Below are 56,995 nucleotides of genomic sequence, written 5' to 3'. Positions count from 1 at the left end.
GAGCCCGTGGCGCGGCTCAGCGTTCGCGCAGACGCCCAAGTTTATCTCTGACCCGTTTACCTTAGGCGTAGCATCGGGTGACCCGACCCAGGATGGCTTTGTTCTATGGACCCGTCTTGCTCCAGAGCCACTCGACCCTGACTTTGTGATCGAGGGCTTGGTTGATGTCATGTGTGAGATTTCAGAGGATGAGGCCCTTACCAAGATTGTGCGCCGCGAATTTGCCGTTGCAAGGCCGGACAATGCGCATGCGATTCACGTCGAAGTCAGCGGGCTAAAGCCCAATCGGCCCTATTTTTACCGCTTTAGAGTTGGCTTAGCCACCTCCCCCATCGGGCGCACGCGGACCACGCCTGAATTCGGCGCGCCGCTCAACAAATTGCGCTTTGCTTGGCATTCTTGTTCGCATTATGAGCAGGGCTTGTTTACCGCCTATGGCGACCTTGCCAAGCAAAACCCAGATGTGATTCTTTCACTTGGTGATTATATTTACGAAGTTTCTTGGGGTGCTGGTGTGCGTCGCATGCCCGTTGAGGAGGCTTATAGCCTGAAGGATTATCGTCTGATCCATTCAGTCCATAAATTAGATATGGATTTGCAAGCCGCACATGCTGTGGCACCATGGCTTTACATCTGGGACGATCACGAAGTCGCCAATGACTACCAAGGAAATTTCGGCAAAATCCTCCCCGGACAAAGCGTCGAGACGGATTTTCCAATCCGAAAATACAATGCTTATAAAGCCTTTTTTGAGCATCAGCCATTGCGGGCAAGGTCACGCTTTGATGCGATCAACCGTATGCGGATTTATGGGCAAAGTGGTTGGGGTGATCTTTTGGACTTTACTTTGTTGGATACACGCCAATATCGCTCTAAGGGCGCGTGTCTTCCGCCAGATCGCCAAGAGGCTGTCAATGCCAGTCGCGTATCATGTGCAGAACTTCAAGACTCATCGCGCACGATTTTAGGCACCCGCCAAGAACGCTTCGTCAACGATAACTTCATGCGTGCGCCGTTCAAATGGTCGGTTTTGGTGCAGCCCACATTGTTTTCAACCCTGTTTCAAAAGTCCGACAAGGGTGACCCAACCGCCTATACAGATGGCTGGAGTGGTTATGAGCCAGCGCGGCAGAAGATAATTGATCTCATGGTTCGCCGCCGGCGTGAAGTGTCCTCGGTGGTGATCGGCGGAGATATGCACGGGTTTTGGGCCAGCGATGTCAAGCAAGATTATTCGAGGCCTGAAAGTGATACTGTGGCTGTCGAGTTTGTTGGTGGCTCCATTACCAGCCAATCCTTCAATTATGAGCGCTGGAACCGTCTCTTTCCTGATAACCCACATTTAAAATGGCAAGATGACCGGGTGCGCGGCTATGGGCTTATTGATGTTGATCCCCAGCGGATGGATGTGCGCTTGATGAGTACGCCGACGACTTGGCGACGTGATCAGCCATTTAGCCCATTAAAGCGCTTTGTGGTTGAACGAGGCAAAGCCTATATCAATGACGCCTAAAGTGTTGGACCGCTGCTTTTCAATCTTATGGCCCATTTCTGACCGGGATCTTTTTCATGACATTGCATATTCCAGCTGAATGGAGTCCCCATAAAGCGATATGGACTTGCTGGCCATCGGCTGCTGATTTATGGCAAGAAAACCTCGTCCCTGCGCGCGCAGAAGTTGCAGCCATGGTCGCAGCTTTGATCGCGCCTGGCCCAAGAGGTCAGGCAGGCGATATTGTTCACGTTCTTGCCTGCGGACAAGAATCTTATGCCAACGCGCGCGCTTGGCTTGCGCCCCAAGTTTTCGTCCATGAACTTGATTTCGGTGATATTTGGCTGCGCGATACCGGTCCGATCTTTGCCAAGCAGGATGGTAGGCCAATTGCTTTGCGGTTCAAATTTAATGGTTGGGGCGAAAAATATCTCTTGGACCATGATGAGCATGTTGGTGATGGCGTTGCGCGCTTAGCCGCAACATCCATACAAGCATCACAGTTTGTGTTGGAAGGCGGGGCTGTTGACCATGACGGGGAAGGGACCATTTTAACCACACGCCAATGTGTCCTTAACACAAACCGCAATCGCACTTGGACACAAAGCCTAGCTGAAGCGGCCTTTAAGGAGTGCCTTGGAGCCCAAAAAGTCTTGTGGCTCGGTGATGGTCTCCTCAATGATCACACTGATGGGCATGTCGATAACATTGCTCGCTTTATAGGCCCTGGCCGGGTTATGTGTATGGCACCATTTGGACATGATGATCCAAATCAAGTACAATTGCAACAAATTGCCTTTGACCTAAGTCAGATGACAGATAGCGCAGGCCGGCAGCTTGAAATCATTGCTATTCCTTCCCCGGGCCGGATTGTAAATGAACAAGGCGAAGTGGTACCGGCTTCGCATCTCAATTTCATTATCGGGAATGCCACCATTGTGGTCCCACTTTATGGCACAGCATCTGGGGATGCGGCATTGCGCGGTATTAGCTCAGCCTTTCCTCAGCATCGCATCGTCGGTATAAAGAGTAGCGCCATTTTGACCGGCGGTGGCAGTTTTCATTGCATCACCCAACAGGAGCCAGTTTAATGTCCAATATTGTTAAGCTGGCAGCCTTACAAACCAGCTACGGCACCGATATGGCCGCCAATATCGACAAAACAATCGACTTGATCCGAGAAGCAGCCCGCCAAGGTGCTCAGATCATTTTGCCTTCAGAATTGTTTCAGGGAATCTATTTTTGCACCACCCAAGATGAGCGCTGGTTTGCCACCGCCTTCCCTGCGCTTGAGCATCCGTGCGTGACGCGCTTGCAACCGATTGCAAAAGAGCTTGGTGTCGTCATTCCAGTATCGATCTTTGAACGCGACGGCCCGCGCTATTATAATAGTGTTGTGGTGCTTGATTGGGATGGAACAGCCCTTGGCACCTACCGCAAGAGCCATATTCCAGATGGTCCAGGCTATCAGGAAAAATATTATTTTAGGCCCGGCGATACAGGCTTTATGGTTTGGAAAACCCGCTATGCCACCATAGGCGTGGGGATTTGTTGGGATCAATGGTACCCAGAAGCTGCGCGCGCCATGGCTTTGATGGGGGCAGAAGTGCTGTTATACCCCACGGCTATCGGGTCAGAACCCCATGATGGCACTTTGGATACACGCGATCCTTGGCAACGTGCCATGCAAGGCCATGCGGTCACCAATGTCATTCCAGTGGTCGCAGCCAACCGGATTGGCGTTGAGAAAGGACTGGGGGTAGACCAGCATTTTTACGGTTCCTCCTTTGTTTCCGATCATCGTGGTGATTTGATCAGTGAGCTTTCTCGTCACGAAGAAGGGATTGCTTTGGGTGCGGTTGACCTTGCATTTTTAGACCGCCACCGCGCTGCTTGGGGGTTTTTCAGGGACCGTCGGCCTGACCTTTATGGTCATCAATAAGTTTTATTAACCTAAAATGTAAAAAAATTGCCATAAATCGACTATAAATAATGCACAATAGTGGTTTTAACAGACATTTCTTTCCGTTGAGTGGCAATTTAGCGCATCACCCCCTTTCACAATTGATCAAGGGCGGCTAGGACACGCACGGACCCGGTCGTTACAAAGAGATGAACGGCGGGATTGATTTGGAGGATACAGGAAACCATGTTTGCTCTACTGCAAGCCGCCGGTGCTGCTGACACCGCTGCCACCCCCGCCGCCGACGCCTCGGTAACTGCCACGGTTGAAGTCACCAATGCTGTTGTTGAAGCCACCAATGCTGTGGCCGCTGCGGCACCTGCTGCACCAAGCGCCGCGGAAGCCGCTGCTGCTGCTGCTGAAGCTGCCAAATCTGCAGGTCAACAAAACATCACGCTGATGGAAATGGTTGGCAATTCGCCCATGGTTTCCAAAGTGGTTTTGGTGATACTTCTATTATGTGCGGTTTATGCCATTGCCTTAATGTTTGAAAAGATTATCGTTATGCGCGGCAATAAAAAACGCACTATCGAATTCGTAGCTGCTTATAAAAAAGCGAAATCCCCCGAAGAAGCCGCTCAATTATTAGCCAAGCAGCCTGATGGCTTTGCCAAGAAAATGTTTGTGGCTGGATATGGCGAATTGCAAAAAGCCAAGGAAGCAGGCCTCTATGCCAGGCGCGATGCCCGGAGTGATCTGTTGGAGCGTGTCCGCGCCGCCATGACGGCAGAGCAAAATAGAGGTGTCGAAGAACTGGGCTCGAATATGACTTTCTTGGCCTCCATTGGTTCAAATGCGCCTTTCATCGGTCTATTTGGTACTGTGTGGGGGATTATGAACTCCTTTATCGCCATTGCAAATACCCAAACCACCTCGCTCGCCGTTGTGGCCCCTGGTATTGCTGAAGCCTTGTTCGCAACCGCTGCAGGCCTTGTGGCCGCTATTCCAGCGGTATTGATCTATAACTTCTCGGCCAAACAAACCGGTACGATTGGTAACTACCTTGAAGATTTTGAAGCAGACTTCATTTCCCTCGTTACCCGCGACATGGATAAGCAGGGCTGATCGGGCTCTAGAAAAGGAGACTGATCATGGGTGCAAAACTAGCCGGAGGTGGCGGAAGCAGCAAACGGGGTCGGCTTGATGTCAATGCAGAACCAAATATCGTTCCATTTGTGGACGTGATGCTGGTTCTCTTAATTATCTTCATGGTTGCATCCCCTGTTGCATCCGTCGATATCAAAGTTGATTTGCCAAACTCCAAAGTCCTGCCATCAAAACGTCCGCCAAAACCAACCTATATTTCAATTCAAGACAAGGGCGGTGTTGTTGGGTATTTCGTTGGCAATGATGAAGTCACCGATACGACCATTCTTGGGAAAAAAGCATTTGAAGCTGTGGTCAAAGATAACCCTAAATTCAAAGGGGACATCGGAAAAATCATTGACCAGCGCATCTATGTCCGTGCGGATGGTAAAACGCCGTATCGCAATGTGGTGTTTGTAATGAACCGCCTTCAAGATGAAGGGTTTTACAAAGTTGCGCTCGTTGGCGCGGATAAACGCCGATAAGATAGGGAGGTAAATCATGATCTATATCCATACCCCCTGCGTATGTACCACAATTCCTGTCTTCCTGAAGGGAGTAACCCACTATGGGCGCTAAACTCTCGGGCGGCCGCCGAAAGGGCTTGCAGCCAAGTTCAGAACCAAACATTGTTCCCTTCATCGATATTTTGTTGGTGTTGTTAATCATTTTCATGGTAGCAGCCCCAATCCCGACCACAGACGTGAAAGTGGACCTTCCACCTCCAGTTCCGCCAAAGGAACAACCAGTTAAGCCAAAGACCCCAACTGTGGTTGACATCCGCGATGATGGGACGGGTGTGCCGCAAATCTTTGTTGACGGTCAATTGACCGAACCTGATCAGCTGGCGGCTAAGGTGTTGGAACGTATTACATTTCACATACCAGACTCGCCCAACCGCTTGTTAGAAACCGTTCGGGTTCGGGCAGATCAGACCTTGCCATATGCCTCTGTGATGGAAACCATGGGTATCCTGCAAGAAGCTGATTTCCAAAAAGTATCATTGGTTGCCGAAGACGCAATCAGCACTGATCAATTGCGCTAGGAGGGCAGATAGATATGGCAAAATATCGCATGTTGTTCCTCCTGATTTCCATTTTAATATGGACGGGAATTTTGTACGGCGTATCGAAAATTCGCCCCGAACTCGTTTCGGATTTCATGGATAATCTCAATGTAGTGAAGGCTGAAAAGGAAAAACCAAAGCCACCACCACCACCACCTCCTCCTCCACCGGAGAAGCTGCCGCCTCCACCTCCTTTGGTAGAGCGTCAAACACGGGTGGTTGTCGATATTCCCCCGCCGCCTCAAGAAGAGATACGTGAGACGGTCGTGCGGGCCCCTCCAACACAATTGACCGATTACCAACCACCTGCCCCACCTCCTCCGCCCCCCCCGCCGCCCCCGCCATCGTGTACAGAAGGGGCAAGGAATGCACGCAAGATTCGTGATTTTAACGTGGACCGTGCTTATCCGCAGCGCGCTGTGGACCGTGGGACTGAAGGCAATGTGAGGGCAACTTTGCAAATTGATGCTTCAGGGTCTGTTGTTGGCGTCATCATCACCAGCGCTAATCCACCTGGGGTATTTGATTCAGCTGTCGAGCGTGAAGCCCGCCGGATGAAGTTTGAACCAGCGCGTCGCAATTGCGAAAATGTGGCTGATGATTATCCTCTGGATGTGCAGTTCAAATTGGATGAATAGTGCTTTAACCAAACTTGGTGCCAGTATCGTTCTTGGTGCCTGTATCGTCTGCTCATCAAAGGCCGTTCCGATCACCGGGACGGTCTTTGTCTTTCGAGGTCAAGGAGCTTAGCATGTTTGGTAACGCAGGAGGGTAGGCAACTTAGGAGGGCCAATCGAAACAGAACGGATTTTTGAACCCAATCAAAGTACCTAATCGCTCCGGCGAAATTTGTGCAATTGGGTTTTCATAAGGCTTAAGGCTAATGTATCGGGGATTAGTTTACTTAAGCCTGCGATGGCTTTATTTGCAGTCCCTGAAACCACGATAGCGTGGTTGGACTCAAGGCCTTCATAGCCCAGTTGAGCCACAGTCTTTGCATCTTGCCACAACCAGTTAGGTAGAGTTGACACCTGATCGCGCATCCCATTGACATCGTGGAACTCAGTAAAGGTAAATCCTGGACAAAGCGCGCTGACATGTACGCCCGTTGTTGCATTTTCTAGATTTAAAGCCTGACTGGTCTTGATAAGAAAGGCTTTCGCAGCGCCATAAAGGGTTGCCCCCTGTACGCCTGGAAGCAGTCCCGCCAAAGAGGCGACATTCATGATGCGGCCAAAGCCACGCGCTTGCATGGCGGGCAATAGCAGATGGATCAGCTCAAGGGGTGCTGTAACCATAACTTGCATAAAGGCGGCGTGCTCTCGCCAGCTAGAAGCCAAATAGCCCCCTTGCAGCCCATAACCTGCATTATTGACCAAAGCATCGACATGATGGCCGTCGGTATAAAGCCATTGCACAATCCTCTGGGGGGCATTGGGATCAGTTAAATCAGCAACGATGGTATGGCATTGCGCTCCCCACGTATCGTTCAGTTCTTGGGCAAGGGCTTTGAGTCGATCTTCACGACGCGCACTCAGGGCCAAATCATAACCGCGCTCAGCAAAAACACGTGCAATGGCTTGACCAATCCCCGCTGAAGCACCTGTTACCAAGCAAATACGACGCGCCATGAGTTTATCCTTTCCGATCGAACTTTGGTAACCCATGCTCGTTTTTGCGTCTAGGGTGGGCGGGGCGTCGTTGCGGTCGAGTCACAATTTGGGGTCGCAAGGGATTATCCCCACATTGACAGCCAATCGCTATTGAAGGGCGGCGTCAAAAGGCGTAAATGCGCCGCCCAGCACCAGCGTTTCTGGCCAGCAAGGGGCTAGGCCAGCATGCGCTTCGGGGAGCCAGATGGCATCCAATGATATAGATCAGCTTGACCTTAAAATGTCACACACTCAAAGTGACAGCAAAGGGAACCGCGTCAAATCCAGCTTTCTTCTTCTGACATTGGGTTCGGTTGGGGTTGTATATGGCGATATTGGCACAAGCCCGCTTTACGCTTTTAGAGAGGCTCTCAAAGGGGCTGCACCCGATGGCATCACAGCGCCAGAAATTTTGGGCGTTGTTTCCTTGGCACTTTGGGCATTGATATTGGTTGTTACCATCAAATATGTGTTTATTTTAATGTTTGCCGACAATAAGGGCGAAGGCGGGGTTTTGGCGCTTCAAGCGCTTGCGCAAAAAGCACTCGGCCGCAGCAGCCCGACCATCTTTGTTTTGGGGGTGATTGGGGCAGCACTCTTTTACGGCGATGCTGTTATCACGCCTGCCATTTCGGTCTTGTCCGCCGTTGAAGGGCTCAAAACAATTCCATCCCTAGAACAGAGCGTTAATTTGTCGACCATTTTATTGATTAGTGCCGCGATCATGGTTTCGCTGTTTGCGGTTCAGTTCAAAGGGACAGCCAGTGTTGCGGCTTGGTTTGGGCCGATTTGTGCCCTTTGGTTTGTGTCGATGGCGGTTCTTGGCATCATGCATTTATCGGATGATCCACGTGCAATGCTGGCATTGAACCCATATTGGGGGCTCAAGTTTTTAAGTAATCATGGTCTAATTGGCTTTATGGTACTTGGTGCCGTTTTTTTGACGGTAACAGGTGCGGAGGCACTCTATGCAGATATGGGCCATTTTGGCCGCAAGCCGATACAGACGGCTTGGATTTTTTTGGTTTTACCTTGTTTGGCACTCAATTATCTTGGACAAGGTGCCTTTGCCTTAAGCGCCATGGTCGAAGCCAATGCTCAAGGCAAAATCCTTGAGGATATGAATTTCTTCTTTTTGATGTGCCCTGAATCTCTGCGTCCCGCGCTGGTTATTCTGGCAACGATTGCAACGGTGATTGCCAGTCAAGCGGTGATCACGGGCGCATTTTCATTAACGCAACAAGCCATTCAGCTTGGCCTGTTACCGCGGATGCAGATTTTGCGCACCAGCGAAACCCAATCAGGGCAAATTTTTCTTCCTAGCATTAATATGTTGCTTTTACTGGGTGTGCTCACCCTCATTATCTTGTTTCAAACCTCCTCAAACTTGGCCCATGCCTATGGCATCGCCGTGACTGGGACAATGATTGTAACCTCGTGTCTGTTATACATTGTCATGCGGCGTGTGTGGAAGTGGCGGCAAATTCCGTGCTTGGCGATCATGACACCTCTGTTTTTGGTCGAACTATCCTTTTTGTCGGCTAATCTTCTCAAAATCCCCAATGGGGGTTGGTTCCCCTTGGTCATGGGGGGTGGTTTATTCATTGTTATGTGGACTTGGACAGTCGGAACCCGAATTCTGACTGAAAAGACCCGTAGGGATTCAATTCCACTGCGCGACCTCCTCAAAACACTCATGGCCCATCCCCCACACCGGGTCGCTGGAACCGCCATTTTCTTGACCAGTGACCCTGCTTTAGCTCCGGTTGCCCTGATGCATAATCTCAAGCACAATAAGGTCTTGCATGAAAAAATTGCGATCTTGACGGTGCGTACCGCCGAGACGCCGCGTGTGCCCGATAGTGAGCGGGTTGAGATCGAAGATATTGGTGATGATGTGCGCGTAGTTACGATCACATACGGTTTTATGGAGAGCCCCAATATCCCCAAAGCTTTGACCATGTGTCGCAAGCAAGGCTTAAAGTTCGACATTATGGCGACAAGTTTTTTCTTAGGCCATCGCACCATTGTCGCCTCCAGCACGTCGGGCATGCCATTGTGGCAGGATCATTTATACATTTTCCTGTCGAAAAATGCGACCAATGCAACAGATTTCTTCCATATTCCCTCGGGTCGGGTGGTCGAATTGGGCACACAAGTCGTCGTCTAAGGGCTATCCATTGGACTTTGTTGATGCTTTATTCTTGGTGTGAGGGTGCTCGATTTTTCATACTTCTTTTTGTGGGTCGGGGACTTGTGTTTTATCGCAGGTCTCCTCCTCATGGCGCTTATTTCAGCCAGTGCGGGCCTTAAGATTGAGCGTGGTGCGCGTGTACCCATGCAGTTTGGAATCAACGGCAAACCCACTTGGACAGCGCCCCGGCGTTTAGCTTTATTGTTCGCGCCGTCCCTTGCGGCGGGCTTTGGCCTATTGCTCGCCATTCTGGCGCATCAACAAGCGGGTGTGGAACTAAGCAGCCAAGTAATGATGATGGGGTCAGCGCGCGTTCTGATGGCTTTTGCTTTCGTGGTCGCCCACCTCCTGCATCTAATCTTCGCGCTTAAATGGCTCAATCGCGCCAAGTAAGGCGCAGACAGCCGACTTGATCTCATCGCAGGTATTGCCTAGCACCATAGCTCCTGCCAGCAGCCTTGGAATATCATTGCCATGACCAGCCAACCGAAAGTCTCAAAAGTTGTGCTTGCCTATTCGGGCGGGCTTGATACTTCAATTATCCTTAAATGGCTGCAAGAGACCTATGGCTGCGAGGTTGTCACTTTTACCGCCGATTTAGGCCAGGGTGAGGAATTAGGCCCCGCGCGCGCAAAAGCTTTGGCCGCAGGGGTGAAGCCTGAAAACATCTTTATCGATGATTTGCGGGATGAATTTGTACGCGACTATGTGTTTCCGATGTTTCGCGCCAATGCCCTCTATGAAGGCGTCTATCTCTTGGGCACCTCGATTGCCCGGCCTTTAATTGCGAAGCGCCAGATTGAGATTGCTAATCTGGTTGGTGCCGATGCGGTCTGCCATGGCGCTACGGGTAAAGGCAATGATCAGGTGCGGTTTGAGCTCTCATATTATGCATTAAAGCCTGATGTCACGGTGATAGCGCCCTGGCGGGAATGGAGTTTACAGGGTCGCCCTGATTTGATTGCTTATGCCAAAAAACAAGGGATTGAGATCGCTATGGGCAAGGAAAATGATGCCCCCTTCTCGATTGACGCCAATCTGCTCCACACCTCGTCTGAAGGACTGGTTCTCGAAGATCCCAATGAGCCCGTGCCTGATTTGGTCGCCAAGCGTGCCGATCGTCGCACCATCACACCTGAAGAAGCACCCGATCAAGCGACTTTGATTACGATCGGTTTTGAGCGCGGTGATCCTATTTCGATCAATGGCAAAGCCTATGGCCCGGCGGCCCTCTTAGAGGCGCTCAATCAGATTGGCGCGAAAAACGGGGTCGGTGGCCTTGATCTGGTTGAGAACCGCTTCGTCGGCATGAAGTCGCGCGGCTATTATGAAACCCCAGGCGGCACCATTCTGTTGCAGGCCCACCGCGCCATTGAGAGTATCACCTTGGACCGTGGTGCGATGCATTTAAAAGATGAGTTGATGCCCCGCTATGCCACCCTCATCTATAATGGCATGTGGTTCACGCCTGAGCGGCGTATGCTGCAAGCCGCCATTGATCTAAGCCAAGAAGATGTATCGGGCGAAGTGACCTTAAAAATCTATAAAGGTGGGGTCTATGTGCAGGGCCGATCAAGCGCAAAATCGCTCTATAATAAGGAATTAATCAGCTTTGATGCAGCAGGTGGCTATCATCAAAAAGATGCAGAAGGTTTTATCAAGCTCAATGCTTTACGGCTTCGCATTGGGGCTTGGCGCGACCAACGCACAGGGAAGAACGCCTAGTTTAGCGCTCGCACATCCGCGCCGCCCGCGTAGCGATGCGGATCAAGAGTGTTTCAACAAGGGCGACATCGGGTGATCCGGCCCGCTTGACTTGGCTATCAGCTAATAATGTCGCGCTGAGAGCGTCTTCTAATGCGGTTCGACCCCAGAGCCCTGCTTGGCGAACCATCTCGCCTTGCCGCTTCCAAAAAATACCCATTCGGGGGTGCTTAACGATCTCGTCGGCCTTGTCACCAGCTTCGACACCAGCGCGGATTTGCAACAATAAGCGAATTCGCCGCCCGACCCCATTCAAAATCGCCACTGGATTAGCGCCACTGCCCAAAGCTTGCTCCAGCCGTTTGGCGCATAAGGCGCGGTGCCCGGAAAAAGCGGCATCAATCGCCTCATCTAAGCCCGCCTCGCGTCCACCAGAGCCGACAGCTTTCACTGCTGCCAAGTCAATCACACCACCCGCCCCAGCATAAAGGGCGAGCTTTTGAACCTCTGAAGCCATTGAATCGCTATCTTGTGCCACAACTTCTACCACAGCTGAAAGCGCATCGGCATCGATGGAAACCCCTGCGGCTTTGGCCTCCTCGCGCGCGATTCCTAATAGCTCATCGCGTGAGGTTTCATAGAGTTGTAACGACCACGCGTGGGGCGATACTTCAAAAAGCTTGCGTGATTTTGAACTGCGGCCAATATCGCCAACATCCAAGATCAAAACGCCTTGTGGTAACGGCCCGCCTTTGTCAGCGACCTCCAGCAAGGCAGCTAAGGTGCTGGCATCCTTTTCGCCACTAACCCGGACATAAGCGATCGCCGCGCCCCCAAATAGGGAAGCTGACCCAATGGCTTCTTCAATACAGCTTGGATTGGCGCGCACATCTTCTTCGCTAAAGCGCTGAAATTCCAGCTGTGGATCATGCTTTTGATGGCGGGCCGCAATCGCTTGGGCCAGGCGGCGTAAAAGACCGCCATCTGGACCTGACAAGATCACAAAGTGCGGCGATAGGTCTCTTATGGCCGCCTTAGTGGCAGCAAGTCCAGTTAGCTTCATCGCGCAGTTCTAAGCTGGTACTGCAGATCATGCCAAATCCGAGCTGCCAATTGGCCCGCGATCCGCTCTTCAGCATCACTTTGCAGTGCCACATCGCCATAGGCTTGATCCAAGCTCTCATAAGCCACGCTGGTCGTTAGCGTACCTATTACTTCGGGTAAATTTGGGGTGGCTGAGAGCTTGTAATCGGCTGTCACTGTCAGTTCCGTACGCAAGGAAATGCCATCCACACCTTGGGCTGCTGGGCTAAAGACGCGTGTCAAAGTCACGGTCAGTTGGCGCGGGTTTTCCCCCTTGCCCTCAAGATCGGCGCGGCGTTCCAGCTCTTGGCGCAGAAAATAGCCTGTTCGTCCGTCAATCGTTGCAATGGTAACCGCACCAATGCCAGAGCCTTGTGTCGAATAGACCGGGCGAAAACCACACCCAACCAAGCCGAAAATGAGGGCGAGTGGCAAAACAAATGCCCTGCTGATCACCCCTAAGTCTTGCAAAGCTTGGCCCACCTGTTTCAAGCCTCTGATCCACGTGTCACAATATTGACGATACGATCGGGCACCACAATCACTTTGTCCAGAGGCCGCCCAGCGATGAAATGGATGGCTTCTGGTAGGTTCAAGGCCATGCGTTCCAGCTCCGCCTTGTCCAATCCTTTGGTGACATGCAATTCGCCACGTTTTTTTCCATCGACTTGGATAGGGATCATAATGGTGGCATCCGATAACAGGCTCTCATCGGCGATTGGCCATGGTGCCACAGCTACAAAGCCTTCCCCGCCGATACGTGTCCAAGCTTCTTCGGCTAAATGGGGCGTGAAGGGCTGTAAGAGGCGCGCTAGGATACCCAAGGCTTCAATCCGCGCTTCGAGCATCATGGCGCTGGTATCGGCTTCGGCCCGACGCACATGGCCGACTAATTCGTGGAGGTTCGCGATGGCACTGTTAAAGCGATAGGTATCGATGGCCAAACTCATGGCGGCAATGGCTTTGTGGGCCGCTCGGCGCAAATCTAAGGCAGGCCCAGATGCTTGGCTGGCGGTGGTCATGGGCCCTAGTTCAGTTGCAGGCAAGGCATCAAATGACGCCCAGATTTTTTGGATAAACCGCCAAGATCCCTCAACGCCTGATACAGACCATTCAACATCGCGCTCTGGGGGGGAGTCAGAGAGCACAAACAAGCGCGCGACATCGGCACCATAGGTGGCAACAATATCATCTGGGTCTACCGTATTGCGCTTGGACTTCGACATTTTTTCAATCGGGCCAACAATGGCAGGTGCGCCAGTGGCAATCTCGGTTGCGTTAGTGCCAGTCAAGGTGACCTCATCGGGGGAAAGCCAACGCCCGTCTTGGCTCCTAAAAGTGGCATGGGTAACCATGCCTTGGGTGAACAATTTTGTAAAAGGCTCATGCGTTGGTTGCAGGCCAACCAACTTCATGGCGCGCGCAAAAAAGCGCGAATAAAGCAGGTGCAATACGGCATGCTCAACCCCACCAATATAATGATCAACCGGTAGCCAATGTTCAACAGCTTTAAGGTCGGTTGGCTGATCCAGGGGTTGTCCACAAAAGCGCGCCCAATACCAAGATGAATCAACGAAGGTGTCCAAAGTATCGGTTTCGCGAACCGCTGGTCTGCTACATGTCGGGCAGGACACGTGCTTCCACCTCGGATGGTGGTCAAGCGGATTTCCTGGACGATCAAACGTCACATCCTCAGGAAGTTCGACGGGCAATTGATCTTCAGGTACCCCAACAGGGCCGCAAGTTGGGCAATGAATAATCGGAATTGGGCAGCCCCAATAACGCTGCCGCGAAACGCCCCAATCGCGTAGTCGGAAGTTAACCGTTCCCTTGCCGCGCCCCATGGATTCCATTTTGGCGATGGCAGCGGACTTGGCTTCACCAATGGATAGACCGTCCAAAAAGCTGGAATTAAAGATTGTACCATCGCCCAATAAGGCCGTATCGCCAATGGAGATGTCGCTGGGGTCAGCGCCATGGGGCAAAACCACGGGCAGGACGGGCAGACCATACTTACGTGCGAAGTCTAAATCGCGTTGGTCATGCGCTGGGCAAGCAAAAATAGCGCCAGTACCATAATCCATCAGCACAAAATTGGCCACCCACAAGGGCAAGGTCTTGCTGGCGTCAAAAGGGTGAACAACCCGCAGGCCAGTGTCAAACCCGCGCTTTTCTTGGGTTTCAATCGCTTCTTCCGATGTACCGGCCCGCCTGCAAGATTCGGCGAAGGCCTCAAGTTCTGGGTTGGTTTGCGCCAATGCCAAAGTAATAGGGTGATCCACTGAAATCGCGGCGAAAGAAGCCCCAAACAAAGTGTCAGGCCTTGTGGTATAAACCTCAAGTGGACCGGGGAGCGGGCATGGCGTCGCGGCATCAAACGCGAAGCTAAATCGTAGGCCTTCGGATCGACCGATCCAGTTTTGCTGCATGATGCGCACTTTTTCCGGCCAGCCCGACAAGCCGTCGAGGGCTGTGACCAGTTCTTCCCCAAAGCGGGTGATTTGAAACATCCATTGCTCTAAAAAGCGCTGTTCAACCAAAGCGCCAGAGCGCCAGCCCCGGCCATCTACCACCTGCTCATTGGCCAGAACGGTGTTTTCAACCGGATCCCAATTCACTTTGCTTTTCTTGCGGTAAACAAGGCCCACCTTTAATAAATCAAGGAACATTTTTTGCTGGTGTCGGTAATAAGACGGCTCGCAGGTCGCAAATTCACGCGACCAATCAATTGCGAACCCCAATTGCTGCAACTGACTGCGCATCAGTTTAATGTTTTGGCGTGTCCAGACGTCTGGATGTTCACCGCGTTCGCGTGCTGCATTTTCCGCAGGCAAGCCAAAAGCGTCCCAACCCATGGGGTGTAAGACCTGATCCCCTGCTGCACGACGTCGCCTTGCGATGACATCTCCCATCGCATAATTGCGTACATGGCCAATATGAATACGCCCTGAAGGATAGGGGAACATTTCTAATACATAACATTTGGCGCGCTTTGGGTCAGGTTCACCAGCCGCAAATAATTTAGCCGCGTCCCAACGGGCGCGCTGGCGCGGCTCTACGTCTTTGTGATTATAGCGTGACGCCATGAAAGACCCTTGTAAATGGATAGGCTATCACCCGCACAATAGTATTTGCCCTATACAATCAACCTCGGAAAAGCGGTGATTATTTAGATTCCAACTGAGCAATGCGCAGCTGGCGCGCGCGCGTCAAAATCGCATTTTCAATTTGGATCGATGTATCGGGGTCAACACTCGCATCGACCCATCCCCCACTTGCGTCCTTTGTTTGGCGAAACACTTGAACCGATAAACCATCCGCACGCAGGCGTGTGTCGAGAATATAGACTTGCACCTTAAAACGCTCATCGGGTTTTTCGGCCACAGAATGCCAATCGGTGACATAGGTGCCACCAAAGGGATCAGAATCGAGTAAGGGTAAGAAGTCTAGGGTGTCTAGCGTTGCACGCCACAAGAAGGCATTGACCCCAATTTGTGCAGTAGGATTTGCTCTGCGGGCACGGGCAGGGGAGATGTTAGAGTTAGATTTCTTTTTACTTTTTACACTTGCCGAAGCCACGGCTGGGTCTTTAGCTGGATCTTTAGAAACCTTTTTAGCGCGGGAGGCGCAGCCTCCCAATCCCATTATTATAATCAGTATGGCAGTAAGTGTCGGCGCTACAACGCGCATTAGCATGCTCCAAGCTAGCCCCCCGTCCGCCCTGGACGGTTACAAATTGGTCTATAGCATGAAGGACGTGATGCGCTAGACCGTAAGATGCGTTCAATTGGGCTTTGGCCTGCAATCCATTATAAGAAAGCACAATGACGTTGCATATTCATCACTATCGTTGGAAATGTCACTGATCCAAAAGGATTTTGCGGAATCTCACGTTAAACAGTTTGCTTTTGGACGCATGATTGACTAATGAAGACTATGGCCTTTAATCAAAACATTGAGGGCTTATTGAAGCTTAGTAAGAAATTAGTCGGATGTATCATCGTTGGATCTTGGCAGGAGGTTTCGCCGCACTCATAATGATGGGTGGTGGAAAAGCGATTGCGGGTGACCTAAAGTCTACCCAATCCAGCACTTCCATGGGTCAATCCACACAAGCCCCGTGGTATGAGCGTTTTACCTTTGGCTCTGAATTGCGCGATGGCGCGAATGCTTGGGTGCCACGCGGCGAACTTAAAGCCGCCGTGAAAGTAGATCCTCGCAGTCGCTGGGGCGTGACTTTTGGGATGCAGCAAGATTTGGGGTCGTCCTTTCTGTCACGCAGCGGTCAAAATGCAGGGCGCACAAGTGCTGGTGCTTTCTACCAGATTTCGCCTAAATTTAGGGTTGGTGGTGAGGTAGTTGTACCAAACGAACAATTAGGTGTTTCTCAAAATCGCCCCCAATCTCAACGCCGTGAGCCCGGCGTTAAAGTCGAATCAGCGTTTAAATTTTAGCTCACCTGTTTTGGGTTTGGCTGGGCAAGACTAACCACAGCTACACCATAAATTTCTGTATTGATCAATCGTTTGATCGTTTTCGAATGCACCCCACCAAGTGCAAAAATCAGACACGCCGGGAAAGCACGTTGCAACAAGGCCATTCGCAGCGGCCCCTTTGGTGCCTTGGCACTGGGGCTATCGCTTCTAAATACGGTTGAGACCAAAAAAACGGTGATACCACGCTGAAAGCCCAAGCCAAGTGTGAGCCCACGATGTGCGGATGCGGTTTCGATTAAGGATCCGCTTTGACTGCGCTTGCGTAACCGCAAACGCTTCTCTGGCCAGTGCAAGCCAGTAAGTTTGGCTTGGCGCGCCTGAAGGGGCGTGACGGTGGCCAGTCTCTGGGCCTTACCATGATTAGGCGTAGCACTATGGCCAAAGGTGCGCTCTATCAGCCATGCGCCTTTGGGTAAGATGGCACTTTGCCGGGAGAGATCATAGCCGCGTCCCGCGTCCGTCAACACGATCAAGCGCGGTACGCCGCGCTTTACAGGCTTTCGGAACTGATTAAGGGAAGCTAGAAGCCTTTCCATGGACATAGATCAACGCATTGCTGAAATCACAACTCGGATCAAGAGTGCAGCCATTAAGGCCAGAAGGAGAGAGCAGGATGTAAACTTGGTTGCCGTTTCAAAACTGCAACCCGATGAGCGTATTGAAGCGGCACTGCAATCAGGATTGCGCCTGTTCGGGGAAAACCGTGTGCAGGAGGCCCAAAGCCGCTGGGCGCATCGCAAAAACATCTACCCCAATGTGACATTGCATCTAATTGGCCCCTTGCAAACCAATAAGGTCGCCGAAGCGATTGCTTTGTTTGATGTAATTGAAACCGTGGATCGGCCTAAATTGGTGGAGGCTTTGGCCAAGCTCGCTAAAATGGGCTACAACCTGCCCAAGCTCTTGGTCCAAGTGAATACAGGGGAGGAGGCTCAAAAGGCAGGGGTGGCACCACGGCATCTGCCAGCTTTACTGGAGCTATGCGCCGACCATAGGCTCAAAATTGAAGGCCTGATGTGTATTCCCCCTGCCAATGAAGAGCCCGCCTTGCATTTTGCGCTTTTAGCCAAGCTCGCCATGCGCCAAAGTTTGCCGATCCTGTCGATGGGGATGAGCGGCGATTTTGAAACCGCCATTCAATTTGGGGCAACCCATGTGCGCGTCGGATCTGCATTATTTGGGGAAAGATAAGTTAATGCCCAAATCGTGGCCTGTTTTAGAAAAACTTGTTATAGCAACTCATAATGCTGGGAAATTAGCAGAGATAACCGCCTTACTTGCCCCATATCATATTGAGGTTGTCAGTGCTGGGGATTTAGGGGTGCCTGAACCTGAGGAGACTGAAACGACTTTTATCGGCAACGCCCTTTTAAAAGCCCGCGCATCCACGCTCGCCACAGGTTTACCGGCATTAGCCGACGATTCAGGACTCGAAGTGATGGCGTTGGACCGCGCACCTGGCATATATTCAGCCCGCTGGGCGGGCCCGGATCGGGATTTTTATGCTGCGATGGCAGAAATTGAACGCCAATTGCAAGACAAGGGTGCGACGGACCGGACGGCCCGCTTTGTGTGTGCTTTGGCTTTGGTCTATCCCGATGGTACCGAAAAAGCCTTTGAGGGTGAAGTGGTGGGTGAGGTGGTCGGCAAACCACGTGGTACCCAAGGCTTTGGTTATGACCCTATCTTTGTTGCCAAGGGCTATCATGAGACTTTCGGCGAGCTTGATCCTGTGACCAAACATGCCATCAGCCACCGGGCACACGCTTTTGCGCAATTTGTTGACGCAATTCTGACATGAGCAAGCGTCAATTAGGGCTATATCTGCATTGGCCCTATTGTGCCGCTATCTGCCCCTATTGTGATTTCAATGTTTATAAGGCCGCTGGTCAAGATAGCGCACCTTTAGTCTCAGCTATCCTCGCCGATATGGCTTATTGGCGAAGAGAGACGGGGCCGCGCGCGCTTTCAAGCTTGTTCTTAGGTGGTGGTACCCCTAGTTTGATGGATCCCCGCGATGTGGCCACCATCATTGAGGCTTGTGACCAATTATGGGGCTTCGCGGAGCACTGTGAGATCAGCTTAGAGGCCAATCCAACCGATGGCGAAGCCGCCCGCTTTAGGGATCTACGTGTGGCTGGGGTAGAGCGTTTGTCCTTGGGCCTACAAGCCCTTGATGATGCAAGCTTATGGGCGCTAGGTCGCTTCCATTCTGCCAAAGAAGGCCTCGCCGCCGCCGATCTTGCGCGCGGACTTTTCCCCCGCTTATCGATTGATCTGATCTACAGTAGGCAAGACCAAAGCCTTCAGGCGTGGACGGAGGAACTCAACATCGCGCTAGCCATTGGTCCTGATCACATCTCGCCTTATCAATTGACGATTGAAGCGGGTACTGCTTTTGCGCAGGCTGTGGCGCGAGGCCGATTGGTCCTACCATGCCAAGATTTAGCGGCTGATTTTTATCACTTGACCCAAGATCATTTAGAAACTGGGGGCTTTGAAGCCTATGAAGTATCTAACCACGCCAGAGGGGTGCCCAATCGATCGCGCCATAACATACTATATTGGACATCCCAGGACTGGATTGGGGTGGGCCCAGGTGCCCACGGGCGGTTAGGCTGGAAAGATGCTCGCCGCGCAACAAAGGCCCATGAGAGACCAAAAGACTATTGTCAAAGCTTGAGGGACGCAGGCCATGGCCTTGTAGAGGACGAGATTTTGTCGCCAGAAGCGGCACGCGATGAATTTTGGCTGATGGGCTTGCGCCTCAAAGACGGCGTAGCTTGGTCGATGGCAGATACGGATGCTGCCTGGTTGACCCTCGATCCCGCCCGCATTCGCACCCGGGTGGATCAAGGCTATATGTGGCAAACCACCACCCATCTTGGATTGACCACAAAGGGGCGCTTGGTGGCTGATACGATCATCACAGGATTGCTGACCGACTAGACATTAACGCAAGCGCCCGATTAAGCCTCGGCGTTTGCGCCAATCCTGCACCGATTGCCCCCACGCATTAACCGTGTGGACATCCAAGGGTTCCGGCATGCGGGTTGGCCCCAGATTGATTGAGCCAAGGCTGGCGGCGAGTGCTTCGGAAGGCTTATTGTTGGGATCGATGATGTGAATAATCTGCGTCCAACCTAAGTGATCAAACGCCCAATCCATGGCGGCGGATGCAGCTTCAAGCCCATACCCTTTGCCCGTTGCGTAGGGCGCTAAACCCCAGCCAACTTCCGTTCCAGGCCAACCCTCGGGCATCCATGGTCCAACGCGACCTAGCCACTCCCCGTCTGGCGGTCCAAGACTGAGAACATAGAAAAGCCCCTCAATGACCAAGACCCCGTTATGGCCGCAAGTTGGCGCCAAGCCATCGACGCAGAGAGCGCCCCACCAATAAATTTCACATGATCGCCGTCGGCCATCATCAGGGCAAAAGCAGGAAAGTCCTCTTGGGTTGGCGGTCGCAAAATCAACCGCTGTGTCACAAGAGTGGGTCCGATTGCCATGATCAGGCTAAGGAGGGATCAATCTCTTTACATGCCGCCAACAAGCCATTGACCGCTGCAATGGACTTGGCCCACATTTCTTTTTCGTGGGCGTCCATCGGGAATTCAATCACGCTCTCAATCCCGCCAGCACCGATCACGGCTGGCACACCCACATACATGTCCTTAATGCCATATTGGCCGGTCAGGTGGCAGGCGCAGGCCAAAACGCGTTTTTTGTCCTTTAGATAAGAAGTAGCCATCGCAATGGCGCTTTCGGCAGGCGCATAGAAAGCCGAACCGGTTTTTAGGAGGGCAACAATTTCGCCACCCCCGCCACGGGTCCGCTTAACAATGGCATCGAGTTGTTCTTGGCTGATTTTGCCTTGCTCAACCAACAGTGGCAAAGGCAGACCGCCAACGGTGGAATAGCGCACCATCGGCACCATATCATCGCCATGCCCTCCCAAGGTCCAAGCATGGATGTCCTCAACTGCGACTTTAAAGTGCTCCGCCAAGAACCAGCGAAACCGTGCACTATCGAGCACCCCAGCCATGCCACACACCATGTGATGCGGCAGGCCCGAAAACTCCCGCAACGCCCATACCATGGCATCAAGTGGGTTGGTGATGCAGATGACAAATGCATGAGGGGCGTATGTCTTAATCCCTTCTCCGACCGCTTTCATGACTTTCAAATTGATACCAATCAGATCATCGCGGCTCATACCTGGTTTGCGCGGCACGCCAGCGGTGACAATGCATACATCTGCCCCGGCAATATCGGCATAATCATTCGCGCCCTTGATATCGATATCTGAACCAAAAATCGGGCTGGCTTCATCGATATCAAGCGCTTTGCCCTGTGGCACGCCTTCTGCAATATCAAACAGAATAATGTCACCCAATTCTTCGCGCGCAGCAATATGGGCCAAGGTGCCGCCAATCATGCCCGCACCGATCAGAGCGATTTTTTTCCGAGCCATCTGTGCTTCCCCTCATATAGAGCTAATATGTTCCCCATGGGCTCTAGCGTGTGTTTGAATGCACTGCAATGTGAGTGGTCCAGCAATGGTGTGACCGTTGATATGCGGCTAATGCGCTATGCGGCAATTTTTGCCCGTTAAGGTAGGCTACTGGGCAGTGTTTACCAGAATGGCTGAGCTTTATCCACAAGAGTTATTCGATAAATTCAAATAAAACAATTGCATAGATAAAGTATTCCAGTGGCACGCCCTTTGCTGAACATAAGCTTGAATGCGGCCTGAGTAAAAGCCCATGCGCAATCGCCGCCAAAAATGGCAGGAGGAATGATAGCAGATGTCTAATAGCGTTCATACTAACGTGGGTGCAATGGTTGCGCTCCAAAACCTGAACACAACTTCCCGCGATCTAAATGTAGCGCAAAATCGGATCAGCACTGGCTTTAAGGTTGCGACAGCCAAGGATAATGGTGCGACCTATAATATCGCACAAAATCAACGCAGCGAAAATTTAGCTTATGATGCTGTTTCTGAAGGTCTCTATCGCGCGAAATCCATTGCAGACGTTGCGCTTGCAGCGGGTACAGCTTTATCTGACCTCTTTACTTCGATGCGCCAGCATGCTTTGGCGGCATCTGACACTTCCATTTCAGCTGTCAGCCGTAAAGCCTATGATGATGATTTCAAAGCTTTGCGCGACCAAGTGCCGTCCATCATCGCCAATGCTGTCTTTGATGGGGCCAATATCTTAGGCGGTGGCTCGGACTTAGAGTTTTTGGCCAATTCGACCGCTAGCGAGAAAATAACACTGCCAACTTTAGACCTTCGCTTGGCCACAGGAGCTGGAACCACCCCTGCCGTCCCTGCAGCGGATGTTTATGTTGGTGCCACTTCAGACCTATCCACCGCGGCATTAGCCGCCACATCACGTGATCAGGTGGTCGCATCATTGAATTATATCAATAGTGAGCTAGCTCGCTTAGGTGCTACGGCCAAACGAATTGATAATCACGCAATCTTTGTCTCCAAACTGCAAGACGCCATCACCAGTGGCATCGGCAATATGGTGGATGCTGATCTGGCCAAGGAAAGTGCACGATTACAATCGCTGCAAGTCAAACAGCAATTGGGTACACAAGCGCTCTCGATCGCCAATCAAGCCCCGCAGGGCATTTTATCTCTGTTCCGGAATTAATGGAGCATGAATTCAATCATGACGCAGCAAAAGCTTCTTAAATCAAATCGATCTCGACCCTCGTTCCCATCGTGGAGTTTAAGAAGGGGTGATTGGGTTGAATCCAATTTTTTACCAATATTCTTAGTTAGTTACTCAAACAATACAAAGTCTCACCTGTATCATTCAGGGGTCACTCTTAGACCAGCCATGTCACCTGAGAGACTGATTATCACAAGAGAGAGAACAAGCCATGTCGAGTAGTGTTCACACAAATATGGGGGCAATGGTTGCTCTCCAAAATTTGAACAAGACCAATCGCGAATTGGAAGGGATTCAAACTCGTATCAATACGGGTTTCAAAATCTCTGAAGCCAGAGACAATGGCGCTGTTTACAATATCGCTCAGCAACAACGCTCTGAAGATTCCACTTATGATGCGGTCCGTACGAGTTTGAACCGTGCCAAATCCATCGCGGATGTGGCACTGGCAGCGGGTGCGCAGATCTCCGATATTTTTGCACAGATGCGCCAAAAAGCAGTTGCTGCTTCAGACACTTCGATCACGGCAGTTTCGCGCGCCGCTTATAACAATGAATTCATCCAGTTGCGCGATCAAATTGCATCTGTTATCGCAAATGCATCTTTTGATGAGGCGAATGCACTCAATGGCGGTGATGCGACACCAGCTACCAAATATGATTTCTTAGCCAATTCAACAGGCACTCTAACTGTTGCCTTGCCGATCATTGATCTCCGCTTGACAACGGGAGCAGGTGGAACCCCTGCTTCACCAGCGACAGATGTTTATTTGGGAACAACCGATGTGCTCGACACTGCCGCTAATTCTGCCTTGGTGCGTGATCGGCTCGTTGCTTCGCTGGAATATGTGAATACTGAAATCGCTCGCTTAGCAGCATCAGCAAAACGCATAGAAAATCATGAGTTATTTGTAAGTAAGCTGCAGGACAGTATCAAAGGAGGGATTGGCTATCTGGTGGATGCTGATCTTGCAGTGGAATCTGCCCGCTTACAGGCAACTCAAGTCAAGCAACAATTAGGTACCCAAGCTCTTTCCATTGCCAACCAAGCACCTCAAGCCATCTTGAGCCTGTTTAGAAACTAACACCAACCAAAGACTAAGCTAGGCGAACGAAGCTATCGATGACCTTCTTCTCGCCTGATTTTTCGAAGGCGATGGTGAGTTTGGAGCCCTCGACATGGGCGACCAAGCCGTAGCCAAATTTATCGTGGAAGATGCGTTGGCCAAGTTTGTATTTGGCGTCGCCAGCACCGGTTTTAGCAACCAGCTTGGCCTCGCCATCCACAATCGGTCCCCCAAAACCCTTTGCTGCGGTTAAGCCACCCTTCTTAAGCGCGTGAGCTGCCTGTGCCCGCTTCCAGCCGGGGCTTTCATACCCAGCGTTAAAGCCATCCCCAGGCGGGGTCGAGAGTGGACCATAGGCATTAAATCGCGCTTCAGCCGCCCCAATAGCCTGAGTGAAATAGCCGGTATCTGAGACCGCATCGACATGTCCATCTGGCAATTCATCGATAAAGCGACTGGGTAAAACACTCGCCCAACGGCCATAGATTTGTCGGTTGGCAGCAAAGCTGATGCGCGCACTTTCACGCGCCCGTGTTAGCCCGACATAGGCCAAGCGGCGCTCCTCTTCTAAAGCTTTATCGCCCTTTTCATCCAAAGCGCGCTTGGAGGGAAACACTTCTTCTTCCCAACCCGGCAAAAACACCAAAGGCCATTCAAGCCCTTTGGCGGCGTGAAGGGTTAGAATCTGAACGCCGTCTCCTGCCTCAGCACGGTCCAAATCCATAACCAATTCAATATGTTCTAAATAGGCTGCCAGCGTATCAAACAGGCCCATCGAACGCACCAATTCCTTAAGATTATCGAGGCGCGATACCGACTGGGGGTTTTTGTCGGCTTTAAGCATGTCGGTATAGCCGCTTTCATCTAGGATCATTTCAGCAAGCTCAGTATGGGGCAGCTCAAGGGCCTTTTTGCGCCAATGTTCTAGCTGGTTGATAAAGCGGGTTAGGCCCGTGCGCGCCTGACCTTTGAGTTCATCACTGCCCAAAAGGTCCTTGGCCATGGTAACAAGGGGCACCCCTGCCAGCCGCGCGGCAGCACTAAGTCGCTGCACACTTGTATCACCTATGCCGCGCTTGGGCACATTGACGATGCGCTCAAACGCCAAATCATCGTCCAAAGAACGCACCAACCGGAAATAAGCATGCGCATCGCGGATTTCGGCGCGTTCAAAAAAGCGTGGGCCGCCTATCACTCGATACGGGATTTGCAGCATCAAGAAGCGCTCCTCAAAGGCGCGCATCTGCCACGATGCCCGCACCAGAACCGCGCCTTCGCCATAGCGACGACCGCTACGTCGCCATTGTTCAATATCGTCAGCAATTAGGCGCGCTTCGGCTTCCCCATCCCAGAGGCCGCGTACCAATACCCGTTCACCATCGGGCATTTTTGTCCATAATGTCTTGCCAAGCCGGTTTTTATTAGAGCTGATTAAATGGCTGGCAGCGGCCAATATATGGGGGGTTGAGCGGTAATTTCGTTCCAAACGGACAATCGTGGCACCAGGAAAATCGTGCTCGAAGCGCAGAATATTATCCACCTCTGCCCCGCGCCATCCATAAATCGACTGATCGTCATCACCAACGACACAGAGATTTTTATGTTGCTGCGCCAAGAGACGGAGCCAAAGATATTGGGCGACATTGGTGTCTTGATACTCATCAACCAAAATAAATTTAAATCGGGTCTGATATTGGTTCAGCACATCAGCTTGGTTTAAAAAAAGACTGATTGTCTCCAACAATAAGTCACCAAAATCCACGCAATTGAGGATTTTAAGCCGTGCTTGATAGAGGGCATAGAGTTTGGCACCCTTGCCATTGGCAAACAAGAATGCCTGATCTGTGGGTACTTTATCGGGTGTTAGTGCGCGGTTTTTCCAACCTTCAATCAAGCTCGCCAAGAAACGCGGTGTCCAGCGCTTTTGGTCTAGCCCTTCAGATTCGATGACTTGTTTGAGCAAGCGGATTTGATCATCTGTGTCTAGAATGGTGAAACTGGGTTTAAGCCCCACCAGCTCTGCGTGTTGACGCAAAATCATCGCACTGGTTGAATGGAATGTTCCAAGCCAGCGTAGCCCTTCGCCTACTGGACCGATCAGTCTTTGGGTACGCTCGCGCATTTCACGCGCGGCCTTATTGGTGAAGGTTACCGCCAATATCTCCCATGGCTTAGCCCGCCCAGTCACCAGGAGCTGCGCGAGCCTTGAAGTGAGTACCTTGGTTTTCCCAGTGCCCGCCCCCGACAGAACAAGCACAGGACCATCTAGTGTTTCGACCGCTTGGCGCTGACGTTCATTGAGGTCCAGCATCCATGGAAACTCGCCCGCTACAGCGCTTAGACCAAGCGGTTGAGCCATCGCGCGTTGTGAAATCGTAAGGGGGGATTCACTGGACATGGTATGATTCGCTAAGTTAGAACGATAAGCGAACATAGAGCGTCAGCTTGGTTTTGTCGCCTGGTTCGCGCAATCGGTACAATTAGACAATGTTATTGGTCTGGGATTTGCCATAATCAGGGTTAAGATTGTGATGATGAAGTCTAAAATTTCCATACTTTATCGTGTTGGTCTCGCCCTTGGGTTGGGGTTTTTTTATGGCCCAAGCTACGCCCAGCGCACTGCCATAATTGAATCCAATGCGTTACAAGAAATTGGGCCCTGGGGGGCATCGGCTTTACCGTTTGGGCTTGCACCAATGAGCAGCGATCAATGGCAAGGCGCGGATCCAAGCACTTTGGCTTATGCTTTAGATAAGATCGGTCCAGATTTGCGTTTTGTCTCACTCCAGCGTCTGGTGAGACAGGCCGTGTTTTCAGGGGCTTCGGCTCCAGTGGACGATGCAGGTCTTGCACAAGGCCGCTTTCTGGCAGCTATGCGTTTGGGGCCAGCTGACGCCGCAGGTCAACTTTTAAAGAACGTACCACGCTTAACCTCCAAACTTGATCTTGCAGCGCTGGCGATTGATGCAGCTTTTCGTCAAGGCCATAGCGAAGAGGCGTGTGGTCTTTTCAATGCCGTCGCATCCGATCACAATAGTGCGGCCCTTGAGAACGCACTTTGGCTTGAAATACGGGCTACCTGCTACGCGCTCAATGGCGAGGTCGCGGCAGCCAATTTATCGGCGGATCTGGCAAAAACGCGTGGTCAAGGCGATGTGTGGTTAGGACGGGTGATTGCTGCAACTTCTGGCGCCGTGACCAATCCACCCCCGTTTCGCGCCGATAGTGGCCGGACACTGGCCTTGAGCATGAAAGCGGGCTTGAAACTGCCAAAAGGGCTGGCCCAAACAAGTGATCCCGCTACCCTCGCTGCCATACTCGCGTGGCCTGACTTCGCACAACAATTGCCAGTCGAAGAAAAAAATGCACTTCTGCGACGAGTCGCTGAAACGGGCCTTGCTACCGCTGCCCAAGAAGACAGCCTGCGTCCAAGTATGCCACCTGCGCCACCTGCGCAACCCGAAACTGAGTTGTCCCAGTCACCCCAAGTTGACGCAACCGCTTTAGCCCTCGCCACCCAATGGGGCCAAAGACTGACGCGGGCGACGACCGCTCAATCGCGCGCTCTGGAAGCGCGGCTTAGCTTGGACGATGTGCGTAATCTTGCCCAATCAATGCCACAAGCTCTCACCCCTCAATTGGTAACCATTTTGGTGGAAGGGGCTCTATGGGCTGGGGATGCTAAATTGGCCCGCCTCATGGCCGATCAAAGTGGCACAACCTTGTCGCCGCGCATCCAGCTCGTCATGGCGTTGGAGGATCCGATAACGGGGGATCAGCCGGTGCAACGCCACATCGAGGTTGCAAAAACTATCAACATGCAACGTCAAGCGGTACGTGATGCCTTGATGGTTTGGTCCGCAGGCTTGGCCACCCCCAGGGGCAGCGTCGCTCTTTTGCGCCCAGGCCTGCCAGAGACGCGGGGCGGGCAAACGGGCATGCGCATTGCCCTTAATTGGGCGGCCGCACGGGGCTCAAAAGGGGAAGTAGCACTTCTGGTTGGCCTTGCCTTACAAGGTCTTGAGCCCGCAAGTGTGGATGCAGAAACGATGGCAGCCGCTCTTTCAGCCCTTCGTGATGTCGGCCTTGGCGCCAGCGCACAAGCACTGGCGCGTGAATATTTACTGGCCCTTGAGGGCGTGCTACCGACCAAGGCGCCAGCCAAAGCGACGACCACTTCAGAGCCGGCCAGGCCGGTACAAACCCCCAATCTAAAGCCTGCATCGGCCCCAAAGCCCACTTCAACATCAAAACCCCAATGGGCCCCGCCAAAGTGAATCATTTTATTGAGGCCTTTTTGGAAATGATCGGGGTAGAGCGTGGCGCGGCCCGCAATACTTTGGAAGCTTATCGGCGCGACCTGTTGGATTATACCGACTTTATCGCCAGACGGCATGTACTGATTGACCAAGCAGGGTTTGACGATATTGAAGCCTATGCCCGCGATCTCAACCTGCGTGGCCTAACCGGGCCGACCATCGCACGCCGGCGCGCGGCCCTGCGCCAGTTTTATCGGTTTGCCCAGCTTGAAGGCTGGCGCAGCGATGATCCAACCCAGCGCTGGGACGGGCCTAAGCGTGTCCGCTCATTGCCTAAAACCGCAGAGATCAGCGAAGTAGAAGCGCTGCTAGGTGCTGCTGCGGCGCTTAAGGGGTGGAAAGCCGCTAGGGCAATTTGTCTGCTTGAATTGGTTTATGGCTGTGGTCTTCGCGTAAGTGAGCTTGTAGGCCTACCGATGCGCGGCTTGCCCAAGTCCGGTGTTGGGGCGATGATTGTGAAGGGCAAGGGCGGCAAAGAACGGCTAGTCCCGCTTGGCCGCTCCGCACAAGCTGCCTTGGATGTCTGGTTAAAGCACCGTCATCAAAGCTTGCCGAAAGCCACATTAAGCATAGCAGATCCATTCGTGTTCCCAGCCAAAGGTAAAGCAGGCCATCTGGGCCGGCGGGAATTTGCTCGGCTGCTCGATGATTTATGCGTGGCTGGCGGCCTTGATCCCAAAAAAATGAGCCCGCACGTTTTGCGCCATGCTTTTGCGACACATCTGGTTGAGGGCGGAGCGGACTTGCGCACGGTGCAAGTGATGTTGGGCCACGCTGATATTGCCACCACGCAAATCTATACCCATGTTGCGAACTCCCGCTTAACCAGTCTGATCGAACAAAACCACCCACTGGCAAAGCGCAAACGCTAACATAGCCTCCCGCATGATTTAGGTTCCCTCTTGCCAGCCGGGTTATTTGGGCCAGAGGGGGGATTAAAAGCGCAATGCCCTTAAGCCGCCGTCTCTTACATGAAGGCACATACCACGTAAGCCTTCGAATTCGGAGGAGGACATTGTCGCGTTTGACCATTCATAGGTGGGAGCATGTCGAGGGGGGCGGCGCGCAGACCTAGGCCCGACGGGCAGTCTTCAAGATTTTATAGGCCTTAACCACTGCATTAAGCCTTGTTTCGGCGCTACGGTCCCCGCCATTTGAGTCTGGATGGTATTGGCGTACCAAGGCTGCATAGGTAGAGCGAACCTTCGCATTGTCGGCATGAGCATCAAGGCCCAGCGTATCAAGCGCTTTAAGAACAGGAGCTGTCGGGCGGGCGGGCTGCGCCGAAGATTGAGGGTGGGAAGAGGCCCCACGTCGTTTAGACATGGTATTAAACAGGTTAATCGGCTCTTCGCCAGCAGCCACTCTTTTGAAGACATGAGCGTCGGGGGAATTGGCACTGGCCCTGAATGTCCAAGTTGGCCGCCCGCCATGGGCAGCGGCTTGACGGTGGGCTTGGGCATCATCCTCACTCATACCTTCAAAGAAGTTCCAATTCTTGTTGTAAAGGGCGGCATGCTTTTCACAAAAATGCCAGATTTCACCTGGATTATCCCGGCTTTTAGGCGCACGGCAGGTCGCTTCGGCCCCACAGCCATCATGCTCGCACATTTGAATGTCGGGATTGATTTTGACTACGGGCGGCTTGCGCACTCGTATGTCGACAAATTTGGGGCGATAGGAGAATTGATCTGTCATAAGGATTCCAATATGCGATCGACCGCAGCGTGAGACAAGGAGGAATGACCGATGGGTCCTATTCAATTGCAGATGCGTAAAAAGTTAATAGACGCCTTTGCCCCTTTATTCTTGGAAATCACCGACGAGAGTGCCAGACATGCAAGCCATATAGGTGCCAAGTTACATGCTGCCAAGCAGGGTGGGGCGTCTGTGGTAAGTGGTGAGACGCACTTCAGCATTCATATGATTAGTGCAGCATTTGAGGGCCAAAGCCTCGTTGCGCGGCAACGCGCTATCTATCAGGTGCTGGCAGAGGAATTGTCTGGCCCTGTCCATGCCCTTTCCTTAAAAGCCGAACCTCCGCTAGATAACTGGCCTGTTCAAGCTTCATAATCGGGCTCAGGCTTGATGAAGGGCGCTGTTTCATCTTCCTCATCTGTGACCATAATTTTGTCAGCAGCTGGAAGCGCTTGGGCTAAAATGAAGAGACCCAAAAAGGCGGAGATTACAGATCCCGCATAGACACCTAGGCGCGTAGGCGTTGCCAGACTTGGGTCTTTGAAAGCAAGCGCGCCAATGAAGAGGCTCATGGTAAAGCCAATTCCAGCCAAACAGGCGATACCCAATAACTGAAACATGCTTCCTGGCAATTTTGCTTTCATCAATGTCGCAGCCAGCAAGCTTGTAGCCAAAATACCCAAAGGCTTGCCCATCATCAGCCCAAAGCCAGCTCCAAGGGTAATTGGGTGGGTGAAATAAGCGTGTAACCCTGATAATTCTACCCCAGCAAAGGCAAAGGCAAATAACGGCATAATGCCAAAAAGAACCCATGGCCGCAGCGAATGTTCGGCTCTAAGTAAAGGGGATTGGCCATAGGCATCATGCAAGGGTATACACGACCCAACCAGCACACCCGCCAAGGTGCCACTAACCCCGCTTTGGTGCAGAAAAACCCATAATACAACACCAAGTAAGATATAAGCCGTAATTGATTTTACCTTGAAATGATTGATCAACAACAAAAATCCCATGACCACGCCAGCTTGCATAAGATGCAGGCTGATCAAATGTTCGGTGTAAAAAACTGCCACTATAACAATAGCGCCCAGATCATCGACGACAGCAACTGCAAGAAGAAACGCTTTGAGGGCAGGAGGTACACGCTTACCCAATAGAGACAGGACACCAAGCGCAAAAGCAATATCGGTTGCAGCGGGTATCGCCCATCCATGTCCATAGCCGTCTGCCTTCGCAAAAAACAGGAAGATCATGGCCGGCACAGCCATGCCTCCAATCGCTGCCATTATGGGCAAAGCCGCAGCTGCTGGATTTGATAATTGCCCTTCCAAGATTTCGCGCTTGAGTTCCAAGCCGACGAATAAGAAAAAAACGGCCATCAGGCCATTTTTGATCCAATAGGCCAACTTCATCTCAATCCCGCCACCTGTTGGCCCAACTGTGATGTTGGTTTCTAAGATGGCATGATACAAGTCGGCCAAAGGTGAATTGACGATCAGCATTGCGCTGGCCGCCGCTGCCATTAATAAAACGCCGGGGATCGCCTCAACGGGCAAAAAATTATGTTTTTCAGGCTGTTGTGGCAATGAAGTCATCATAGTCTTTCACAGGTTTCATGGTTTATGTCCTATCCTGTTTTTTCGACAGACGGAAGTAGTCAAGTATTGGCTCAATGACTGAAGCAAAAGTCCATCCAATTTCGATCGCGCTGGATTTGCGGCATTTGGTTGCGCCGAAGGCGGTGGAAGGGTAAATAGAACCATGTTTGAAACCTCGCCATCACTTCTTGGGCCGCTGAAACGGACCGTGGCGCTAGTCGGGTTGATGGGAGCTGGAAAATCATCGGTTGGGCGTCGTTTGGCCAATCAATTGAATGTAGCGTTTAAAGACGCCGATGATGAGATCGTGATTGCGGCAGGGCGTCCGATTGCTGACATTTTTGCCGAACGGGGCGAACATGAGTTTCGCGCTGGAGAGCGACGGGTCATCGCTCGTATCCTTGAAGAACCACCCATGGTCTTGGCTACCGGAGGTGGAGCATTTATGAACCCAATTACGCGGGTGATGTTGCGACAGCGTGCAATCACGATTTGGCTGCGGGCTGATTTGGAGACCTTGGTGCGCCGCGTTTCCCGCCGTGTTGATCGACCCTTGTTGCGCAACGGTGACCCACGCCAGATTATGAAAATGCTGATGGCAGAGCGCTATCCGATCTATGCAGAAGCCGATTTAATCGTCGATTCTCGTGAAGGCCCACAATTCTTGACAGTTGAGGCGGTGATTGCGGCATTGCATGCTCATGGTGAGTTGGAGCCAACTACGTGACAGAAAGCATAGCTGTTGGGCTGGGCCAGCGTATGTATGATGTGCACCTTGGGGCAGGTATGTTGGCGCAAGCTGGGACCTTACTCCGCCCGCTGTTAAAGCGCCCCCGTCTTGCCATTGTTGCGGATGCGACCGTGTGGAACCTCCATGGCGAAATGTTTGCCCATAGTTTGCACAAGGCTGGTATCGCTTATAATGTGATTGAAATTCCCCCCGGTGAGGCCAGTAAAAGCTTTGTGGGTTTAGAGCATGTGATCGAAGCACTGTTGCAGCTCAAGCTAGAACGCGCAGATATGATTATTGCTTTTGGGGGTGGGGTAACCGGTGATTTGACAGGATTTGCTGCTGGTGTGATCAAGCGAGGCATTGATTTTGTACAGATACCCACGACATTGTTGGCGCAAGTGGATTCTTCGGTCGGCGGTAAAACCGCGATCAACACCGCTGCGGGTAAAAATCTGGTCGGTTTGTTTTGGCAACCACGAATGGTGCTTGCGGATTTAGATGTCTTGGCGACCCTGCCAGACCGTGATCGGCGCGCGGGATGGTCTGAAATTCTTAAAATTGGCTTACTCGGTGATCGCGCGTTCTTTGACTGGTGTCGCGCGCATACTACCGCTGCCCTTGCCGGGGATCAGCCACGGTTGGCTTATGCGATTGGCCAGTCGATACGTGCGAAAGCCAGAATTGTTGAACAAGATGAGAAAGAAGTCGGGGTGCGCGCATTACTTAACCTTGGGCATAGTTTTGCGCATGCTTTTGAAACTTGTGTTGGCTTTGATGAAGCAATTGTGCGCCATGGTGAAGCGGTTGGTTGTGGTTTGGCCATGGCGTTTCGCTTTTCCGCCCAACTAGGCCTCATTGCACAACAAGATGTCCACTTGGTGGAGCAGGCAATTGAAGCTTCGGGACTTGCAGCCTTTCCTGCCAATTTGGCAAGTGGGGCTTGGGACCCCCTTGCCCTCTTTGAAGCAATGACCCATGACAAAAAGAATGAAAATGGAGCTTTAACCCTTGTTTTGGTGCGCGCCATCGGGGAAGCCTTTGTTCAAAAAGGTGTCGATTCGAATACCGTTCAGGCATTTATACAAGAGGATGTGAAGCGTTGACTATGGATCCAAGCATCGTTGTAACGGCGATTTTTGTGACACTCTTAATTGGCCTTTCCGCCTTTTATTCAGCGGCAGAGACTTCAATAACCTCTTCATCGCGTGCCCGTATGTTCCAATTGGAAAAAGAAGGTGACAAGGGGGCTGCGCGCGTCAATAGATTAATCGAAAACCCAGACCGGTTGATCGGCTCGCTGTTATTGGGCAACAATTTTCTCAACACTTTGGCAGGTGCTCTGACCACTGCCCTTTTGGTGCAATTATTTGGTCAAGCCCCAACCACCATAGCTATTGCTACGGCACTGGTTACGGCGGTCGTTCTGATTTTTGCAGAAGTCATGCCCAAAACTTTTGCCTTTTCTTATCCTGAAGTTACAGCACGTTGGGTATCTTTGCCTGTGCAATGGTCGGTCACACTGCTTAGTCCAATCGTCGCTGCAGTGCGCTGGATCGTGCGGGCTACATTACAGATTTTTGGCGTCAAGCTGGATCGGGTAACCGATGAAGATGCAACCATGAAGGAAATTCGCGGGGCGATTGAACTGGGTAAGCACGAAGGTAATGTTGAAAAATCTGACCGGGACCGGGTTGCGGGCGTGCTTGATCTTGAAGAGCTCGACGTATCTGATGTGATGATCCACCGCAAGAATATGAAAACCATTGATTTAGCCTTGCCTCCGCGTGAAATTGTGATGCAGGTGCTACAAACCCAGCACTCGCGCCTGCCGCTGTATGAAGGGGATCAGGAAAACATTGTCGGCATTCTCCACGCTAAAGACCTGCTGCTTGCCATTGCCAATGCCCAAGGTGATCTTGACGATATTGACCTCAAAGCCATCATTCGGCCCCCTTGGTTTGTGCCAGATACCACGACTTTGAAAGAGCAATTGGAAGAGTTTCTCAAGCGCCGCAGCCACGTGGCTTGTGTGGTTGATGAATATGGGGCGCTGCAAGGTCTAGTAACGTTGGAGGATATACTTGAAGAGATCGTCGGCGAGATTGTCGATGAGCATGATATTGCCATTCAAGGGGTGCGGCCTCAACCCGATGGCTCAGTCAATGTAGATGGTGCGGTGCCGATCCGTGATTTGAACCGGGCTATGGATTGGAATTTGCCTGATGAAGAGGCTGTAACCATTGCGGGCTTGGTTATCCATGAAGCCCAAGCCATTCCAGACCCTGGTCAACGTTTTGCGTTTTACGGCTATCGCTTCCAAATCTTGCGCAAGCACCGCAATCAAATCCTTGCCATTCGCATTACTCCGGAGCTGAACCAAGCTCAAGAACAATAAGCCCACCAAAGAAAAGGGGCTACAGGCACCCTGCAACCCCTTCATTTCCTATTGAATTAGGATTTTTCCTCTAATCCAAAACAAAGCAATTTTGATTTAGAAACTTTTCTTCAGTTGCAAAACTACTCTGCTTTCATAGGTTTCAACCCCAAATAACTTGAGATCGTTTAAGTCCGTGTCTGTATAGAATAAATCAACCGCCCAACCTTTTTCGGTTGCCGCCGTCAAACCTATCTTCCAATTATTATAGGATGACCCAGGTAAAATATCGAGAATTTCTTGGGGTACGAATTCGATCAGTTCATCAGGTATCAGTTGGAGGACTTTGGTATCCGATCTATAATTCCCGTAAGAGGCGTTTACGGATAATGAAAACGGACCAAGTTTAACTTGTGGAATTGGCGCTGAAGCGGCGGCTTCTAGATACCAAGTAGATGGACCATCTTTGCCATTATTGGGCGAATAAAAAGCAGAACCCGTTAAAGCAATACCAGATTTGGTCGTATAAGTCGTTGCAAACTTACCTTCATAGACCAGCAAATCAGGTTCTTGGGGATAGGTATAGGCCAAAAGACCGAAGTCCAAAGTGAAATTGCCAATGGTTGGCCTAAACCCACCATAAATATCAACTTCCAGATTGGCTTTTGAACCCCCACCTATCAAAGAGTTGACATCGATTATTTCATTCAATGCATCCAAATCAACCCCAGATTCATTTATCAAATCAAGCAATTTGGAGGTGGAGTCGAAATTAACGTTTGAAAACCATGTGCCGACATAGAAAGAGTTGGTCGAAACATCTACTCCACCAAAAACTTGGCCACTATTATCTACGTTCTGGTTCACGCCACGGAATTGATAAGATGAAGCTGCACCTAAATTGACTGAAGTCGTGGCTTCTTGGGCCATGGCGACAGCTGGTGTGCCAGATAACAATGCCGTTACCAAAAGAAGTTCTTTTAATTTCATATGTGTCCCCTGTTTAGGCTGACTTAAAATCAGCTTAGTGAATGTGCCACTATTTATTGACCCAGATTGGAAGGCAAAGCTATGACATCATGGCAACACTTGATAGCAATTGTAAGCCATGGACTATCATAATGGGTGGTTGGTCGATGCATCATTAGTGGGCAAATTTCGCCAAAGCGTCTATTATTCAATCATTATCGCGATCATTATTGATTGGGACTGGCTTTGATTGAACGAAACCCAGTCTAGCACGAGTACCGCCCTTTTGCCATGCAACGACCTCTTTACTCCACTTTCATCGAAATGCTTCCTGGGCCTTTACTGATCTTGGGCAGGGGATTGGGCAGGAAGCCTTTGCCATGTTGAGCCCGGTCCAACTTATCTATTTCTTTGAGCATATTGGCGCTGTTTACTGTTTCGAGTAATTGGTCCGCCATATCGGCGATCTGACCTAATGGCATTTTTGTGGTCAGGGTTAGTTTAATGGGCACGCCTGCTAAAATGTGGTCATTGGCACCTTGTAACACCATGGCGATCGTTAAATCACCAGTTATGCGGCCATCAACCATGATCTGAAGAATTTCGAACTCAATATCCTTTTGCGGTAAAGTGGGATGGGGCTCTTTTGGATTGGTCGGCTTTTCTTTTGGCTGAATGCGAACAAGTTTACGATACCAAGGGATTTTTTTGGACGTTGCATCTGACTTCTCGATTAAACCCAACCCACTATAGCGTATCTTTCCTCCACCTTGCGGGGCTGTGAGAAGTCCACCGATGATTTCAACACTGCCATTGCGCACTTCAATCGGTAGAACGCCTGAAACCTTCGCGTCAACTTTGAGGTTTGGGATATTGGTTAGGCGCAAAAGTTCGGCAAGATCGACACCAACAACATCCACCAAGAACGATTGATCACCAACTTTAAAGGTCCAACTTGCCGGACGTATCGACATGGTGCCCACGCCAAAGGACCAACTTGCGTCCAGTAAGTCCAAGCTATTTGTTCCAGGAAGACTGAATTCAATATTCATATCGCTGATTGGCAAGCCAGGATCAAATTGGTTTACGCTTATTTTTTGCATGCCAGCTGAGCGTACTTGCCATAAATCGGCTAATTCAAGACGGCCTGAAAGTCCCCGAACTTGACCTAATAAAGTCGCGAAATCCAATGTTTGGGTGGACACTTCGGCTTGGGAAGTCGTGGCTTGACCTGGGCCCCAAGCCATAGAAGCATTACCCGTAACTTCCCCGACAGCATCCAATACCACCCCCTTGAGGGCCGGGATCAAGTCGTTCACATCTAAGGGACGTTGTTTTACCCCGGCCTGTGTGAGTGGGCTAAGGGTTCGGCTGATCGGGGCTTGACCAAGGCGGACAACTTCTGAAATGGCATCCAAGCGCCCGAGGCCAGTTTGTGTATTGTGGTTGAGAATGGCGCGCGCTAAGAAGGCGTTTGAAGTGGCAAGGCTAATGTCGCTTTGAATATCAATTTGACTGCCTTGGATCGTGCCTTGACCGGTTAAGGATAGCATCCCAAAGCGGGCAGGCGTTTCTATCACTTCCGCGTTGGGTTGAGCGATTGCCCCAGAGAGGTTGGAAGGCACAGGATTTGGCACATAGTTGGGCCTGTCGCGAACTAATAAGTTCTCAAATGCGATCGTGCCAACTAAGCCGGATGCACGTAATTGCAGCTCGGTTGTTGCTTCCCCTGCGATCTGAACTGGCAAGCCTCTGGCGCGTAATCCGCTCAAACGCCCGCGCATCACGATGCCGTTGGGATCAGGGTCTATGGATAACAGCGAGTCTTGCGCTAGGATGTTGGCCAGACTACCATCGGGCATTTTAAAGTTAAATCCAACATCTTTGGAACTCAGTTCCAAAGCCCAACCGCCTTTTTGAAATGGCTTAAAATCCGCCTGGACTGCCCCAAGTTTCAGATAAGTGCTGGTGCCATCCCCCCCCAATCGTAGATCAAGGGGTTCAAATTGGATGTCTGCAAAAAGAGTGGATCTTGTGCGTTCCAAACTTGCCAATCGCCCTTGTTCATCTGGACAAACTAGGCTCGAAATTTGGCCAATATGTGCTTGGCCGGGGAAGGTTCCACTTTGCGATTGCAGTCTTAAGCATTCTTGGGAACCCACCAAAAGGGGTTTGTCCCAAACAGATGAAAGCTTGATCGGTCCACTTAGGTCTAGGTCGGTAAGCTGGCTTTGACCGACGGATATGTGTTTAGCTTGGGCATCCATCTTGAGGTCGGCACGCCAGTCTCCAGAGCGTGATAGATCGGCTTTAAACTGCATCGGAGCTGTCATATGCAAGCCGCGCCCGAACAATTCCCTCACACGTAATTCATCCGCCTCCATTGCAAGGTCCCATGATCCAAAGAGGCTATTATGCTTGCCAGCCAGGCGAAGTGGGCCGGTTAGTTTGGCTTGATCGAGATCATAATCATTGGAACGCCATTGAGCGATCGCCAAGTCAATGTTAGCCTGCCCAGACCAGCCTCTTTTGCCCAAACCGCTTGTGTCTGAACCGATACGACCGCTCAGCTTCCCCAATAGATCAGAAAATGAAATCTTGGGTGACTGAAATGCCTGTGCGCCCAAGGAGGTTACGAAATCGATTGACCAGTCTGGGCCATTGGACTTTGCATGGGCGGTAAGTTTGATTTGACCATCGCGGACACCTCTACCTTGCTTCGCAAAGCCTGCTATAGGACCCGATGCAGACATAGTTAAGCGATTGGCTTCGCCCTGCAATTGACCCGTCAGACTGACCCGACCAGCGCCAAGCCCTAGACCCCCCGCCCCGGCGCGTGCAACCAATTGAATTTGCCCTTGCCCCCCTCCTTTGGGTACCCCATTGCCAAATGCACTTAAGTTTAGGCGATTGATCTGGCCACTCAGGCTGGAACCCATCCACTTACCCTGCAAAGCAAAATCGCGAAGTACCAGCCTACGCGCTGCCAAGGACCAGCCTGTCTGCGACCAGTTAAAGGCGTCGATGCGGGCTTGACCCTTGCCAGAGATCGGGCTTTGTATTTGAACGTCTCCCGCGCCAAAAGCTTCATAGCCGCTGTTATGATCTTTGGTTGGTGTTGCCCTTTTTTGCAGGACGGGGGGGTATTTGCCGTCGGGACGGATGGTCAGGCGCGGACCCGAAACTAAGCCCACGGTTAAAGGTCCATTGAGGGTGAAACTTCTTCCACTATCTTTGAGGATGAAATCAAGCTTAGCGTCGCCAGAAACAGGGTTTACTCTAGGCCCTGTGGCAAGTGATACGTGCGTGCCGATCATCGATACTGAAGCTGACCACCCCACCACATCCCAAGCGTTAAGATCAGGAAGCTCTGCTTGTATGTGGCCTTTCAGCTGCGTCATCTTTGCGGACATTGGCCCCAGCATGGAACGAACAATCCCTTGAACATCAAGTCGAGTTTGCCCCTCTTTGGACCTTGCCAAATAGAGGCGTGCCTGTGCTGATTTTGCGGATGGCATGCCGCTTTGTGTGTCGGCAATTGGTTTGATGTCTTGGGCTTCTATCCGGGCATGAAATCCACCATAGCCTGCTTGAACCCTGCCAGTTTCGGGATTTTGAACGTGACGCCAAAGGCCTGGCTTGATGTATATGCCTAGGGATTTTGCGTTGAAATCTGCCCATTTAAGCCGGTCAGCCGCAAAGCTTAAAGTGCTGGTGTGGATTTCAATATCTCCTTTGTCATCAAGGACAAGTAATCCCGACCCCGATCCCCGCAATCCGATTAGCTCTAGGCCATAAAAGGTCAGGTTTTGCCCGTTAGGTCGAACGGACAGTCCAATTTGGGTCGGCGTACGTGAGCCATTCGCTTGAATAACACCAGCTCGAAACCCAAGGCCAAGAGAGATTGGACGGTCAAGGACCAAGGTCTTGCGTCCAGCAGGCTGGATTGGTGGCGTCAGAAGAATATGGGCCCGCCAGCCTTGTTGATCCCCGCCACTGGCATGGATACGCGCAACCGCACGACCAGACGGGGTCTCTAACCATAACTGTGCTTCTGGAAACCTAATCTGGCCCAATTCTATCTGTGGGGGTTGATCCGATTGGATCAAAAATGGGGTTAGCGCACCAAAGTCTAGTTTCCCATCTTGATCGAGGCGCAAAAATAATTGTGCACCTCTGGCCTCGAAATGATCTAGGATGAGTTTACCAGAGGGAATTGATATATGCCAAGATAATGTCGCTTTGGGCATTACTATGGTTGGGGATTGCGCCTTACCCAAGCGAAAATTCTCTATCACTGCCCCATTGACTGATAATTTAATGAAAGAAACATCGCCTTCTATGCCCCGCCCCCGCAACATGGCCAAAACGGCTTGTTCGGCCAAAGGGATCCGCCAAGACCATATCAGCCCGACAACAAGAATGATCCCAACCCCGCTATAACCTAGAATTTGCGTTGTTTTAGTTAAATAAGCCCTATAATTTAAAGACTTAAATTGAATTTTCTTGCTGGGCCTAGGTTCAAATATTTGGGTCTCAGAGGGAGGAATTTGGTTAGTCATAAGCGTTTATAACCTGCTCTATTTGGTTTCTCGACCCCTGATATGAGACACTTTGCATGGACTAAACGGCGCAAAAAAGTGACCTAAAAAAGGCAAAATTGCGGGGGCTTGGTCGGTCTGACTGATGCTAGGGGTTGCTCAATGCTAAAAAATGTGTATTTCAAGCCACAGAAAAAGAAAAAATTGTCGATTTTGGGGTGGGATTACACCCGATCTTCACTTGTTGAGGTCAATGAGTTTCACCGGTTAATGAGCTTCACCGGTTGAAGGCACGATCTTTACCTGTTGAGGTCAAATTGTGCTTCCCGCAACAGATACTAGGGGTTTAAGATTGAGACACACGACCGTAAGTCGCGCTGCCTTCAACTTCGCAGCTAAGCTGGGCTTGGCTTGTTCGCTAGGTGTCATCCTTTCTGTCACTGGACCGATCACCTCGGCCCAAGCCCAAAGCACGAAACTAGAGCATATGGCTTTTGCGGCTGGGACAAGCTTATCTGATCGCCAAACCATTTCCATTCGTTCGGGTGAGACTTTAGAACAAGCTTTGATCCGGGCAGGGGCATTGCGGGACGATGTGATCAATGCTGTGCGATCGCTTGCACGCAGTTTAGATCCACGTGATATTCGCCGTGATGACAAAGTAACCATTTTTATGCAACCAGTCGCTGGCGGCAATCGTTTGGTTGGTTTCAATCTCGCCAGCGGTGCTGAGCGATCGGTTACAGTTACCCGCGGATTGGATAATGTTTTTCGTGCCCGCGAAATGACCACAACGATGCAGCGCAAGACATTGCGTATCGCTGGGGTCATTGGCGACAATGGTTTAGTCAATGCGGTTCGCGAGTTGGGGGCCCCTGACCGTGCCGCTGATTCTATTGCGCAAGCCTTTGCTTATGACGTTGACTTTGAACGCGAAGTCGCTCCTGGCACTGAATTTGAACTCATGTATGAGCGGGTTTCTGATTTGCGCGGCCAAGTGGTTCGCGAAGGTGAGCCGGTTTTTGCCCGCATGACCACGATCAGTGGTCGCACGATCCAGCTTTATCGCTTCCAACCCCTAGGAAGTGGGAGTTCGGAATGGTTTGATGCAGCAGGGCGTTCAGCACGTAAATTCCTGATGCGAACTCCAATTAACGGTGCGCGCTTAACTTCTGGTTATGGTAATCGTATTCATCCCGTACTTGGCTATAACAAAATGCATGAAGGCATTGATTTTGGTGCCCCAATTGGAACCCCCATTTTGGCAGCTGGTGATGGGATTGTAACACGGGCCAGTGCCATGGGTGGTTATGGCAATGTTGTGGACATCGACCATGACGGTACTTGGTCAACGCGCTATGGCCACGCGTCTCGATTTGCCCCAGGCTTGCAGCCAGGTGATCGGGTTAAGCAGGGTGATATCATTGCTTATGTTGGCAATACGGGCCGTTCAACTGGGCCACATTTGCACTATGAAATCCGCCGCAACGGCCAAGCGATTAATCCATTGAGCTTTGAAGTTCCAACGGGTCGCGCTTTACCCGGCGAACAATTGGCCAAATTTGCTACGTACCGGGCGCGCATTGACGGTATGCGGCGTGAAGCTATTGGTTCAAGCACAATTGCGCAGACTGGCAATTCTACACCTCGGATTGCAAATTAAATTTGTAATGCACCTTTTGATCATACAAGATGACTTGGCAAGATTAATTGGCAAGATCGCTTGATAAGATTATTTTGGTTGAGCGGGCCTCTAAACGCAGCGTGTGCTTACTGGCCTCTAGGGATGCAACACCCGATCATTGTCAGCCTTGATGCGATTGCTAGTTAGTACCCATTAAGCCATCTCACATTTGGGCAGATTATGCTTACAGAGTTTAAGCTGTAAAGCGGCCAATCATGGGGGTTTAAATCGGTCCAGTCATGCTATGGCCAGTCATGCTATGGGTAGTATACGGGATTGGCTGACGCGAATAAGGGTAAATAGATGCGACACTATATTTTGCTGGTAAGTGTGATTGGGTTGATAGGCAGTGCAGGTTGCACGCCGACCTTACGCCTGCAGGCTCCCGATAAGCCCATAGAAATCAATTTGAATATAACGATGAAGATTGAGCAAAATGTTCGCATCAAGTTGGAACGCGAATTAGATCGTGCCGCAGAGGCCAATCCAGGCATATTCTAGATTATGCTGCATCACGATGCTATAATTCGCGTTGATGCGTGCACAGGCTCGTATGGGCGCGTAGAGGAGAATGATGGATATGAGAAGCCAGATTTTTGCGGCCCTATGTGGGGTAAGTATTCTGATCGCAACATCTGTCAGTGCTTTGGACAATAATGGCCCAATTGACCAAGCGATCGCCGCAGGCATCGTGGGTGAGCAAGCTGATGGGTATTTGGGTTTTGTTCACACACCCACGGAAGCACAAGCTGATTTGCAGCGCCGTATCAATGAAGTGAATATTCGTCGCCGGGCAGTCTATAGTGAAACCGCGAAATTATATGGGGAGACCGAAGATAGGGTGGCCCTCTTATCGGCACTTCGTCAGATTGCTAAAGCCGATCCCGGTAGCTATTTTCAAGATTTGGACAAAAACTGGTGCCCCAAAGGGCCAAGCTCACAGATCTTGCAAAACGGAGAGGATGAGATCGTGATTAAATGTGGTCCCGACCAAAAGGTTAATTAGATTTTGTTACCACCCCTCGATCCTACTGGCGATGTCACAAGAAATACACCCTTATCTTGTGGTGGTTACGTAGTGACCGTCATATTATTTTTATTGCTGCTGGCAACTTTAGCAGGATTTGCTGCAGCTTTTTGGGTCGGACACCAACCCACCTTATCGATCCATGGTTGGATTGCGATGGGCTTGGGTGGTGTGATCTCCATCCTATTAGGAAGCGGCTTAATGTGGTTGAGCTTTTATTCAGCCCGCCAAGGCTATGATGAACGCGCCGATCCCGGGCGGGGCTCATCTATTGATTAGTTCAGCTTTTAATCAGCGTTTGGGCACATTCAGGTGGTGGATAGCGACAAAGCCCGATAGAGGCGCAAACCTCAGGAGCAAAGACTCAAACCAGATGCCAAGTGTTATGGCGATAAGTACCAATAATGTAGGCAATAAATAAACACCGAACTCATTTTAAGTCTAATACTATTTTATAATATAGTCTGCATTCCATAAATTGACAAAATATATGTTTATAATAGGCTTGAAAAATATTCATTTTTAACCATTTCCACAAGTTTGAAGGAGATAAGAATGTGGGTGAATGTAAGAGAGTTTACCAGTCAAGCTGCTAAAGCCCAATGTGTCGAAGAACTCAATCAAGCCTTTGGTTCAATGGTTACTGGCTGGGGATTCCAGCATTTTGTGGCAATTCAAGTTTCTTCACGCCAGAATGATATTCGATCACCGGGTTTACGTTATTTTGGACGACCCCCGGTTTCTTGGTTGTATCGCTATCGTGATGCAGGTCACATCCGAAGGGATATAGGAATCACCCGTATAATGACTTCGACCGAACCTTATTGGTGGAGCGAACTGCAAGCAGGCCCACTTTCGCTTGACCAAATAAAAGTCTTTGAAGAGGCGGCTGAGTTTGGTCTGTTTCAAGGCCTTGTTGTTCCAATTCGCCAGCCGGATGGCAGCGTTTGGAGTTGTTTGTTAACTTCTAGTAAAGTGCAAGAAAGCGAAGATCTTAAGTTTGCGGCGGTTGTTGCCGCGAATTATTATGTCGGCCGTGGGGTATTTCTTCAAACAAAACAGATTAACACTTTTGATTTGGCCCATCGCTTGACCAAACGACAGCGCGAAGTTGTCACATGGCTTGCATGTGGATTAACTTCCGATGAGATCGGTGAGGTACTAGGTACGTCAGGCAGAACGGTTGCGCATCAATTAGAGGAAGCCAAGCGCCGCCTTAATGCGCGTACATTGGCTTCCTTGGTTGCTGAAGCCTTTCTTCAAGCCGAGGTTCCAATGGCATATATGCGCTAAGATAGGTAAAACTGCCTATAGTGATCATCATTTATTGGCTGCATGCATGACTTTCTCAAGGAGAGTTCAAGCATGCGCACATTTTACATTGACAACGCCAATCGCCAATACCACCAAAATTTGTTACAGGACATGTTCCGGCAGCGCAAGGAATTGTTTGTTGATCGAATGGGATGGACTAATCTGAGCGTGGTAGATGGGGGTGAACGCGATGAGGCAGACGATGACCCAAACGTAACCTATATTGTAACTGTGGGACATACCAATCAATTGATTGGATCATGTAGGTTAACACCAACTATAGGCAAGTGTCTTTTGGCCGGCCCTCTGTCAGCCTATCTTGAAACGCAGCTTGAGCGTCGTGCTGCAACTTGGGAACTAACACGCTTGGCACCTGCCAGTGATCCTTCCGACACACGCCATGGTATTAGTTTTGCTCATTTGGCGGTGGGTGGCTTAGAGTGGGGATTTGAAAACGGCGTAGATAAGGTCTATGGTATAGCAGAGCCGCAACTTGTGGCCATTGCAGGTGGATTGGGCTGGCGCATTAAGATTGAGGGCCCGCCGGTAGAATATGAACCTGGTAAATCGGCGTTCGCCTTCAGCTTTCCAGTGGATGAAGCCACCCTACACACAACAAAGGCAGCATTTAATCTGCATCATCGGGTATTGAGCGATCCGTTCCTGAAGCGAGAAGTGGCAGCTTAACGAGAGCCATTGCCTGAGGCAATTGATTCAAGCAAAAATAAGAACAATAGTGAACACAAAGGAATGAGTGGATGTCAGATAACAACGATCCTAGTTTGATCGAAATGACGGTTGAAATTGTTGCCGCCTATGTCTCAGCCAATGAATTAGCTTCTGTTGAACTACCAAATCTGATTGGTATGGTGCATACATCCCTCGCCAACCTCCAAGAGGGCGGCCAGATCGTTGTTTCTAAGGATTTAGTGCCCGCAGTTCCCTTCAAAAAATCAGTGTTTCCTGACCATATTGTCTGCCTAGAGGATGGCAAACGCTTCAAGTCACTTAAGCGCCATTTGCGTGCGGCTTATGATATGTCACCTGATGACTATCGGTCTAAGTGGGGTTTGGCACCCGATTACCCAATGGTTGCACGTAATTATGCTGCGGCACGTTCTGAATTAGCCAAGAAAATCGGTCTAGGACGCGGAAGACGTTAATATTTGTTTAATCGTTTCGTAGCCGAAACAAGTATTCGCAGTAAAATGCAAGAAATATTCTAACGTTATACATAAAGACTCTTGCACGATTCGGGGCAAATCACTGATACTAACCTAAATAGGGGGTTAATATTAGTGTCAATGTTTCGCGCACAACTGCTGCTGGAAGAACAGCGTCGTTTATACGACGTCTGGTCTGGTGCTGCTTGTGGTATGGCAATGCCAACGCGTGAGAGTTTTCAGCCCAAAGCTTTTGGCCCTTTATTGCCTTTTATCTCACTGATTGAAACAAAAGCCGATGAAGAGCCGCGCGTACGTGTGGCGGGTAGTGCATTACGCGAAGTTTTTGGTGAGGATCCGCGCGTCTGTCTGGCCAATGACGATGTGATGGGTGCAATGGAGACCATAAAGCGCGTGGTGGCAGAGGCAAGGCCATTATGTGGAGTTGCACCCGCTCAGCTTGATCACCAAGGCCATTTGGTTCGGTTTTGGATGCGCTTACCCCTTGGCCATGGCGATGAAGTCGTGGCCGTCATTGGGCTGGATATTGCGCTTTCAGGAGCGCGTGTGCCCGGTTGGGCCCTACAAAGCGTTTTAAGCGCTTAAGCTCTTGTGGCTTGAAAATAGGCCAAACCAGTCCAGATTGATAAGGCGGCCCCAACAATTAAGGCCCAAAATCCCATATGAATAATCCATTGTGTGCCACTTGCTAGACCAAATAAGATCACACTCATCGCAACCATGATCATCGCCGTTTTCGACTTGGCGGCAAAGGTGGGTGCCAAGAGAATATTGTTGGCGGCAAGTTGTGCTCTCAGCTTGGTGACGAAACTGTCGCGCACTGGAATGGCTAGGATCAAAAATATTCCCACCCCAAGTGCCCACGGATCGCGCATCAGTCCGGAGAATATACCTGCATGAATGTTTCCAAGGTTCGGCCAACCAAACCAAAGGGCCAATAATGTAAAGCCAATAAGAATTTTATCGCCCCATAGATCAAGCTTTCCACCCAACTCACTTTTTGCATCCAATTGCCGGGCCAGATAACCATCAAGCCAATCGGTAAGCGCAGAAACGATAAAAAGGATAAGGGCCACATGCAGCGCACGGTTGTTCAGCCCCTGCAGTAATCCAGTATAGATCAGAAAGCCAATCAACGGGGCTAAAGCCAACCGACTGATCGAGACAGCATTTGGCAGCCATTTCATGTTTAAGTCCTTTGAAAAAAAGCTTGGATGCGCGTGGCTAATTCTTCGTTAACCCCTGGCACTTCCATCAGTTCGGACAGAGCCGCACGCGCCACCCCCCGTGACGAGCCAAAGCGCGCAAGAATGGCTTTCTTGCGCATCGGTCCAATTCCAGCAATTTCGTCCAAGGGGTTTTTAGAGATGGCCATGGCGCGCTTTTGCCGATGCGCGCCAATGGCATAGCGGTGCGCCTCATCGCGTAGACGTTGGAGATAGTATAGAATAGGGTCTTTTGGCTCCAACCGAAAAGGAGCTCTGCCAGGGGTGTGAAACAACTCCCGCCCCGCATCGCGGTCAACGCCTTTGGCAATGGAAATCAGCTTAATTTCGTTATCCACTCCCAATGCCCGCGCCACCTCAACTACAATGGAGAGTTGTTGTTCGCCGCCATCAATGAGAATGACATCGGGCCACGCCGTATCGCGGTTCTTGTTCCTGCTGCCAGCCGATTCAATCAGATTGCCGTCTTGATCGACGCTGGGGGGAAGCTCTTCGGGATCGGGCGCTACAAGGCGCGCGAAGCGGCGAGTAAACACTTCGCGCATCATGGCAAAATCATCGCCACCCTTGGCGTCCTTGATGGTCCATTTGCGGTATTGGCTCTTTTCAAAGCCATCCGGGCCTGCCACCACCATCGCGCCCACAGCATGGCTACCTTGAATATGGGAGTTATCATAAATTTCAATGCGTTGCGGTGCTTCGGAGAGCCCAAAAACCTCGGCCACGCCGTCCAGCAACTTGGTCTGGGTGCCGCTTTCGGCCAGTTTTCGCGCTAACGACTCACGTGCGTTGGAAGTGGCATAAGCGACGGTGTCGCGCTTTTCGCCCCGTTGCGGGCAGCGTATCTCCACCTTCAAGTCCATGCGCAAGCTTAGCGCCTCCGCTAACAAGGTCTCACCAGCCAGCGGGTGACTGGTCAGTATCAAGCAGGGTGCGGGTTTGTCGTCGTAAAATTGGGCTATAAAGGCATCAAGGATTTCCACTTCGCTGGTATCTTTTTCATGCTTGGGGAAATAAGCGCGGTTACCCCAATTTTGCCCGGCACGAAAGAAAAAGACCTGGATGCAACTCATACCGCTTTCAAGCGCTACGCCGAAAACGTCGGCTTCTTGAAAGCTTTGTGGGTTGATACCTTGGGTAGCACGAATACTGGCCAAAGCACGGATGCGGTCACGTAGCCGCGCGGCCTCTTCAAAATTCATCGCGTCGGACGCCTGATGCATATCGGCTGCAAGGCGGTTTTGCAGATCAGCCGATTTACCTCGCAAAAAGGCTGTCGCTTCATCAACCAGTTGCGCGTAATCGGCCTTTGACACGAGGCCAACACAAGGGGCGCTGCACCGCTTGATCTGATGGAGCATGCAGGGGCGTGACCTACCCTCATACACGCTGTCGGTGCAGGAGCGCAGCAAAAACGCTTTTTGCAATGTCGTCAGGCACGCGTTCACCGCCCAAACGCTTGCGAAAGGACCATAATAATCGACATTCTTAGCCCGCGCGCCCCGGTGCTTGCTGATTTGGGGGGCCACATGATCGCGACGAATGGCTATGTAGGGAAAGGATTTGTCGTCGCGCATCAAGATATTAAAGCGCGGACGCAAGCGTTTAATCAGATTGGCTTCAAGCAGCAGTGCTTCGGTCTCGCTGGCGGTGACTATAAACTCCATCGCTTGGGTTAAGGCGATCATTCGGGCGATGCGGTTGGTATGGCCAATACCTCGCGCATAGGAGGTCACACGGTTTTTAAGGCTCTTGGCTTTGCCAACATAAAGCACTTCCGCATCGGCCCCGATCATGCGGTACACGCCTGGCTTATCAGGCAATCGTCGGACATAATCGGCTATGATGTCGCTGCCATGCCCTCTAACCATCCCTGGGCGCGCCTCGCTGGGAAGGTTACCAAAATCGGGGAGTGGGGTTTTATCAGCCTTGGACATGATCAGGGTGGGGTGCACGGCTCGCGATCAGAAGGCAAGCCCTCTGTGCAAACAAATCACCAGCAGAATTAGGGTGCTTGTGCTGCTGCCGCTGGTGGGGCTTGTGGCGATGAGGTTGTCGGTGTCGGGGTGACGGGAACCACGCTCATACCAAGTTTTGCGGACGCGCCAACCAATTCGCGGCTGTAAGAGATATAGACAATCGTGTTGTTTTTGATGTCTACAATTCGGCGTAGCGCAATGCTCTTGAACAAAAGACTAGTGCCCTTGGAGAAGACTTCCTCATTTTTGGGTAATTTGGTTAAGCTAGCAGCCTCTATCGGTCCGGTCGCGCGGCAGTCAACGGCGGTGTTGGAGGGATTTTCAAACCAATTGCCATTGCCCAAGCGATCAACGAGTGAGCGATTAAATGAGCCAAAATAACAGGTGATTTGGGGCAGTTTTGGGTCGGAGAGGGCTGAAACCTCAATCTCATTGCCAGTTAGATCATTGGTGAACTCACCCACCTTTTGATCCTTATTGCCGCATGCGCCGACAAACAAGGCTAAGCCTATGGCGAGATACAGCGGATTAATCAAACTCAGGTGAGTTGCTTGATTTAGGCTTATCGGTTTCATGACGGCTCCTTAGGATGGGCAAATTTGCTTCATCACGCACCAATGTGGGGATGAAAGCCGCAATTGTCACGCACTGTCGTTCTTAACCGATGCCCCGATTATGAACTTGATCTTGTAATCATCCCCCACGCGCGTTGAATTTACCTTGTGCAGCTTGGCTTCTCGATCAATACCGACAATAAACGATCCGTGTAGTAGATATCATCTTTGGGGGGAATAAACATGCCATTTCCAGCCATGTCGGTTGCCCAAGCACATGCCATTTTGACAGGACCCGGCGGCCCACTTGAGATCGAGACCAAAACAATCCGCGGTCAGTCGCTTAGGGTCTATAAGGCTGGTCCTCAAACCTTGCTGGATATTTTCGCGCTTGGCCGTAGCCATGGCGAAGCGGAATTTCTGATCTATGGCCAAGAACGCATTAGCTATCGTGCCCATGCCAATGCGGCGTCGAAACTCGCACATATTTTGAAAGATCGCTATGGTGTGAAAAAGGGTGATCGTGTGGCTTTGATCATGCGCAATTTACCTGAATGGCCAGTGGTTTTCTGGGCAAGTGTGATCATCGGGGCCATGATATGCCCGCTCAATGCTTGGTGGACGGCCAATGAGTTAGAATATGGTCTGCGCGACTGTGGTGCGGCTTTGGCCATTGTGGATGTGGAGCGTGCGGACCGGGTCACCGAAAAGCTTCCTAATATTCCTGGCCTTAAAACCTTGATTGTCGCGCGTGGCGGGGACGATAAGCCAGCTGGCGCAATTGCTTTAGAGGATTTAATCGGAGAATCGATTTCTTGGGCGTCCTTGCCAGAGACAGCGGCACCGGAAGTTGCGTTAGACCCAGAAGACCCATGCACCTTGTTTTATACCTCAGGCACCACCGGAGCACCCAAAGGTGCATTTGGCACCCACCGCAATATGCTTACCAATCTGATGAACATGATGGTCCATGGCGCACGCCAATATTTGCGTCGAGGTGAAACCCCGCCAGCGCCCGACCCAAGCCTACCCAAAAAAGCAACTTTGCTGGCTATTCCTTTGTTTCATGTTACGGGCAGTCACGCGGTCTTGGTGCCCTCAGTTGCGCAAGGCGTCAAGATTGTGATGATGCACCACTGGGATGCCCTTAAGGGAATTGAGCTCATTGAGCAGGAAAAAATCAATAGTTTTGGTGGCGTTCCGGCGATTGCTTGGCAAGTGCTTGAACATCCAAGGCTCAAGGAATTTGATACATCCAGTGTCGAGAATGTCTCCTATGGCGGCGCGCCATCGGCGGCAGAGCTAGTGCGAAAAATCGTGGAAGCTTTCCCGAAAGTCTCCCCCGGCCAAGGCTATGGCCTGACCGAAACTTCCGCCGCTGTGACCAATATCGGCGCAGAAGACTATGAGTTGCGGCCGCTGTCGTGTGGCCCTGTCCATCCGATCAATGATGTGCGGGTTGTGGATGGCGATGGCCAAGATGTGGCCATTGGCGAAGTAGGGGAACTGTGGGTTCGTGGTCCCAATGTGATCCTTGGCTATTGGAACAAGCCCGAAGCCACCGAAGCGGCCTTTGGCGGGGGTTGGTTTAAGACTGGCGACCTCGTCAAAATGGATGAAGAGGGCTTTGTCTTTATTGTTGACCGTGCCAAAGACATGATCATCCGGGGCGGTGAAAACGTCTATTGTTCAGAGATTGAGGATATCCTCTATAAGCATCCCGATATCTCTGACGCAGCCATCATCGGCGTGCCCCACAAAATATTAGGCGAAGAAGTCGGTGCTGTCGTGACCGTGCCCCATGACTCAACTCTGACGCCAGAAGAACTCAAACGCTGGGTTGGCGCTTCTTTGGCCAGCTTCAAGGTTCCAGCCCATGTGCGGATTTTAAACGAACCTCTTGTTCGCAATGCAAACGGCAAGATCCTCAAGCGGGAGCTTAGGGCGCTATTTGAATAGGGGCTTGAGTGCTTGGATGCGTTGTGGGATGACACGTAAGCTTTTGCCCTTTATTGGGCAAGCATGACCAAGCTTTGTAATCATGCTTTACTCCAAGACCCCGCAGCGCAACGGGTGCTTCTGGCATTGGATAGCGTTCAAAGCGGGTGTGCGCGCTTGGTGGGGGGCTGCGTGCGCGACGCGGTTTTGGGCAGACATGCCCATGATGTGGATATCGCAACCCAATTAGAGCCCCAAGCCGTAATTGGCGCGCTGCAAGCGGCTGGTATCAAGACTGTACCTACGGGGCTTGCCCATGGCACCATCACCGCCATTGTCAATTCACGCCCAGTCGAGGTTACCACCTTGCGCCGCGATGTCGCGACCGATGGCCGTCATGCGGAAGTTGCCTTTACGACGGATTGGCACCAAGACGCTTCGCGCCGCGATTTTACGATGAATGCGCTTTATTGCGACATGGATGGCACGCTGTTTGATCCCACAGGAACGGGCATAGAGGATGCGCGCGCTGGACGGGTCCGATTTGTCGGTGATCCAGATCTAAGGGTCCGTGAAGATTATCTCCGCATTTTGCGGTTTTTCCGCTTCCACGCTTGGTACGGCAAGGGTCCACCCGACGAGAATGGACAAAATGCCTGTGCACGCCACCTTAATGGCATGGCGACATTGTCGGCAGAGCGTGTGTGGATGGAGCTAAAGCGCCTCTTCGGCGCGCCCGATCCGCGTTCAGTCTTGGTGGCAATGATCGAAACGGGGGTTTTGGCTGCTATCCTGCCCGAAGCCATGGGCGTTGAAGCTTTGCAGCAAACGAGGGGTGATGAACAATGCGTCATGATCGATTTGGACCCGATGCAGCGCTTGATGGTCCTCTTGCCGCGCAACCCAGCCCAGATTGCAGCTTTTATCGCGCGCCTCAAATTGTCCAATGCAGAGGGTGAGCGCTTGCTGGCTTGGGCAAAGGATCAAACTATGATCCAGTTTGACTTTTCGGATCGTGAAGTCCGCCAAACCCTTTATTGGCTAGGTAAGCAGCTCTTTCTCGACCGCATTTTTCTGGCCTGGGCCCATGATTTTGAAGTAAGTCACAGCGATCACTGGCGGGCAATGATCGCGCTCGCACGGGAATTTGTGGTCCCGCGCTTTCCGGTCACGGGTCAAGATGTTCTGAATGCGGGTGCGCGCCCTGACCCTAGGATTGGACACATTCTAGGTGCGTTGGAGCGTTGGTGGGTTGAGCATGACTTTATCAACGATGATGCAGCCTTGCAGACTAAGCTGGCCAGCTTGGTGAACCAAGCTTAATCTAACCCAATATATTGGCGCATTGCCCTCCTGCTGCGACAGAGTTAGGTTCGCCCCAAGTCAATAAACAGCATCAGGGAGCAGGACATGATTTTCGAGCATTCAGAGGAAACCAAGCGTTGGATCGACCGGGTGGAAGCCTTTATGGACGACCATATCATGCCCGCTATCCCGGTTTATCAAGCCCAAGATGGGCAAGGGGAGCGCTGGAAAGTCATCCCTATCGTTGAAGAGTTAAAGGCCAAAGCCAAAGCGGCAGGCCTTTGGAACATGTTCATGCCGCCAAGCCATGGCGCAGCCCACGTCGATGATAGCTTTGAATTTGAAGGCCCAGGACTTTCCAACGTTACCTATGCCGCGCTTGCAGAAATAACAGGTCGGGTCGGTTTTGCCGCAGAAGTGTTTAATTGCTCGGCACCTGATACCGGCAATATGGAAGTATTGATGCGTTATGGCACGCGCGCGCAAAAGGAAAGATGGCTGCGCCCTTTGATGCATGGGGAGATACGCTCCGCCTTCTTGATGACGGAGCCTGCCGTGGCCTCTTCTGATGCCACCAATATTCAAACCTCGATCGTGCGCGACGGCGATGAGTATGTGATCAATGGCACCAAATGGTGGAGTTCTGGGGTGGGCGATCCGCGCTGTAAAGTCGCCATCGTCATGGGCAAGACCGACCCTGAAGCAAATTCCTATACCCAGCAAAGCCAGATCTTAATGCCTTTGGACGCTAAAGGCGTCACACTCGTACGGCCCTTGCATGTGTTTGGCTATGATGATGCGCCCCATGGCCATTTTGAAGTTAAGATGGAAAATGTGCGCGTCCCGGCGGATAATTTGATCTTGCGCGAGGGTGCGGGCTTTGAGATCGCGCAAGGCCGCCTTGGCCCCGGACGTATCCACCATTGCATGCGCACGATTGGCGTCGCCGAAGTCGCCCTTGAAAAAATGTGTCAACGCCTGACCACGCGGGTGGCGTTTGGCAAAACGGTGGCTGAGCACTCAATCTGGGAACAGCGTATCGCGCGCGCGCGCATCGATATTGAGATGACCCGCCTTTTGTGCCTCAAAGCCGCTTATATGATGGATACGGTTGGCAATAAAATTGCGCGCGCCGAGATCGCGATGATCAAGGTGCAAGCCCCAACCATGGCGCTGCAGATTATTGATGATGCCATTCAGGCCCATGGTGGGGGTGGGGTCAGTCAGGATTTTGGCTTGGCGCAAGCCTATGCCCACCAGCGGACTTTGCGTTTAGCCGACGGGCCAGATGAAGTGCATAACCGCACCATCGCTCGCTTGGAACTTGGCCGCCACGCAGGGGGTGCCATAAAGGCCAAAGCCGAAGCCGAAGCGGCACTCCATGTGCCGGGTATAAGATAAAAAATAGAGCCAAAAAATATAAACAAAAAGGACCCGGGCGTTGCCGCCCGGGCAAGTTCATGAGCTGGCGAACCAGCTAGCGCGCTTCTCTTATCGGAAGAGCGAAAGGGCTGTCTGAGTAGAGCTATTGGCAATCGAGAGTGCTTGAACACCCAATTGCTGCTTGGTCTGCAAGGAAGTAAGCCTGGCGCTTTCCTTGCTGAGGTCTGCGTCAAGAATTGAACCAATACCGGTATTCAGGGCATCGGTCAGCTTGCTGACGAACTGTAAATGAGCATCAAAGCGCTTTGCACCCGCACCCCAAGTGGCCATTTGCGTGCCCAGATTGGTGATGGAGGCGTTGAGTGCGGTCAAAGCCGTGTCTGCATTAGTAGTCGTATCGACCGCTTGGTTAGCAGCAACGGTTATAATGGTTCCGCCTAAATTCAAATTAGCGCCACTGACTGTGATATTGGTGGCGGGATCACCATTTGCATTACCTAAGGCAATCGCATCGGCAAGAGTATTCGTACCACCACCATTCACCATGTTCGCACCATCAAAGCTGGCGTTTACTACTGCGGTGGTAATCTGATCACGAAGTTGTTTGAAATCTGAGTCTAATGCACTTTGTGAGCCGGCCGACAATCCAGGTTGTTTTGCAGCTAAGGCTTTGCCCTTCATTTGATTGAGCAAGTCCATGATGCTCTCTGCCGCTGCAATGGCCGTATCAAGAATAGCACCGGCACGTTCACCTGACTCGGTGACGCGGGCGTAAGCTGTAACATCGCTGGACATTTTGTTACCAATGGTCCAAATCGCACCATTATCTTTGACGTCAGCAACTTTTTTGCCAGTTGAAACGGCTTTTTGGGTAACATTGAGATTACGGTTCGTTTCGGCGAGGTTTTGGATAGCCTTCATCGAACCAATATTGGTATTTACGCTGATCATTGTGATCTCCTAGCTTTTGCTGGTCCGGCAACATTGTGTTGCCAGTGTCATTGTGACATAACCGAGGTTACCCACGAGTTATGAATGAAAAGTTACCATGGGTAATAAAATCCAGTCAAGCTGGTTATTCATTCATAAATCATTGAATGACTTTGTTTTTTTCTTATACGCTTTCCTGCTTGGTCAAGAATGGCTTTGTGGCACAAAAAATGGCCCGGGCGGCAATGCCCGGGCCAGTGAGATTGTGATTATGGTTATGGTTATGGTTAGACTTAAGCCGCTTAGCGGAATAGCGACAAGGCGGTTGAGGTTGAGCTATTGGCAATCGACAAAGCTTGAACGCCCAATTGTTGCTTAACCTGCAAGGATTGCAGACGTGCGCTTTCCTTGCTGAGATCTGCATCGGTGATCGCACCAATCCCGGTATTGAGGGCATCTTGCAGTTTGGAAACAAATTGCAAATGGGCATCAAAGCGCTTGGCCCCTGCACCCAACCTGGCCATTTCGGTACCCAGATTGGTGATGGAGGTGTTGATGGCGTTCAAGATATTGGTATTTGCGGTGACGCCAGCTGAAGTTCCAGTTGTATCTAATGTAGCATTAGCAGCAACCGTGATCGTTGTCTGACCCAAATTCAAGTTTACACCGGCAATGGTGATTGTATTTCCACCATTGGCATCACCTAGAGCGATTGCACTCGCTGGAGTAGTACCAATCATATTGGCACCATCAAATGTCGCATTAGCAACACTGGTGCCGATTTGATCGCGAAGCTGGACGAAGTCGGCATTTAAAGCACTCAGCGATGAAGTCGACAAACCAGGCTGAACAGCAGCCAAGGCCTTGCCCTTCATATCGTTGAGCCGGTCCATAATGCTTTCAGCGGCCGCAATGGCCGTATCAAGAATAGCCCCGGCTCGCTCGCCAGACTCACGGACCCGGTCATAGGCTTTGACATCGCTACCCATCTTATTGGCAATAACCCAGATCGCCCCATTGTCGGCTACATCTGCGACTTTCTTGCCCGTTGACAGTGCTTTTTGGCTTACGGCCAGATCCCTATTGGTGGATGCCAAATTTTGAATGGCTGCCATAGAGGCAATATTTGTGTTTACACTGATCATTGTGACCCCTTTGCTTTGTGCATGATGGTGCCAATTTTGGTACCATTGTCGTTGTGACTGAAGCGATGTTACCACTGGGTAGTATCACTTCACTTACCAAGATTGATAAATTTTTATCGATCTTGCTTATTTTGTAATATACTGAATTTAAACATATTAATGGGATTATTATTCATAATGCCCAATAAACTATGTGGGTGCCCGTTGCGGGGCCCGCCGCAGCATGCAGGTTGAATGTGCATTGCAACGGGCCCCAACGAAGACAGGTGGCAACAGTCTTTAACGGAATAAAGCCAATGCCGATTGCACGCCCGCATTAGCAATCGAAAGGGCTTGCAGGCCCAATTGTTGCTTAACCTGCAAGGATTGCAGCTTTGCACTTTCCCCAGCCAGATCAGCATCCACCATGGAGCCAATCCCGGTAGTGAGGGCATCTTGCAGTTTGGAAACAAATTGCAGATGGGCATCAAAGCGCTTGGCCCCTGCACCCAACCTGGCCATTTCGGTACCCAGATTGCCGATGGAGGTGTTGATGGCGTTCAAGATAGTGGTATTGGCGGTGACGCCAGCTGCAGTTCCAGTTGTATCTAATGTAGCATTAGCAGCAACCGTGATCGTTGACTGACCCAAATTCAAGTTTACACCGGCAATGGTGATAGTATTTCCACCATTGGCATCACCTAAAGAGATTGCACTCGCTGGAGTAGTACCAATCATATTGGCACCATCAAATGTCGCATTAGCAACACTGGTGGTGATTTGATCGCGAAGCTGGACGAAGTCGGCATTTAAAGCATTCAGCGATGAAGTCGACAAACCAGGCTGTATTGCAGCCAAGGCCTTGCCCTTCATATCGTTGAGCCGGTCCATAATGCTTTCAGCGGCCGAAACCGCTGTATCGAGAATTGCACCAGCTCGGGTAGCCGATTCACGAACCCGGTCATAGGATTTGAGATCTCCACCCATTTTATTGGCAATAACCCAGATCGCCCCATTGTCGGCTACATCTGCGACTTTCTTGCCCGTTGAAACGGCTTTTTGACTGGCAGCGAGATCACGCCCAGTCGCCGCAAGATTTTGAATGGCCGCCATGGAGGCGACATTCGTATTCACACTGATCATTTTGATCTCCTTGCATTTAGCACATCTTAGAACCTTAGTTCCTTGATGGGTTTGAATGTGGACCCCCGTCCCAATTCAACACGCAAGCAGTCGTAAAACCTGGGGAGGTAAGGCGTGGGCTAAGCCGACGCGATAGCAGTACACACAACTCCTTATTCGTGTCGGCGTAACCGACCCGCTCAGTCTTGCGCTGAAAACGTGTACGCGATTGGCGCGGGGCTCAGCCCACGCTATTTAAACATGGCAAGTGCCGAAAGGGCAGCACGACTTGTGATCCCATACGGCTTTGCTTCTAGTTGTTGGCGAGCTTGTAACGCTTGCAAGCGCGCCGATTCCGCAGTCATTTCCGCAACCGATTCAGAAGAACCATTTGCGGTTAAAATCGCATTCAGCTTTGTGACCATCGACTCAAACGTCTCTGGCGTGTCACTGGATGGTGAGCTTGCGGGTAAAGTGGTCTCGTAAGAAACCGGTTTTTGTACG

At 51.2% G+C, this 56,995-nt stretch carries 52 protein-coding genes and 1 pseudogene (2 of these 53 cut by a window edge); 33 read left to right on the top strand and 20 right to left on the bottom strand.

What is annotated here, in order from left to right:
- The 7 genes from PsB1_RS02775 to PsB1_RS02745 all read left to right on the top strand — a co-directional run.
- Positions 1–1,513, top strand: the 3' portion of a protein-coding gene (locus PsB1_RS02775) for an alkaline phosphatase D family protein (RefSeq protein ID WP_284358906.1). It extends 71 nt beyond the left edge of the window; the window shows 1,513 of its 1,584 coding nt (coding positions 72–1,584); the start codon falls outside the window, past its left edge; it ends in the stop codon at positions 1,511–1,513.
- A 56-nt stretch (positions 1,514–1,569) separates the two neighbouring features.
- Positions 1,570–2,583 carry an agmatine deiminase family protein gene (locus tag PsB1_RS02770; protein ID WP_284358905.1) on the top strand — a complete coding sequence of 338 codons (1,014 nt, stop codon included), beginning with the start codon at positions 1,570–1,572 and terminating at the stop codon, positions 2,581–2,583.
- Positions 2,583–3,434, top strand: coding sequence for an N-carbamoylputrescine amidase (gene aguB / locus PsB1_RS02765; RefSeq protein WP_284358904.1), 852 nt, complete (start codon positions 2,583–2,585; stop codon positions 3,432–3,434). The genes PsB1_RS02770 and aguB overlap by 1 nt, the downstream gene beginning before the upstream one ends.
- A gap of 207 nt (positions 3,435–3,641) precedes the next feature.
- Positions 3,642–4,520 (top strand): MotA/TolQ/ExbB proton channel family protein, encoded by an 879-nt coding sequence (locus tag PsB1_RS02760; protein ID WP_284358903.1) that lies wholly within the window; start codon positions 3,642–3,644, stop codon positions 4,518–4,520.
- A 26-nt stretch (positions 4,521–4,546) separates the two neighbouring features.
- Positions 4,547–5,026, top strand: a complete 480-nt coding sequence (locus PsB1_RS02755; RefSeq protein ID WP_284358902.1) for a biopolymer transporter ExbD — start codon at positions 4,547–4,549, stop codon at positions 5,024–5,026.
- A gap of 83 nt (positions 5,027–5,109) precedes the next feature.
- The gene (locus PsB1_RS02750; protein ID WP_284358901.1) at positions 5,110–5,586 is read left to right on the top strand and encodes a biopolymer transporter ExbD; all 477 of its coding nucleotides are present in this window, start codon (positions 5,110–5,112) and stop codon (positions 5,584–5,586) included.
- 14 nt (positions 5,587–5,600) lie between these two features.
- Positions 5,601–6,245, top strand: coding sequence for an energy transducer TonB (locus PsB1_RS02745; protein WP_284358900.1), 645 nt, complete (start codon positions 5,601–5,603; stop codon positions 6,243–6,245).
- Between the two features lie 192 nt (positions 6,246–6,437).
- Here the strand turns inward: PsB1_RS02745 and PsB1_RS02740 are convergent, their stop codons facing one another.
- On the bottom strand, positions 6,438–7,238 hold the full coding sequence (locus PsB1_RS02740) for an SDR family NAD(P)-dependent oxidoreductase (protein WP_284358898.1): 801 nt from the start codon (positions 7,236–7,238) through the stop codon (positions 6,438–6,440).
- 226 nt (positions 7,239–7,464) lie between these two features.
- On the opposite strand from PsB1_RS02740, the gene PsB1_RS02735 reads away from it, so the two are divergent.
- From PsB1_RS02735 to PsB1_RS02725, 3 genes are all read left to right on the top strand, one after another.
- Positions 7,465–9,429 (top strand): potassium transporter Kup, encoded by a 1,965-nt coding sequence (locus PsB1_RS02735; protein WP_420887866.1) that lies wholly within the window; start codon positions 7,465–7,467, stop codon positions 9,427–9,429.
- Between the two features lie 111 nt (positions 9,430–9,540).
- The gene (locus tag PsB1_RS02730; RefSeq protein WP_284358896.1) at positions 9,541–9,846 is read left to right on the top strand and encodes a hypothetical protein; all 306 of its coding nucleotides are present in this window, start codon (positions 9,541–9,543) and stop codon (positions 9,844–9,846) included.
- Positions 9,847–9,927: 81 nt separating this feature from the next.
- Positions 9,928–11,178, top strand: coding sequence for an argininosuccinate synthase (locus PsB1_RS02725; RefSeq protein ID WP_284358895.1), 1,251 nt, complete (start codon positions 9,928–9,930; stop codon positions 11,176–11,178).
- A 1-nt stretch (position 11,179) separates the two neighbouring features.
- On the opposite strand, the gene holA is transcribed toward PsB1_RS02725, so the two are convergent.
- From holA to PsB1_RS02705, 4 genes are all read right to left on the bottom strand, one after another.
- Complete coding sequence (gene holA / locus PsB1_RS02720; RefSeq protein WP_284358893.1) at positions 11,180–12,220, bottom strand: DNA polymerase III subunit delta; 1,041 nt, start codon at positions 12,218–12,220, stop codon at positions 11,180–11,182.
- Entirely contained in the window at positions 12,217–12,732 is a 516-nt protein-coding gene (locus PsB1_RS02715; protein ID WP_284358891.1) for a hypothetical protein, read from the bottom strand. The genes holA and PsB1_RS02715 overlap by 4 nt, the downstream gene beginning before the upstream one ends.
- The gene (gene leuS / locus PsB1_RS02710; protein WP_284358889.1) at positions 12,729–15,326 is read right to left on the bottom strand and encodes a leucine--tRNA ligase; all 2,598 of its coding nucleotides are present in this window, start codon (positions 15,324–15,326) and stop codon (positions 12,729–12,731) included. Before leuS ends, PsB1_RS02715 begins: the two co-directional genes overlap by 4 nt.
- Positions 15,327–15,405: 79 nt before the next feature.
- Complete coding sequence (locus PsB1_RS02705) at positions 15,406–15,930, bottom strand: DUF3576 domain-containing protein (protein ID WP_284358887.1); 525 nt, start codon at positions 15,928–15,930, stop codon at positions 15,406–15,408.
- 302 nt (positions 15,931–16,232) lie between these two features.
- On the opposite strand from PsB1_RS02705, the gene PsB1_RS02700 reads away from it, so the two are divergent.
- Positions 16,233–16,694 carry an NtrZ family periplasmic regulatory protein gene (locus tag PsB1_RS02700; RefSeq protein ID WP_284358884.1) on the top strand — a complete coding sequence of 154 codons (462 nt, stop codon included), beginning with the start codon at positions 16,233–16,235 and terminating at the stop codon, positions 16,692–16,694.
- Here PsB1_RS02700 and PsB1_RS02695 read toward each other — a convergent pair.
- Positions 16,691–17,278, bottom strand: a complete 588-nt coding sequence (locus PsB1_RS02695; protein ID WP_284358883.1) for a thiamine phosphate synthase — start codon at positions 17,276–17,278, stop codon at positions 16,691–16,693. The two genes, PsB1_RS02700 and PsB1_RS02695, sit on opposite strands and share 4 nt — an antisense overlap.
- Between PsB1_RS02695 and PsB1_RS02690 the strand changes: the two genes are divergently transcribed.
- From PsB1_RS02690 to hemW, 3 genes are read left to right on the top strand one after another with little or no spacing between them, the layout of a single operon-like run.
- A complete protein-coding gene (locus PsB1_RS02690) occupies positions 17,271–17,927 on the top strand; it encodes a YggS family pyridoxal phosphate-dependent enzyme (protein WP_284358882.1) in 657 nt (218 codons plus the stop codon). The genes PsB1_RS02695 and PsB1_RS02690 overlap by 8 nt on opposite strands.
- A gap of 4 nt (positions 17,928–17,931) precedes the next feature.
- Positions 17,932–18,537, top strand: coding sequence for an RdgB/HAM1 family non-canonical purine NTP pyrophosphatase (rdgB, locus tag PsB1_RS02685; protein ID WP_284358881.1), 606 nt, complete (start codon positions 17,932–17,934; stop codon positions 18,535–18,537).
- Positions 18,534–19,685, top strand: a complete 1,152-nt coding sequence (hemW, locus tag PsB1_RS02680) for a radical SAM family heme chaperone HemW (protein WP_284358880.1) — start codon at positions 18,534–18,536, stop codon at positions 19,683–19,685. Before rdgB ends, hemW begins: the two co-directional genes overlap by 4 nt.
- 3 nt (positions 19,686–19,688) lie before the next feature.
- Here hemW and PsB1_RS11835 read toward each other — a convergent pair.
- Together PsB1_RS11835 and mdh are read right to left on the bottom strand one after the other, a co-directional pair.
- Positions 19,689–20,161, bottom strand: a pseudogene (locus PsB1_RS11835) (GNAT family N-acetyltransferase).
- Between the two features lie 86 nt (positions 20,162–20,247).
- Entirely contained in the window at positions 20,248–21,210 is a 963-nt protein-coding gene (gene mdh / locus PsB1_RS02670; protein WP_284358879.1) for a malate dehydrogenase, read from the bottom strand.
- A 334-nt stretch (positions 21,211–21,544) separates the two neighbouring features.
- Between mdh and PsB1_RS02665 the strand changes: the two genes are divergently transcribed.
- Positions 21,545–22,402: a flagellin N-terminal helical domain-containing protein gene (locus PsB1_RS02665; RefSeq protein ID WP_284358878.1), complete on the top strand. Its 858-nt coding sequence runs from the start codon at positions 21,545–21,547 to the stop codon at positions 22,400–22,402.
- Between the two features lie 232 nt (positions 22,403–22,634).
- Positions 22,635–23,507 carry a flagellin gene (locus PsB1_RS02660; RefSeq protein ID WP_284358877.1) on the top strand — a complete coding sequence of 291 codons (873 nt, stop codon included), beginning with the start codon at positions 22,635–22,637 and terminating at the stop codon, positions 23,505–23,507.
- 13 nt (positions 23,508–23,520) lie between these two features.
- Here the strand turns inward: PsB1_RS02660 and PsB1_RS02655 are convergent, their stop codons facing one another.
- Positions 23,521–25,887: an ATP-dependent helicase gene (locus tag PsB1_RS02655; RefSeq protein WP_420887865.1), complete on the bottom strand. Its 2,367-nt coding sequence runs from the start codon at positions 25,885–25,887 to the stop codon at positions 23,521–23,523.
- Between the two features lie 136 nt (positions 25,888–26,023).
- On the opposite strand from PsB1_RS02655, the gene PsB1_RS02650 reads away from it, so the two are divergent.
- Entirely contained in the window at positions 26,024–27,766 is a 1,743-nt protein-coding gene (locus tag PsB1_RS02650) for a hypothetical protein (protein ID WP_284358875.1), read from the top strand.
- Positions 27,748–28,680, top strand: coding sequence for a tyrosine recombinase (locus PsB1_RS02645; RefSeq protein ID WP_284358874.1), 933 nt, complete (start codon positions 27,748–27,750; stop codon positions 28,678–28,680). Before PsB1_RS02650 ends, PsB1_RS02645 begins: the two co-directional genes overlap by 19 nt.
- 199 nt (positions 28,681–28,879) lie before the next feature.
- On the opposite strand, the gene PsB1_RS02640 is transcribed toward PsB1_RS02645, so the two are convergent.
- Positions 28,880–29,506, bottom strand: a complete 627-nt coding sequence (locus PsB1_RS02640; RefSeq protein ID WP_284358873.1) for a J domain-containing protein — start codon at positions 29,504–29,506, stop codon at positions 28,880–28,882.
- A gap of 51 nt (positions 29,507–29,557) precedes the next feature.
- Here PsB1_RS02640 and PsB1_RS02635 point away from each other — a divergent pair, with 51 nt between their 5' ends.
- Complete coding sequence (locus PsB1_RS02635; protein WP_284358871.1) at positions 29,558–29,881, top strand: BolA family protein; 324 nt, start codon at positions 29,558–29,560, stop codon at positions 29,879–29,881.
- Here the strand turns inward: PsB1_RS02635 and nhaA are convergent.
- A complete protein-coding gene (nhaA, locus tag PsB1_RS02630) occupies positions 29,869–31,104 on the bottom strand; it encodes a Na+/H+ antiporter NhaA (RefSeq protein WP_284358870.1) in 1,236 nt (411 codons plus the stop codon). The genes PsB1_RS02635 and nhaA overlap by 13 nt on opposite strands.
- Positions 31,105–31,267: 163 nt before the next feature.
- Here nhaA and PsB1_RS02625 point away from each other — a divergent pair, with 163 nt between their 5' ends.
- From PsB1_RS02625 to PsB1_RS02615, 3 genes are read left to right on the top strand one after another with little or no spacing between them, the layout of a single operon-like run.
- Positions 31,268–31,831 carry a shikimate kinase gene (locus PsB1_RS02625; RefSeq protein WP_284358868.1) on the top strand — a complete coding sequence of 188 codons (564 nt, stop codon included), beginning with the start codon at positions 31,268–31,270 and terminating at the stop codon, positions 31,829–31,831.
- Complete coding sequence (gene aroB / locus PsB1_RS02620) at positions 31,828–32,940, top strand: 3-dehydroquinate synthase (RefSeq protein WP_284358866.1); 1,113 nt, start codon at positions 31,828–31,830, stop codon at positions 32,938–32,940. Before PsB1_RS02625 ends, aroB begins: the two co-directional genes overlap by 4 nt.
- 2 nt (positions 32,941–32,942) lie before the next feature.
- Entirely contained in the window at positions 32,943–34,232 is a 1,290-nt protein-coding gene (locus PsB1_RS02615; protein WP_284358864.1) for an HlyC/CorC family transporter, read from the top strand.
- Positions 34,233–34,328: 96 nt separating this feature from the next.
- On the opposite strand, the gene PsB1_RS02610 is transcribed toward PsB1_RS02615, so the two are convergent.
- Positions 34,329–35,201 (bottom strand): TorF family putative porin, encoded by an 873-nt coding sequence (locus tag PsB1_RS02610; RefSeq protein WP_284358863.1) that lies wholly within the window; start codon positions 35,199–35,201, stop codon positions 34,329–34,331.
- A gap of 284 nt (positions 35,202–35,485) precedes the next feature.
- Positions 35,486–39,565: an intermembrane phospholipid transport protein YdbH family protein gene (locus PsB1_RS02605; RefSeq protein WP_284358860.1), complete on the bottom strand. Its 4,080-nt coding sequence runs from the start codon at positions 39,563–39,565 to the stop codon at positions 35,486–35,488.
- Positions 39,566–40,073: 508 nt separating this feature from the next.
- Between PsB1_RS02605 and PsB1_RS02600 the strand changes: the two genes are divergently transcribed.
- From PsB1_RS02600 to PsB1_RS02565, 8 genes are all read left to right on the top strand, one after another.
- Positions 40,074–41,384: a M23 family metallopeptidase gene (locus PsB1_RS02600; RefSeq protein ID WP_284358859.1), complete on the top strand. Its 1,311-nt coding sequence runs from the start codon at positions 40,074–40,076 to the stop codon at positions 41,382–41,384.
- A 324-nt stretch (positions 41,385–41,708) separates the two neighbouring features.
- Positions 41,709–41,906 (top strand): YnbE family lipoprotein, encoded by a 198-nt coding sequence (locus PsB1_RS02595; protein WP_284358858.1) that lies wholly within the window; start codon positions 41,709–41,711, stop codon positions 41,904–41,906.
- 79 nt (positions 41,907–41,985) lie between these two features.
- Positions 41,986–42,411, top strand: a complete 426-nt coding sequence (locus tag PsB1_RS02590) for a YdbL family probable chaperone protein (RefSeq protein WP_284358857.1) — start codon at positions 41,986–41,988, stop codon at positions 42,409–42,411.
- Between the two features lie 72 nt (positions 42,412–42,483).
- Entirely contained in the window at positions 42,484–42,711 is a 228-nt protein-coding gene (locus tag PsB1_RS02585; RefSeq protein WP_284358856.1) for a hypothetical protein, read from the top strand.
- Between the two features lie 276 nt (positions 42,712–42,987).
- Positions 42,988–43,725: an autoinducer binding domain-containing protein gene (locus PsB1_RS02580; RefSeq protein ID WP_284358855.1), complete on the top strand. Its 738-nt coding sequence runs from the start codon at positions 42,988–42,990 to the stop codon at positions 43,723–43,725.
- 72 nt (positions 43,726–43,797) lie between these two features.
- Positions 43,798–44,433, top strand: a complete 636-nt coding sequence (locus PsB1_RS02575) for an acyl-homoserine-lactone synthase (protein ID WP_284358853.1) — start codon at positions 43,798–43,800, stop codon at positions 44,431–44,433.
- Between the two features lie 71 nt (positions 44,434–44,504).
- Positions 44,505–44,909, top strand: coding sequence for a Ros/MucR family transcriptional regulator (locus PsB1_RS02570; protein WP_284358852.1), 405 nt, complete (start codon positions 44,505–44,507; stop codon positions 44,907–44,909).
- A gap of 141 nt (positions 44,910–45,050) precedes the next feature.
- A complete protein-coding gene (locus tag PsB1_RS02565; protein WP_284358998.1) occupies positions 45,051–45,515 on the top strand; it encodes a PAS domain-containing protein in 465 nt (154 codons plus the stop codon).
- Here PsB1_RS02565 and PsB1_RS02560 read toward each other — a convergent pair.
- The 3 genes from PsB1_RS02560 to PsB1_RS02550 all read right to left on the bottom strand — a co-directional run bounded on the left by PsB1_RS02560 (position 45,512) and on the right by PsB1_RS02550 (position 48,710).
- On the bottom strand, positions 45,512–46,117 hold the full coding sequence (locus PsB1_RS02560; protein ID WP_284358849.1) for a CDP-alcohol phosphatidyltransferase family protein: 606 nt from the start codon (positions 46,115–46,117) through the stop codon (positions 45,512–45,514). The two genes, PsB1_RS02565 and PsB1_RS02560, sit on opposite strands and share 4 nt — an antisense overlap.
- A gap of 2 nt (positions 46,118–46,119) precedes the next feature.
- A complete protein-coding gene (uvrC, locus tag PsB1_RS02555) occupies positions 46,120–48,027 on the bottom strand; it encodes an excinuclease ABC subunit UvrC (protein ID WP_284358848.1) in 1,908 nt (635 codons plus the stop codon).
- A 134-nt stretch (positions 48,028–48,161) separates the two neighbouring features.
- Positions 48,162–48,710 (bottom strand): CreA family protein, encoded by a 549-nt coding sequence (locus PsB1_RS02550; protein ID WP_284358847.1) that lies wholly within the window; start codon positions 48,708–48,710, stop codon positions 48,162–48,164.
- 222 nt (positions 48,711–48,932) lie between these two features.
- On the opposite strand from PsB1_RS02550, the gene PsB1_RS02545 reads away from it, so the two are divergent.
- The 3 genes from PsB1_RS02545 (at position 48,933) to PsB1_RS02535 (ending at position 53,333) form a co-directional block, all read left to right on the top strand.
- A complete protein-coding gene (locus PsB1_RS02545) occupies positions 48,933–50,648 on the top strand; it encodes a class I adenylate-forming enzyme family protein (RefSeq protein WP_284358846.1) in 1,716 nt (571 codons plus the stop codon).
- Between the two features lie 63 nt (positions 50,649–50,711).
- Positions 50,712–51,950 carry a CCA tRNA nucleotidyltransferase gene (locus tag PsB1_RS02540; protein WP_284358845.1) on the top strand — a complete coding sequence of 413 codons (1,239 nt, stop codon included), beginning with the start codon at positions 50,712–50,714 and terminating at the stop codon, positions 51,948–51,950.
- Positions 51,951–52,037: 87 nt separating this feature from the next.
- Positions 52,038–53,333, top strand: coding sequence for an acyl-CoA dehydrogenase family protein (locus PsB1_RS02535; RefSeq protein ID WP_284358844.1), 1,296 nt, complete (start codon positions 52,038–52,040; stop codon positions 53,331–53,333).
- Positions 53,334–53,423: 90 nt separating this feature from the next.
- On the opposite strand, the gene PsB1_RS02530 is transcribed toward PsB1_RS02535, so the two are convergent.
- The 4 genes from PsB1_RS02530 to PsB1_RS02515 form a co-directional block, all read right to left on the bottom strand.
- On the bottom strand, positions 53,424–54,266 hold the full coding sequence (locus PsB1_RS02530) for a flagellin (protein WP_284358842.1): 843 nt from the start codon (positions 54,264–54,266) through the stop codon (positions 53,424–53,426).
- A 281-nt stretch (positions 54,267–54,547) separates the two neighbouring features.
- A complete protein-coding gene (locus PsB1_RS02525) occupies positions 54,548–55,390 on the bottom strand; it encodes a flagellin N-terminal helical domain-containing protein (protein WP_284358841.1) in 843 nt (280 codons plus the stop codon).
- Positions 55,391–55,669: 279 nt separating this feature from the next.
- Positions 55,670–56,512, bottom strand: coding sequence for a flagellin N-terminal helical domain-containing protein (locus tag PsB1_RS02520; RefSeq protein WP_284358838.1), 843 nt, complete (start codon positions 56,510–56,512; stop codon positions 55,670–55,672).
- Between the two features lie 230 nt (positions 56,513–56,742).
- Positions 56,743–56,995, bottom strand: partial view of a hypothetical protein gene (locus tag PsB1_RS02515; RefSeq protein WP_284358836.1) — the 3' portion only. The gene runs 122 nt beyond the window's last position; the window shows 253 of its 375 coding nt (coding positions 123–375); the start codon falls outside the window, past its right edge; it ends in the stop codon at positions 56,743–56,745.

Source organism: Candidatus Phycosocius spiralis (genome assembly GCF_030158815.1).
Classification (GTDB): Bacteria; Pseudomonadota; Alphaproteobacteria; order Caulobacterales; family Aquidulcibacteraceae; genus Aquidulcibacter; species Aquidulcibacter spiralis.
The sequence above is the reverse complement of the archived record's forward strand: the minus strand, read 5'-3'. Positions and strand labels throughout refer to the sequence as shown.

What these genes read in the sequence shown, in the direction of transcription:
- PsB1_RS02770 (WP_284358905.1), top strand. Translation starts at nt 1,570, where the DNA reads ATGACATTGCATATTCCAGCTGAATGGAGTCCCCATAAAGCGATATGG.
- aguB (WP_284358904.1), top strand. Translation starts at nt 2,583, where the DNA reads ATGTCCAATATTGTTAAGCTGGCAGCCTTACAAACCAGCTACGGCACC.
- PsB1_RS02760 (WP_284358903.1), top strand. Translation starts at nt 3,642, where the DNA reads ATGTTTGCTCTACTGCAAGCCGCCGGTGCTGCTGACACCGCTGCCACC.
- PsB1_RS02755 (WP_284358902.1), top strand. Translation starts at nt 4,547, where the DNA reads ATGGGTGCAAAACTAGCCGGAGGTGGCGGAAGCAGCAAACGGGGTCGG.
- PsB1_RS02750 (WP_284358901.1), top strand. Translation starts at nt 5,110, where the DNA reads ATGGGCGCTAAACTCTCGGGCGGCCGCCGAAAGGGCTTGCAGCCAAGT.
- PsB1_RS02745 (WP_284358900.1), top strand. Translation starts at nt 5,601, where the DNA reads ATGGCAAAATATCGCATGTTGTTCCTCCTGATTTCCATTTTAATATGG.
- PsB1_RS02740 (WP_284358898.1), bottom strand. Translation starts at nt 7,238, where the DNA reads ATGGCGCGTCGTATTTGCTTGGTAACAGGTGCTTCAGCGGGGATTGGT.
- PsB1_RS02735 (WP_420887866.1), top strand. Translation starts at nt 7,465, where the DNA reads ATGGCATCCAATGATATAGATCAGCTTGACCTTAAAATGTCACACACT.
- PsB1_RS02730 (WP_284358896.1), top strand. Translation starts at nt 9,541, where the DNA reads ATGGCGCTTATTTCAGCCAGTGCGGGCCTTAAGATTGAGCGTGGTGCG.
- PsB1_RS02725 (WP_284358895.1), top strand. Translation starts at nt 9,928, where the DNA reads ATGACCAGCCAACCGAAAGTCTCAAAAGTTGTGCTTGCCTATTCGGGC.
- holA (WP_284358893.1), bottom strand. Translation starts at nt 12,220, where the DNA reads ATGAAGCTAACTGGACTTGCTGCCACTAAGGCGGCCATAAGAGACCTA.
- leuS (WP_284358889.1), bottom strand. Translation starts at nt 15,326, where the DNA reads ATGGCGTCACGCTATAATCACAAAGACGTAGAGCCGCGCCAGCGCGCC.
- PsB1_RS02705 (WP_284358887.1), bottom strand. Translation starts at nt 15,930, where the DNA reads ATGCGCGTTGTAGCGCCGACACTTACTGCCATACTGATTATAATAATG.
- PsB1_RS02700 (WP_284358884.1), top strand. Translation starts at nt 16,233, where the DNA reads ATGTATCATCGTTGGATCTTGGCAGGAGGTTTCGCCGCACTCATAATG.
- PsB1_RS02690 (WP_284358882.1), top strand. Translation starts at nt 17,271, where the DNA reads ATGGACATAGATCAACGCATTGCTGAAATCACAACTCGGATCAAGAGT.
- PsB1_RS02695 (WP_284358883.1), bottom strand. Translation starts at nt 17,278, where the DNA reads ATGTCCATGGAAAGGCTTCTAGCTTCCCTTAATCAGTTCCGAAAGCCT.
- rdgB (WP_284358881.1), top strand. Translation starts at nt 17,932, where the DNA reads ATGCCCAAATCGTGGCCTGTTTTAGAAAAACTTGTTATAGCAACTCAT.
- hemW (WP_284358880.1), top strand. Translation starts at nt 18,534, where the DNA reads ATGAGCAAGCGTCAATTAGGGCTATATCTGCATTGGCCCTATTGTGCC.
- mdh (WP_284358879.1), bottom strand. Translation starts at nt 21,210, where the DNA reads ATGGCTCGGAAAAAAATCGCTCTGATCGGTGCGGGCATGATTGGCGGC.
- PsB1_RS02665 (WP_284358878.1), top strand. Translation starts at nt 21,545, where the DNA reads ATGTCTAATAGCGTTCATACTAACGTGGGTGCAATGGTTGCGCTCCAA.
- PsB1_RS02660 (WP_284358877.1), top strand. Translation starts at nt 22,635, where the DNA reads ATGTCGAGTAGTGTTCACACAAATATGGGGGCAATGGTTGCTCTCCAA.
- PsB1_RS02655 (WP_420887865.1), bottom strand. Translation starts at nt 25,887, where the DNA reads ATGTCCAGTGAATCCCCCCTTACGATTTCACAACGCGCGATGGCTCAA.
- PsB1_RS02650 (WP_284358875.1), top strand. Translation starts at nt 26,024, where the DNA reads ATGAAGTCTAAAATTTCCATACTTTATCGTGTTGGTCTCGCCCTTGGG.
- PsB1_RS02645 (WP_284358874.1), top strand. Translation starts at nt 27,748, where the DNA reads ATGGGCCCCGCCAAAGTGAATCATTTTATTGAGGCCTTTTTGGAAATG.
- PsB1_RS02640 (WP_284358873.1), bottom strand. Translation starts at nt 29,506, where the DNA reads ATGACAGATCAATTCTCCTATCGCCCCAAATTTGTCGACATACGAGTG.
- PsB1_RS02635 (WP_284358871.1), top strand. Translation starts at nt 29,558, where the DNA reads ATGGGTCCTATTCAATTGCAGATGCGTAAAAAGTTAATAGACGCCTTT.
- nhaA (WP_284358870.1), bottom strand. Translation starts at nt 31,104, where the DNA reads ATGATGACTTCATTGCCACAACAGCCTGAAAAACATAATTTTTTGCCC.
- PsB1_RS02625 (WP_284358868.1), top strand. Translation starts at nt 31,268, where the DNA reads ATGTTTGAAACCTCGCCATCACTTCTTGGGCCGCTGAAACGGACCGTG.
- PsB1_RS02615 (WP_284358864.1), top strand. Translation starts at nt 32,943, where the DNA reads ATGGATCCAAGCATCGTTGTAACGGCGATTTTTGTGACACTCTTAATT.
- PsB1_RS02610 (WP_284358863.1), bottom strand. Translation starts at nt 35,201, where the DNA reads ATGAAATTAAAAGAACTTCTTTTGGTAACGGCATTGTTATCTGGCACA.
- PsB1_RS02595 (WP_284358858.1), top strand. Translation starts at nt 41,709, where the DNA reads ATGCGACACTATATTTTGCTGGTAAGTGTGATTGGGTTGATAGGCAGT.
- PsB1_RS02590 (WP_284358857.1), top strand. Translation starts at nt 41,986, where the DNA reads ATGAGAAGCCAGATTTTTGCGGCCCTATGTGGGGTAAGTATTCTGATC.
- PsB1_RS02580 (WP_284358855.1), top strand. Translation starts at nt 42,988, where the DNA reads ATGTGGGTGAATGTAAGAGAGTTTACCAGTCAAGCTGCTAAAGCCCAA.
- PsB1_RS02575 (WP_284358853.1), top strand. Translation starts at nt 43,798, where the DNA reads ATGCGCACATTTTACATTGACAACGCCAATCGCCAATACCACCAAAAT.
- PsB1_RS02570 (WP_284358852.1), top strand. Translation starts at nt 44,505, where the DNA reads ATGTCAGATAACAACGATCCTAGTTTGATCGAAATGACGGTTGAAATT.
- PsB1_RS02565 (WP_284358998.1), top strand. Translation starts at nt 45,051, where the DNA reads ATGTTTCGCGCACAACTGCTGCTGGAAGAACAGCGTCGTTTATACGAC.
- PsB1_RS02560 (WP_284358849.1), bottom strand. Translation starts at nt 46,117, where the DNA reads ATGAAATGGCTGCCAAATGCTGTCTCGATCAGTCGGTTGGCTTTAGCC.
- uvrC (WP_284358848.1), bottom strand. Translation starts at nt 48,027, where the DNA reads ATGGTTAGAGGGCATGGCAGCGACATCATAGCCGATTATGTCCGACGA.
- PsB1_RS02550 (WP_284358847.1), bottom strand. Translation starts at nt 48,710, where the DNA reads ATGAAACCGATAAGCCTAAATCAAGCAACTCACCTGAGTTTGATTAAT.
- PsB1_RS02545 (WP_284358846.1), top strand. Translation starts at nt 48,933, where the DNA reads ATGCCATTTCCAGCCATGTCGGTTGCCCAAGCACATGCCATTTTGACA.
- PsB1_RS02540 (WP_284358845.1), top strand. Translation starts at nt 50,712, where the DNA reads ATGACCAAGCTTTGTAATCATGCTTTACTCCAAGACCCCGCAGCGCAA.
- PsB1_RS02535 (WP_284358844.1), top strand. Translation starts at nt 52,038, where the DNA reads ATGATTTTCGAGCATTCAGAGGAAACCAAGCGTTGGATCGACCGGGTG.
- PsB1_RS02530 (WP_284358842.1), bottom strand. Translation starts at nt 54,266, where the DNA reads ATGATCAGCGTAAATACCAATATTGGTTCGATGAAGGCTATCCAAAAC.
- PsB1_RS02525 (WP_284358841.1), bottom strand. Translation starts at nt 55,390, where the DNA reads ATGATCAGTGTAAACACAAATATTGCCTCTATGGCAGCCATTCAAAAT.
- PsB1_RS02520 (WP_284358838.1), bottom strand. Translation starts at nt 56,512, where the DNA reads ATGATCAGTGTGAATACGAATGTCGCCTCCATGGCGGCCATTCAAAAT.